Below are 57,318 nucleotides of genomic sequence, written 5' to 3'. Positions count from 1 at the left end.
ACGATCGGGTGCTGGCCGAGGCCGGCGCCGACTGGGACGCCGTGGTCGCCGCGACCGTCGCGGCCGGATTCGGCGGACTGGAATGCCTGTCCGGGATTCCCGGGTCCGCGGGCGCGACGCCGGTGCAGAACGTCGGCGCCTACGGCGTCGAGGTGGAACAGACGATCCGGCGGGTACGACTGCTGGACCGCGCGACCGGCGACGTCCGCTGGGCCGAACCGGGGGAACTAGGTTTCGGTTACCGCACCTCGGTGCTCAAGCACAGCTCCGCGGCGGTGGTGCTCGCGGTGGAATTCGCGCTGCGGCCCGACGGCACGAGCGCGCCGCTGCGATACGGGGAACTGGCCCGGATGCTCGACGCGGCCGATGGCGGAACCCGGCCCGCCGCGCAGGTCCGGGCCGCGGTGCTGCGGCTGCGGGCGGGCAAGGGCATGGTGCTGGATCCGGCCGATCACGACACCTGGAGTGCGGGCTCGTTCTTCACCAATCCGGTGGTGCCGCGGGACCAGGAGCGGCGGATTCTGGACGCGATCGCCGCGCATGTGGGGGATGTCACAGTGCCGACGTACCCCGCGCCGGACGGCGTGAAGTTCTCCGCGGGCTGGCTGATCGAGCGGGCCGGCTTCGCGAAGGGCTTCCCGGGCCCGGACGCACCTGCGCGTTTGTCCACCAAACACACGCTGGCACTGACCAATCGAGGCACCGCCACCGCCGCCGATCTGGTGGCGCTGGCGCGTATCGTGCGCGACGGTGTGGCGGACCGATTCGGCGTCCGGTTGGAACCCGAGCCGGTGACCATCGGCGTTACACTCTGACGGCGTGGTGTTCACCACGGTGTCAGCGGCCGGGCCGGTAATTTTTTCGCGGTAGATTCGAGAAAATGAACGTCCGAGGAGCTGTGAGTCGTCGTGCCCTGCTGATGGGGGCGGCCGGCGTCGCGACGGCCGCGGTCGCTACGGCATGCTCGAGCGGCAAGTCCGGTAGTGGCGCGGCCACACCCGCCACCCCGGCCGCTCCGAAGGTGAAGGTCAAGCTGGAGCCCGGCGACGGGAGCACCGGGATCAGTCCGGTCGCGCCGATCTCGGTCACCGTATCCGACGGGCACATCGATCAGATCGCGCTGACCAACGCCAACGGCAAGCAGGTCACGGGTGATCTCGCCGCGGACCGCACCGGTTACAAGGTCTCCGAGCCGCTCGGCTACAACGCGACCTACACCTGGAGCGGCACCGCGGTCGGCACCGACGGCAAATCCACCCCGATCTCCGGCAAGTTCACCACGCTGGCCCCCAAGCAGTCCGTGCCCGCCACCATCAACGTCGGTGACGGGCAGGAGGTCGGCATCGCGGCCTCGCTGATCCTCCAGTTCAAGAGCCACGTCGTGAACAAGGCGGCGGTGGAGAAGGCGCTGACTGTCACCACCACCCCGGACACCGAGGGCGGCTGGGCCTGGCTGCCCGACGAGAACGGCGGTTCCCGCGCGCACTGGCGGCCGCACAACTACTGGGCGCCCGGCACCGCGGTGAGCTTCGGCGCCAAGCTGTACGGGCTCGACCTCGGCGACGGCGCCTACGGTTACGGCGATCTCACCTCGCAGTTCAAGATCGGGCGCAGCCAGATCGTGAAGGGCGTCGCATCGACGCATCGCGTGCAGGTGATCCGCGACGGCCAGATCGTCTTCGACTTCGCGTGCAGTTACGGCGAGGGGAACGAGCCGCGCAACGTGACCCGTTCCGGCATCCACGTGGTGACCGAGAAGTACGAAGACTTCATGATGTCGAATCCGCCCTTCTACACCAACGTTCGCGAGCGCTGGGCCGTACGCATCTCCAACAACGGCGAATTCATTCACGCCAACCCGGAATCGGCTTCCGCGCAAGGTAATTCGAACGTCACCAACGGCTGCATCAACCTCGGCACCGAGGATGCGCAGAAGTACTTCCCGACCGCGCTCTACGGCGACCCGGTCGAGGTCACCGGCACCTCGATCGCCCTGTCGGCGGCCGACGGCGACATCTACGACTGGACCATCGACTGGGACACCTGGAAGACGTTGTCCGCCTTGCACGGTGAACCGGCCGGCGTGGTGTCGGCCACCCCGCTGCCGCCGCAGGCGGTCGGCGGGCACTAGGCCGCGCGCGGCGGACCGGCCTCGATCCGGCGGAGAGCGGCAGCGTATTCGCCGGGCCCGGGGCGGAATCCTTCCACCCACCAGGTCGCGCCCGCGGCGGCGATGGCGGCGGTGGTCTCGCGGGCCGCGGCCGGTTCGGTAGCGAGGGTGCGGCCGGTGATCACGACATCGAACGGGTCTGTGCTGCTGCGTAGTTCGCCGATGGTCGCGACCAGTTCGGTGACCGCGGCCGGGGTGGGACGCCAGGAGCCGGCGGCCGGGTCGACCATGGTCGGCGCGACACCGTCCCAGCGCACCGCGCGGTGCAACGGCCGGCGGTGGGGCCAGTCGCAGCCGATCCACACCGGTGGGCGCGGGCGTTGTATCGGGGTGGGGCGGAAGGTGACCTCGGTGGCGGTCAGGTGCTCGCCGTGGAAATCCACCTGTTCGCCGGACCAGAGTCCGGCGAGGACGGCCAGACCCTCGTCGAGCCGGTCGGCCACCTCCCGTGGTCGCACGGATTCGCCCCAGGTGCCGAATTCGGCGGGCAGTGTGAAACCCAGCCCCGCGCCGAACACCAAGCGGCCGCCGGACATCCGGTCCAGCGTCGTGGTGCGGCGCGCCAGCGGGCCGGGACGGTAGCGGGCCACTGGAGTGACCATGGGGCCGAAGCGGATTCGCGTGGTGGCCGCGGCGACCACGGTCAGCAGCACCCACGGGTCGGCGGTGTCGATCGGTCCGTAGGCGAAAACCACGTGGTCCCAGACGAAGAAGCCGTCCCAGCCGGCCGCTTCGGCGCGCCGCGCCAGCTCGGCGACCTGCCCGGGGTCGGTGAACTCGCCGAGGTTCGGCACGGACACTGCGAATCGCACCCTCGGATGCTACCGAGCCCGATGCGGAATCGGGACGCGCCGAACAGGATTCGTGCCGGATCACGGCGACGTCCGAGCTGATCGCCACACCGGCCCACGCTCGCGGTGTCCGAGCGTGGCGGGATCCGACCGTCGCTGTGCCCGACGGTTGCGGCGGCTGACCGCTGCGGCGGCCTGCCGCCGCACTGCCCGGCCGGGGGCACCGAGTGCGGTGGAATCCGGCTGTCGCGGTGCGTGATTGCGGCGGCCGACCACCGGACAGCCGGACGCCGTGGCAGGCGGGTGCGGTGGTCAGCCGCGGCGGGCGAAGCGGCCGGCGGCGCCCTGGTCGCGGGGTTTGACGATGATCTGGTCGAGGTTGACGTGGGCGGGGCGGTCGGCGACGAAGCCGATGATCTCGGCGATGTCCTGGGCCACCAGCGGGTCGATGCCCTGGTAGACCTTGGCGGCGCGGTCGGCGTCGCCCTCGAAGCGGACCAGGGAGAATTCGGTTTCGACCGCGCCGGGGGCGATTTCGGTGAGCCGCACGGGCTGGCCCAGCAGTTCGTCGCGCAGGGTGCGGTGCAGGACGCCCTGGGCGTGCTTGGCGGAGGTGTAGCCGCCGCCGTTCTCGTAGGTGGTCAGCGCGGCGATCGAGGTGACGGTGACGATCAGGCCGTCGCCGGAGGCGATCAGTTTCGGCAGCAGCGCCTTGGTGACGCGCAGCGTGCCCAGCACGTTGGTCTCCCACATCCAGCGCCAGTCGTCCAGGTCGGCCTCGGCGACCGGGGCCAGGCCGTGAGCGCCGCCGGCATTGTTGACCAGGATGTCCACTTGGTCGACGGCGTCGGTGAACGCGCGCACCGAGGCGTCGTCGGTCACGTCCAGCGGCAGTGCCGTCCCGCCGATCTCGTCGGCGAGCCGCTGCAACCGGTCCAGCCGCCGGGCCCCGACGACGACGTGACAGCCCTGCGCCGCGAGCTGACGGGCGGTGGCTTCCCCGATTCCGGAACTGGCGCCGGTGACGACGGCGGTGCGAGAGGTCATGGGCCGAGCTTAGGACGTGGCCGTCGCGGGTTGCCCGGTCGGCGGCGGTGATCACCGCCACGACGTGCCGCTAGCCTGGCGGCATGTCGATTCGGGAAGTCGTGAGCGCGGACGGTACCGCCATCGTGTACCGGGTGACCGGGCCCGCGGACGGGCGGCCGCTGCTCCTGCTGCACGGGTGGGCGGGCAACCTCCGGTGCTGGGGCCGCGCCGCCGACGTGCTGGCCCGGCGGTTTCGGGTGCTCGCCGTCGACCTGCGCGGGCACGGCTACTCCGATGCGCCGGAGGGTGGTTACGACGATCCGGCGAACTGGGCCGCCGATGTCGCGGCGGTGCTGGCCGGGGAGGGGATCGAGACCGGGGCAGTGCTGCTGGGCTGGTCCTACGGCGGCATCGTGCTCAGCGACTATCTGGCGCGGTACGGCACGGTTGCGGTCGCCGGTGTCGTCTACTGCGGCGCGCAGGCCGGGATCGGCCGGGGCGTGCCGGGTTCGGAACCCGGCCCGGCGATGCGCACGGCCATTCCCGACGTGTTCGAGGAGAGCGCGGGCAAGGCGATACGCGGGTTCGGAGCGTTCGGCAGCGCCAACACCGGCGCCGGGCGGGACAAGGGTGTCGACGCGCAACGCCTGTTCGGCGGCAGCCTCGCAACCCCGCCCCGGGTCCGCAAGGCCCTGATGTACCGGACCGTCGACAACACCGCCACGCTGCGCACTCTCGACGTACCGGTCCTGGTCCTGCACGGCCTGGAAGACCCCGTGGTCCCGCCGGAGAACGGCCGCTACACCGCCGCGGCCGTCCCGGATTCCCGCACCTCGTTCTGGGAGGGTGCCCAGCACGGCCTGTTCATCGAGGACCCGGACCGCTTCGCCGCCGAGGTCACCGAGTTCGCCGACACCCTGCCGAGCGCCTGAGGGACATCCGGAACGTTCCACTCGGCGGATATCAGCGGCTTTGTGCTGTTGAACCGTTGTGCTGCAACGGGTTCCGTGGTCCGGATGGTTTCGCGGTGATCCGGCCGGGTATCGCCCCGGCATGTGTCGAACCGGAGCAGCGCCGAGACCGTGGCCAGGTGTGTGGGTGAGCGCACAGAACTCCGGGTGGCGAACGGGTGCCCGCTTGTGACGGCAGTCACTCGGTGGCGGAGCGAGCGAGGCCGCTCGGAACCGGCCGTGCACACTGGAGGGGTGAGTCAACGCCCGGACCTACGGCCCCATCGGATCGCCGTGTTGTCGGTGCACACCTCACCTCTCGCCCAGCCGGGTACCGGAGACGCGGGCGGTATGAACGTCTACGTGCTGCAAACCGCCGTCCAGCTGGCCCGCCGCGGCGTCGAAGTGGAGATCTTCACCCGGGCCACCTCCTCCAACGACGAGCCGGTGGTGGAGGCCGCGCCGGGGGTGCTGGTGCGGCACGTGGTCGCCGGGCCGTTCGAGGGGCTGGACAAGCACGATCTGCCCACCCAGCTGTGCCCGTTCGCCGCCGAGGTGCTGCGGCAGGAGGCCCGGCATCTGCCCGGTCACTACGACCTGGTGCATTCGCACTACTGGCTGTCCGGCCAGGTCGGCTGGCTGGCCCGGGACCGCTGGCGGGTGCCGCTGGTGCACACCGCGCACACGCTGGCGGCGGTGAAGAACGCCTATCTCGCGGAGGGCGACACCCCGGAGCCGGTCGCGCGGGAGATCGGGGAGAAGCAGGTCATCGCCGAGGCCGATCGGCTGGTCGTCAACACCGGTGACGAGGCCCGGCAGTTGGTCGACCTGTACGGAGCCGATCCGGACCGCATCGATATCGCGCTGCCCGGCGCCGATCTGACGCGCTATCGGCCCGGTGACTCCGCCGCCGCGCGGGCCGCGCTGGGTATCCGCCGCGACGAGCAGGTGGTGGCGTTCATCGGCCGGATCCAGCCGTTGAAGGCCCCCGACGTGCTGGTTCGCGCCGCCGCGGAGGTGCTGCGGACCGAACCGGACCGGCGGTTGCGGGTGCTGATCGTCGGCGGCCCGTCCGGGACCGGTCTGCAACGGCCGGACGCGCTGATCGAGCTGGCCGCCACCCTGGGCATCGCCGACCGGGTGACCTTCCTGCCGCCGCAGCCGCCGCAGCAACTGGTGCAGGTGTATCGGGCCGCGGACGTGGTGGCGGTGCCGAGTTACAACGAGTCGTTCGGGCTGGTGGCCATCGAGGCGCAGGCCAGCGGCACCCCGGTGCTCGCCGCGCGGGTCGGCGGGCTGGGTACCGCGGTGCGGGACGGGGTGTCCGGACTGCTGGTGCCCGGGCACGGCGCTCCGGAGTGGGCGGCCGCCCTGCGCCGCATGCTGGACGATCCGGGCCGGCTGCACCGGATGGGGGTGGCGGCCGTCGAGCACGCCGCGAACTTCTCCTGGGAGCACACCGCGGAGGGCCTGCTCGACAGTTACTCGCGCGCGTTGCTGGAGTTCCGCGGCGCGCCATCGTGGCTGGCGGCCGGCGGACCGCTGGAGGTCGGCCAGACCAGATCCCGGGCGCTGTGGCGGCGCCGGATCGGAGTGATGCGCTGATGACCGTCGCGGAGACCGCGCAGCTGGTCGAGGACGTGCTGCGCGACCACGAGATCGAGTACACCCGGGAGAACCCGGAGACCTTCGTCGCGATCCTGCCCGGTGAGCGCAAGTTCCGCACACCGGTCATGCTGACCGTGAGCGCCCACGGGGTGCGCTTCGAATCCTTCGTCTGCCGCAAGCCGGAGGAGAACGCCGACGGCGTGCACTCCTTCATGTTGCGGCGCAACGCCAAGCTCTACGGCGTCGCCTATGCGCTGGACCAGGTGGGTGACATCTATCTGGTGGGCCGGATCGCCACGTCGGCGGTGAGCGCGGAGGAACTGGACCGGATCCTCGGCCAGATCCTCCAGGCCACCGACGACGACTTCAACACCCTGCTGGAGCTCGGATTCGCCGGAGCCATTCGGCGGGAATGGGATTGGCGGGTGTCGCGCGGCGAGTCGCTGCACAATCTGCGGGCCTTCGAACATCTGGTGGACGACGCGGCCCCGGCTCCGGCCGATTCGGAGTAGCCGGAGGTGCGCGCCCCGTCGCGTGGGTGCGCTGGATACGCTCGGGGCATGGAGCTACGCGACGCGTTACGGACGACGGGGGCGGTCCGCGAGTTCACCGGCGAGCCGGTGGCCGACGAGACCCTGTACGAGATCCTCGACACCGCCCGGTTCGCGCCCAGCGGCGGCAATCGGCAGGGCTGGCGGGCGATCGTCGTCCGCGATCCGGAACTGCGTGCCGCGCTGCGGGATCTGTATCTCGTCGGCTGGTACGACTATCTGGCCCTGGGCCGCGCCGGGCTGGTGGCGTGGGCCCCGATCACCGACCGCGCGGCCGAGACCCGCGCGCTGGCCGAGGCGCGGCCGACCACCGCGCGCGAGGGCTTCGCCGAGCAGTTGCACGAGGTGCCCGCCCTGCTGGTGGTGCTGGCCGATCAGCGTGCGCTCGCCGCGATGGACCGGGATTTCGACCGGTACACCTTCGCCGGTGGCGCCTCGGTCTACCCGTTCGTGTGGAGTGTGCTGCTCGCCGCCCGCGAGCACGGGCTCGGCGGCGTGATCACCACCATGCTGATCCGCTCCGAACCGCAGGTGAAGGCCCTGCTCGGGGTGCCGGCGGAGTACGCGGTGGCCGCGGTGGTCGCGCTCGGCCACCCGGTGAGGCAGCCGACTCGCCTGCGCCGCGCCACGGTCGAGGACTTCACGACCGTCGACCGCTTCGACGGCGGAGCGTTCACCGGCTGACCGACGGCCGCCCGTGCCGTGACGACGGGCTCGAGGCGCGGATGCGGTGGGTGCGATGAGAAGGTGGCATGACGGCGGTGCTGGCGCTGGACATCGGGGCGACGAAGTTCGCGGCCGGGGTGGTCCGGGGAACGACGGTCGAGCAGGTGCGGCAGGCGCCGGTACCGGCCGAACGGGTGTGGGAGGGCTGCTGTGGGCTGTTGCGGGAGGTGGCCGCGGGGGAGACGGTGACCGCGGTCGGTATCGGGTCGGCGGGGCCGGTGCGGGTGTCCGAGGGGGTCATCGCGCCGCTCAACATTCCGGAGTGGCACACCGGATTTCCGATCGTCGCGGCGGTCGGGGAGGTCTTTCCCGGAGCGGTGGTCCGGCTCGCGGTGGACGGCGCCTGCCTGGTGCTGGCCGAACATCATGTGGGCGGATTGCGCGGGGTGCGCAACGGGATGGCCATGACCGTGTCGTCCGGGATCGGGGGCGGGATCGTCATCGATGGGCGGGTCGCGGTGGGCAACACCGGCAATGCCGGGCATGTCGGCCACATCGTGGTACCGGGGTGGGACACGCCGTGCGCGTGTGGCGGCCGCGGGTGTGTGGAGGCGGTGGCCAGCGGGATGTCCTCGGTGCGCTGGGCCCGGTCGCAAGGGTGGTCCGGCGCTACCGGAGTGGAGCTGGCGCGCGATGCGGCGGCCGGGGACGCGGTCGCGGTGGCGGCGCTGCACCGCGCGGGCACCGCGCTGGGCACGGCGATCTCGTCCGCGGCCGCGCTGCTCGACATCGACCGCGTGGTGATCGGCGGGGGATTCGCGGAATCCGGTGCGCCGCTGTGGGATCCGATGCGGGCCGCGATCCGGGAGCATGCCCGGCTGGCCTTCACCCGGGAACTGCGGGTGCTGCCGTCCGAGATCTCCGGCGGCGCCACCCTGGTCGGCGCCGGGGTGCTGGCCGGAGGCGGCGCGATCGGTGAACCGTGACGGCCGGAGCGGATCGGTTCGGCCGGTGCACCGTGCACTCCCGGAGGCGCCTCGGCCGGTGAATCGTGAACGGCCGGAGGCGGATCGGTTCATCCGGTGAACCCCGAACGGCCGGGGCCGGATCGGCTCGGCGACGGGAAAGCGCTCGTGGGAGGATTGTCGGCATGACCTACACCCTCGTGCTGCTGCGCCACGGCGAGAGCGAATGGAATGCCCTGAACCTGTTCACCGGCTGGGTGGACGTGCGCCTGACCGACAAGGGCATCGCCGAGGGTAAGCGGGCCGGCGAGCTGTTGAAGGAACACGGCATCCTGCCCGATATCGTCTACACCTCGCTGCTGCGCCGCGCGATCAGCACCGCGAACTTCGCCCTCGACGCCGCCGACCGGCACTGGATTCCGGTGGTCCGGGACTGGCGGCTCAACGAGCGGCACTACGGCGACCTGCAGGGCAAGAACAAGGCGCAGGTCCGGGACCAGTACGGCGAAGACCAGTTCATGTTGTGGCGGCGCAGCTACGACACCCCGCCGCCGCCGATCGCGGCGGATTCGGAGTACAGCCAGGACGGCGATCCGCGCTACGCCGGCATCGACGTGCCCGCGACCGAATGCCTGAAGGATGTCGTCGCGCGGATGGTCCCGTACTGGGAGGAGACCATCTCGCAGGAGCTGCTGACCGGCCGGACCGTGCTGGTCGCCGCGCACGGCAATTCGCTGCGCGCGCTGGTGAAGCATCTGGAGGACATCTCCGACGACGACATCGCCGCGCTGAACATCCCGACCGGCATCCCGCTGCGCTACGAGCTCGACGAGAATCTGCGCCCGATCGGTGCGGGCGAGTACCTCGATCCGGAGGCCGCCGCCGCGGGCGCGGCCGCGGTCGCCAATCAGGGTGCCAAGTAACACCTTTCGCACGCGCCCCGGATGTCCTCGGACGTCCGGGGCGCGTTCGTATGTCGGCCAGGTGTTCGAAATGCGCACTGGTCGGATGGGGGCCCGGCTGGTAGCGTTGGTCCGTTCAGCGCCCGGCGGCCGTTGAAAGACATTCTGCCAAGGGGGATTTCGATCCGTCACGGTTCCGGCTGCCGCGGCGGTGGGCGCGAGGGAATCCTTCCCGGAGCGCGATCCGGGTGAGCAGAAAAGGGAATGACACATGGGTGCAGCAAGCCGGGCCCGAGCGGTGCGTCGGGTTCTGGTGCTGACGGCCGCGTCGGTGAGTGCGGGGGCGGCGGCGTTGGCGGGGGCGGGCACGGCCGCCGCGGACGGGCCGGCCGTGATCGGCGGTGGTTCGGGGGTCTTCGTCGAACAACTCGACGATCCGGATTCGATCGGGGCCTGCACGATCACCGCGATCGGTTTCGACGCGAGCAACAAGCTGGTCGGGCTGACCGCCGGGCACTGCGGTGAGGTGGGTGCGCGGATCCTGGCCGAGGAGTCGGTGCATTCGGGCGTTATCGGCGTGATCGCCAACAAGAGCGCGGGCGGCGACTGGGGGGTGATCGAATTCGATCCGGCCCGGGTCACCCCCACCCGGCAGGTCGCGCAGTCGGTGATCGACGGTATCGGCGCGCCGCCGAACGTCGGCGATATCGCGTGCAAGAACGGCCGCACCACCGGGTACACCTGTGGTCTGGTCTGGGAGTCGAATCCGGTGTTCTTCCGGAGTCAGGTGTGCGCCAACCACGGTGATTCGGGTGCGCCGGTGCTGCTCGGTGATCGGGTGGTGGGCATGGTGATCGGCGCGACCGATATCGACGCCGGGCCGGTCAGCATCGAACTGCCGATGTGCGAGGGCGCCGGTGATCCGGTGCACGAGCCGGAGGTGGCGACCACCATCACCGCGGTGCTCGCGGACATCAACCACCACGGTGGGGTGGGCGCGGGGTTCCGTACCTTCTGATCGCCGGCCGGGCCCGACCGCGCGCTGCGGGTCGGGCCCGGATCGCCCCATGTGGATGGGCTTCGGTTCCGCTCGGCTCGACTGTGGTCCCGCTCGCATGTCGGCGGGTCCGGGTATCACCGGCCGCATGGCTGTGTCCCCGCCGTGCCGTGGCTGGGCCTGCGCTTTCGCCGACCGCTCCGGTGCGCGTACCGTGCCGGTGCGTGAGGGAATGAGAGAATTCTCTTCCAGTTGGTGTTACCGATGGTTGCAACCTACTGGTCGGTAGATACACTCTCGTTCGTTCGGTTCAGCGAGAGATGGATCACGTTCGATGAAGCACGCGTTTCGCGTCACAGTCGCGGCGACCGCCGCCGCCGTGGCGGTTCCCTTCTTCGCCACCGCGGTGACCCCGTCCGCCGCGTCCGCCGCCCCGGCGACCGCCGGCCCCGACGGGGGATCGGCCGGGACCGCGTGGGCCGCCGCCGAGGACGGTCCGCAGGACTACCCGAACATCCACATCGACTGGGATGTCCCGATCACCATGAGCGACGGCGTGGTGCTGAAGGCCAACGTGTACCGGCCCGCCGATGCCGCCGGACGGCCCGTCGACACCGCCACGCCGGCCATCGTCAACCTGACGCCCTACACCAAACTGCTGTCGGCGGTCGCCGATCAACTCCAGTCCGTGCCGGGGCTGTCGGACTCGCTGCTCGCCTTCTTCCGGAGCATCGATCTCGACGGCACCCCGATGTCCGGGCTCGGTGACCTGCTCAATGCCGTGGGCAACGGCGAGATGCGCAATTTCGCGGTCGACCGCGACCTGATCCGCGGCGGGTACACCCAGGTGGTGGTGGACGTGCGCGGCACCGGCTTCTCCCAGGGCGACTGGGACATGCTGCGCGACCGGGAACAGCAGGACTCGGTCGAGGTGATCGACTGGGCGGCGCGGCAGTCGTGGTCCGACGGCCGGATCGGCATGAACGGCATGTCCTACTCCGGCATCAACCAGTTGCAGGCCGCACAGCGACGGCCCGCCGCGTTGCGCGCGATCTTCCCGGTGGTGCCCGGCAGCGACCTCGTCGACGACGTGCTGGCGCCCGGCGGCGGCTTCGGTTTCAACTTCATCCCGCTGTGGCTGAGCCTGGTCGACGGCCTGAAGCTGGTGCCGGACCTGTCGGCGCTGGCGAACGGCACCTTCGACACCCGCTGGCTCGCCGACCGCGAGGCCGACCCCTTCACCTACATGGACGTGCTGCTGAGCGCCTACACCAGCACCCGGATCGAGGATCTGGACCCGCGGGTGCGCGACATGCTCACCGATGTCACCTCGGAACGGCAAGCGTGGCTGGGTGATCCGAGCCGGGTGCGGGTGCCGACCTTCGTCGTCGGCGGCTGGCACGACCTGTTCACCTACTCGGAATCGAAGATCTACGACGCGATTCCGCTGCCGCCGGGGCAGAAGCAGTTGCTGATGGGCAACACCTATCACGTGTCCTCCGGCAGCGAGGCCGGTAAGCCGGGCCTGCCGCCGCGGCTGGACGTGTTGCAGCGCGCGTGGTTCGACAAGTGGCTCAGAGGAATCGACAACGGTATCGACGAGTACGGCCCGGTGACCCTGCGGCAGCAGGGCGGCGGCTGGGTGACCCAGGGCGGTTTCGGTGCCTCCGAGCCGGCCGACGAGTCCGGGCGTTACCGGCGGATGTACTTGTCCGCCAACGGAACCGGCACCGCCGCGAGCGTATTCGACGGTGCGCTGAGCGGCGCGGCCGATCCGGACCCGGCCCAGCTGACCGTGGCGCCCGGCCTGACCATGCTGTGCTCCAACGACACCGCGCAGGCGACCATGGGACTGCTGTCCGTGGTGGACGCCTGCGCGCTGGACTCCCGGATCGCCGAGAGCAACGCGCTCACCTTCACCAGCGATCCGGTCGTCGGGCCGACCACGATCTCCGGGCCGATCGCGGCGCATCTGGAGACCGTGCAGGACGCCGCCGACGGGTACTGGGTGGTCACCGTGAACGACGTCGCCCCCGACGGCCGCTCGACCGTGCTGACCTCCGGTCAGCTGATGGCCTCGCTGCGGCAGGTCGACGAGGAGCACAGCGCCCGCTCGGACACCGGCGACTACACCGATCCGCGCGCCTACACCTCGCTGGACCGGCGGCAACCGACGGTGCCGGGCGAGCCGACCACCCTCGACATCGCGCTGCCCGCCACCAGCGCGGTGCTGCACGCGGGCCATCGGCTGCGGGTGGACGTGTTCGCGGGCAACTTCCCGAAGGGCCTGCCCATCACGCCGATGCTGCTCGACACCGGACTGCGGCCCGAGCATCTGCGACTGGATCCGGATGCGCCCAGCTACGTGAACATCTCCCTGCGCGGCGACACCGGCTGGTGAGTTCCTCCGATCGGTGTCCGGCCCGGCAGGGGTGGGCCGGACACCGATCGGACGTCGGACCGGACCGCCCGGCCACTGCGCGCCGGGCGGGCTCCGGCAGGCCGGGACGCACAACGGCGTGTGTCCCGGAATTCTCCGCCGCGGCCGATCGATCACCCGGTGATCCGGGGCGTGCGGCGGATATCACATTCGGGCCGGACAGCGGGTCGCGCGATACTCTGGATCACAATCAGGTGTCGTTCACATCGGTGTCGCCCGATCGTGAGACCCCCGGTGCCGGAAGGAAAAGTACCGGTGCCACCATTGTCGCCGCGGGAAAGTTCGGGAAATTCTGAACCACCGACCAGGGAGAATTTTTCGTAAACGCCGGGCTAATGCTCGCATAAGTGCCTGTGACCTGCGAGAAACTTCCCGGACCCGTGCTCGGGGAAGGCGTCGGCGACCGTACGATTCAATGGTGAGCGTTCCCGAGGCCGTGCTGTTGGCAGTACTTGCGGCCGTTGTTGGCCTGGCTGTCGGCGGGCTGCTCATTCCCTATGTGAACGCGCGGCAGGCGCAGCGTCGCGAGGCGGATTCCGGGCTGACCATGTCACAGGTGCTCGACCTCATCGTGCTCGCGTCCGAGAGCGGTATCGCGGTGGTCGACGAATACCGCGACGTGGTGCTGGTGAATCCGCGTGCGGAGGAACTCGGCCTGGTCCGCGACCGGTTGCTGGACGAACGCGCCTGGTCCGCGGTGGAGAAGGTGCTCGCCACCGGCGAGGACGTCGACTTCGACCTGACCGCCAAGAACCCGATGCCCGGCCGCAGCCGGATCGCGGTGCGCGGCGTGGCGCGGTCGCTGTCGCGCGAGGAGTCCAACTTCGTGGTGCTGTTCGGCGACGACGACTCCGAGCAGGCGCGGATGGAGGCGACCCGTCGCGATTTCGTGGCCAATGTGAGCCACGAGTTGAAGACCCCGGTCGGCGCGATGAGCCTGCTGGCCGAGGCGCTGCTGGAATCCGCCGACGATCCGGACTCGGTGCGGCACTTCGGTCAGCGGCTGCTCGCCGAATCCCGCCGGATGGGCAAGATGGTCACCGAGCTGATCGCGCTGTCGCGATTGCAGGGCGCGGAGAAGCTGCCGGAACTGGAGGCCGTCGACGTCGACACCGTCGTCAACGCCGCCATCGAGCGCTCCCGCACCGCCGCCGAGGCGGCCGGTATCACCGTCAGCACCGATTCCAACAGCGGGCTCGAGATCCTCGGGGACGAGACGCTGCTGGTCACCGCGCTGTCCAACCTGGTGGAGAACGCCATCAACTACTCGCCGAAGGGCTCGCACGTGTCGGTGAGCCGGTCGCTGCGCGGTGGTCACGTGAACATCGCCGTCACCGATCGGGGCATCGGTATCGCCAAGGAGGATCAGGAGCGGGTGTTCGAGCGCTTCTTCCGCGCCGACAAGGCGCGCTCCCGGGCGACCGGCGGCACCGGACTGGGACTGGCTATCGTCAAGCACGTGGCCGCGAACCACAACGGTGAGATAGCCCTGTGGAGCAAACTCGGTACCGGCTCCACGTTCACGCTGCGTATACCCGCTGTCGAGTCCGAAGACCAGATCTCCACCGTCCCGGTGGAGAAGAAGAATCCCGCCACGATCCAGGTGGGCAAGAAGGAAACCGGCGCACGCCCTGCGGCGCGCGCCAGACCCAACGGTGTGGAGGCAACCCGATGACGAGTGTGCTGATCGTCGAGGACGAAGAGTCGCTGGCCGATCCGCTCGCGTTCCTGCTGCGCAAGGAGGGGTTCGAGGTCACCGTGGTCGGCGACGGCCCGTCCGCCCTGGCCGAGTTCGATCGGTCCGGTGCCGACATCGTGCTGCTCGACCTGATGCTGCCCGGGATGAGCGGTACCGACGTGTGCAAGCAGTTGCGGACCCGCAGCAGCGTGCCGGTGATCATGGTGACCGCGCGCGACAGCGAGATCGACAAGGTGGTCGGGCTGGAGCTCGGCGCGGACGACTACGTCACCAAGCCGTACTCGTCGCGCGAACTGATCGCGCGCATCCGCGCGGTGCTGCGACGCGGCGCCGGTGAGGAGATGGACGGCACCAGCGAGAACGGTGTGCTGGAGGCCGGACCGGTCCGGATGGATGTGGACCGGCACACCGTGCAGGTCAACGGCAGGCCCGTGACGCTGCCGCTGAAGGAATTCGACCTGCTCGAATACCTGCTGCGCAACTCCGGGCGCGTGCTGACCCGCGGCCAGCTCATCGACCGGGTGTGGGGTGCGGACTATGTCGGCGACACCAAGACCCTGGACGTGCATGTGAAGCGACTGCGGTCCAAGATCGAGGCGGATCCGGCGAAGCCGGAACACCTGGTGACGGTCCGAGGCCTGGGCTACAAGCTCGAAGCTTGAGCGTGTCCGCCTCGCCGCGTTTTCCGGCCGTACGAGTCGGAGCCTCGGGAGTTGGTCACAGGTCCTGCGTGAGTGCCGCTCGGGTGGGAGTTTCCCGGGGAGTCACCCAGGTGCTCGCGAGATCAGTGGGTTGCGCCGGGAAGCTTCGGTTGTGCGGGTAAGGCGGCGGTCAGGGATTCGGCGGCGGTTGCCAGGTGGGTGCGGATGTCCGGGGACGGGATGGTGCCGTCTGCTGCCACGTCGGCGCTGAGGATCGGGATTCTGGTGCAGGCGGATTCGATGATGTCGGCGTCGACGTAGCCGAGGACCGTGCGCAGGGAGGTGGTGGCGCCGTCGCCGCGGCCGGGGACGGCGACGGTGATCCAGGCGACCGGCTTGGCGGACAGGTCGGCGGTGCCTACCGTCCACTCCAGGAGGTTCTTCAGGGCGCCGGGGATCAGGCCCGCGTACTCGGGGGTGCAGAAGAGGACGGCGTCGGCGGCGGCCAGGTGGTGGCGTAAACGGGTCACCGGTGGCGGGGATGGGTCGTCGCCGGGGACGAAGGCGGGGAGGGTGGTCAGCTCGTCGTAGAGGTGGGTCGAAATGCCTTGGGGGGCAACCTGTTGCAGGGTGCGCAGGGCTGCGGTGTTGGTCGAGCCGGTGCGCGTGCTGCCGGAGATCAGCAGGAGGTGTGTGCCCACGGGGTCTACAAGTCCGTGGGTCCGGTTCGTATTCCGTTGTTTTCCGGTGGGTTTCGGTCACGTGCCCCGCTGGTTCGCGGGTGCCGGGTGGCGCGGGTTCGGTCGCGGGCCGAGCGGTTCGGTTATTTCGCTGCTTTCGCCTCGGCTGCGGTGGTGGCCGGGTGGACGGCGATCAGGCCCAGGCCCTCGCGGCGTTTGCAGTGGCGGGCCAACTCGTCGTAGGCGGGTTTGCCGATCAGTTCGGTCAGTTCGGGGGCGTAGGACTGCCAGACCGGCCGGGTGCCGACGTGGGCGTCGGGGGAACCGGTGCAGTACCAGGCCAGGTCCTCGCCGCCGGGGCCCCAGCCGCGGCGGTCGTATTCGGTGATGACCGTGCGCAGGATCTGGACGCCGTCGGGGCGGTCCACCCAGTCCTGGGTGCGGCGGATCGGAAGCTGCCAGCACACATCCGGTTTCACGGTGAGGGGTTCGACGCCCTCGCGCATCGCCATGATGTGCAGGGAGCAGCCGACGCCGCCGGCGAAGCCGGGGCGGTTCAGGAAGATGCAGGCGCCGTCGTACCGGCGGGTGCGCAGGGCGGGCTCGTCGTCGAGTTCGTCCCGCTCGAGGTACAGCTTCGCGCGGACCCTGCCCTTGTCGTCGCGGGCCTCGTCCATCAACTGCCACTCGTCGGGTGTGAGAAGTTTCACAGCGCGCTGGAGTTTCTTGCGGTCGTCGGTGTCGCAGAGGAAGGCGCCGTGCGAACAGCAACCGTCGTCGGGGCGGCCGTCGATGATGCCCTGGCATGCGGGCGTGCCGAACACGCAGGTCCAGCGGGACAGCAGCCAGGTCAGATCTGCCACGATGGTGTGCTCGTCGTTGTCCGGGTCGGCGAATTCGAGCCACTCCCGCGGGAAGTCGAGCCCCACCTCGGGAGCGGGATCGATCTTCGCTGCTGGTCGCGGGCCCTTCGGGCGCTTCACGGCGGCGCGTTCCGTCACATCGCGAGACGCTAACAGCTCCGTCGCTGTCGCGGCGGTTGCGGGGGTTATCGGGTTACCCGTTCGCGCGGATGGTCCAACCCAGTACCGTGTTCTTGTGCGGTTGGGAGTGCTCGATGTGGGAAGCAATACCGTCCACCTGCTGGTGGTGGACGCCCATCGGGGTGGCCATCCGACGCCCATGAGCTCGACGAAGGCGACGTTACGACTCGCCGAGAACATGGACGATCAGGGGCGCATCACCGCCGCGGGCGCCGATCGGCTGACCGAGACCGTCGCCGAGTTCGCCAGCATCGCCGAGACGTCCGGATGCGAGCAGTTGATGCCGTTCGCGACCTCCGCGGTGCGCGAGGCGACCAACTCCGACGAGGTGCTGGCCCAGGTGCGGCGGGAGACCGGTGTCGAGTTACGGGTGCTCTCGGGCGCCGACGAGGCCCGGCTGACCTTTCTCGCGGTGCGGCGCTGGTATGGCTGGAGCGCCGGGCGCATGCTCAATCTGGATATCGGCGGCGGTTCGCTGGAGATGAGCAACGGCGCCGACGAGGCGCCGGATGTGGCGTTGTCGCTGCAACTGGGTGCGGGCCGGTTGACCCGCGAGTGGTTGCGCGAGGATCCGCCGGGCAAACGCCGGGTCGCGGTGCTGCGCGACTGGCTGGACGCCGAATTGGTGGTGCCGGGCAAGCAGTTGCTGGTTCCCGGGCGGCCGGATCTGGCGGTCGGCACCTCGAAGACCTTCCGATCCCTGGCCCGCCTGACCGGCGCCGCCCCCTCGGCGGCGGGCCCCCGGGTGCGGCGTATTCTCACCAGTTCCGGCCTGCGGCAGCTGATCGCCTTCATCTCCCGGATGACCGCCGCCGACCGGGCCGAGCTGGAAGGCGTCAGTTCCGATCGGTCGCAGCAACTGGTGGCCGGCGCATTGGTCGCGGAGGCGAGTATGCGGGCGTTGTCCCTGGACACCTTGGAAATCTGCCCGTGGGCGCTGCGCGAGGGACTGATTCTGCGCAAACTTGATACCGACCTGGACAGCGAACCGGGCGCCGGCAACAACCGGCCCACAGGTGTCCCCGGACCGACCGAAACGGTGTCGCGATGAGTGACGATTCCACGCAGTTGTCGGTGGCCGAACTGCTGGCGCGCAACGGCCACGGCACCCCCTCCACCGGCGGTGGGCGGCGACGTCGTGGCGGCCGCGGAATCCCGGTCAACGACCTGACCGGCGATCTGCCGGTCGTCCGGGACGGCTCGGCGCATGCCGCGCCCGACGAGGACGCCGCCGACGAGCCCGCGACGGGTCAGTCCACCCCGGACGCCGAGGCCCAGCCCGCCTATTCGCCACTGTCGGGTCCCATCGCGCTGTACGACCCGCTGTCGCCGAATCCGGCCGCGGCGCCGTGGCCCGCGTCGGAATCGTGGGCCGCGCCCGCGGCCGAGCCGCCGTCCTTCGGCGGGACGCCGCGGTATCAGACGCCGGCGATGCCGGATTCGTCGCTGCGTGACTCCGGCACCTTCGGCTGGCCCGATCCGGCGGCGCCGAGTCCGGCCGCGAGCGAGGCCGAGCGGCCCAACCCGTTCGCGGCGCCGGAGAACACGCCGCCCTCCGGTGGCCGCCGGGCGCGGCGGGAGGCGGCGGAACGGCTGTCGGATCAGATCGCGGGTGCGAGTGCGGAGAGCCCGGCGGCGCCCGCGCCGGAACGCGGTGGTCGCCGCCGGCGGCGACGCGAGGACGAGGACACTGCCGATGTGCCGCCGTTCCGCGGCACCGCGCGGGAGGCGGCCGAGCCGCCGGCCCTGCGCCGCCCGCCAGATCCACTGCCTCAGCCGCCCGCCCGGCCGGCGCCGAGTCCGGACGGCCGTCCCGGGCCGGATCCGCGTGCCGGGCAGAATCCCGACCCGCGTGCCGGGCAGAATCCCGATCCCCGTGCCGGGCAGGGGCCCGGCCCCCGTCCCGGACCGGGGCCGGAGGCCGGACCGGGAGCGCGCCCCGGCCCGCCACGACCGGGTGCGGGTCCCACAGCCTGGCAGTCCGGCGCTCCGCAGGGCCGCCCCGACGCGGCGGCCTCGCCCTGGGGGGTACCCGGCGCCGCGCCGATCCCGCCGGATCAGCGGCGTGATCCGGCCGGTGAGCGCACCGAATTCCTCGATCCGTCCCGGCTGCCGCGCTCGGCGCGCCGCGGTCCGAATCCGAATCCGGGTCCCGGCGAGCCGGACCTGCCCGAATGGTCCGCGCGCAGACGGAAGGCTCCCGACCGGCCCGCCCCCGGCAGCGAATGGCCGACCCGCGACGGCGGCCGCCGCCCGCGTGGCAAGGACGAGCAGCCGCCGGCGGGCGACGCGGTGGCGGCCGGCGCCCCCACCGCGGTCTGGTCCCTGGCCGGCCGCGATCAGCAGTTGCTGTCGGGTCCGACCCTCGCCGGGGATCTGATGCGCGACGCCGTCGACCGGGAGGCCCGGCGCGGCGAACCCGCGGGCCGCCGCGGTGCGCGCCGGGGCGCGGACGTTCGCGAGGACCTGCACGAGGACCTCGACGACCTCGACGACGAGAACGATTTCTACGATCCGGACCTGGACGACGACGAGGACCTGGACGACGACGAGGACGACCGCCCGGCCCGCCGCTCCCGGCGCCGCCCCGCGGTACGCCGCTCCTGGTCGCGTTCGCCGTCGACGGATCAGAACCGCAAGCAGTGGATGGTGCTCGGCGGCCAGGCCGTCGGCGCCGCCGTCGCGGGCATGTTGTTGTTCAAGGGCTTCGAGAAGATGTGGGACGTGTTCCCGTTCGTCGCCCTGGCGCTGGCCATGGTCGTGATCCTCGGGCTGGTGGCGCTGGTGCGGGTGTTGCGCCGTACCGACGACATCACCAGCACGGTGATCGCCGTTGTGGTCGGCATTTTCGTGACGTTGGGACCGCTGGCCTTCCTGCTCAGTACCAACTGAGCCCGGCCGGCAGTGGGGAGAGCCGTGCGGACAGCCATTCGGGTCGGTCTGTCGACGGCTTCGGTGTATCCGGAGAACACCGAGGCCGCCTTCCGCTACGCGGCCGAACTCGGATACGACGGCATCGAACTGATGGTCTGGGCGGAGGCGGCCAGCCAGCAGCTCGAGACCGTGCGGCAGTACCAGAGCCGCTACGAGATGCCGGTGCTGGCCGTGCACGCGCCCTGTCTGCTGATCTCGCAGCGGGTCTGGGGGTCGGACCCGATCGCCAAGCTGGAGCGCAGTGTGCGCACGGCGGAGGAACTGGGTGCCCGGACCGTGGTGGTGCATCCGCCGTTCCGCTGGCAGCGGCGCTATGCGGAGGGGTTCGCCGCGCAGGTCGCGGCGCTGGAGGAGCGCAGCCCGGTACTCGTCGCGGTGGAGAACATGTTCCCGATGCGGGCCGACACCCTGTTCGGCCGCGGTTCCGGCGCGGCGCGGCTGGAACGCCGCGGCGGGCCCGGCCTCTCGGTGACCGCGTTCAGCCCGTCCTACGATCCGACCGACGTCGGCTTCTGGCACTACACCCTCGACCTGTCGCACACCTCGACCGCGGGCATGGACGCGCGGGCGCTGGCCGATCGGATGGGTGCGGGCCTGGAACATCTGCACCTGGCCGACGGCCGGGGCGCGGCCCACGACGAGCACCTGATCCCCGGCGACGGCACCCAGCCGTGCGCCGAGGTCTGTGAGCAGTTGGTGCACAACGGTTTCCGTGGCCACGTCATCCTCGAGGTGAACACCCAGAACGCCCGCACCAGCTCCAACCGCGCCGCCATGCTGCACCGCGCGCTGACCTTCGCCCGAGCCCGTTTCGACGGCGCCCACCCGGGCGCGCAACCCTCCGGGCATCGGCACTGAGATGCGGCCTGCGGTGGCCCGAATCGGTCCGGCGGACCGCGGGTGCCGGCGCGGCCGGTGACGTCCGGGGTGCCGCTGGGTGGCCCGGCCGGTGTCGTCCGGTGCGGGCCGATGACGCGTGGTCCGGCCGCCGGGTGTCACGCGCGGGACAGCGCACCGGGTCGTTCGAGGCCGGATGTGATGCGGCCCTCATTCGTCCGGGGGAATCGAGACCGGAAATACGGCACTTATACGCTGTACGGTGAACGGCCGCCGGAGGGCTGCCGAGGCGAGAGGAGCAGCGGTGACCGAAGCAACCGCCCAGGCACGGACGGCGGCCGGAGGATCCGACACCGCACCCTTCGGCCGCGTCTGCGCGGTGACCGAACTGCCCTCGGACACCGCGGACATCGGCCGCTACCGCGGCTTCATCGAGGACACCTGGACCATCGGCCCGAAGCTGCACGGCGGCACCATGGTCGCCGGGAGCGCCGCGGCCGCCACCCGCTGGCTGCGCCGGACCGCGCCCGCCCTGGAGGGCATGTTCCCGATCGCGGCGAGCACCGACTTTCTCGGCGCACCCGATCCCGGCGAGGTCGAGTACGCGGTCCACATCCGTAAGACCGGCCGGCAGATCAGCCTGGTCGAGGCCGATCTGGTGCAGCACGGCCGCGCGCTGGTGCACACCACCTTCACCTTCGGCCACCTCGACGACACCCCGCCGGCGTACGCCGCCGACACCTTCGCGGACATGCCGGTGGCACCGCCCGCCGACGCCCTCGGCTATGGCGCGGAGGCCCCGATGGGCGACATCGTCCATGTCGCACACGGCGCCTCGATGCGGATGGACGGCGAATGGGCGCGATTCGCCGCGGGCGAGCAGGGTGCGCCGCGGTTGCGGCTGTGGATCCGGCCCCGGCCCGGCGACGAGCAGGACGACGACGTCGCGATCTACTTCGCCCTGATGGCCGGCGACATCAGCCCGCCGGTGACCATGAACCGGGGCGTGTTCGGCTGGGCCCCGACCGTGCAGCTGACCACCTATCTGCGCCGGCGGCCGGCCCCGGGCTGGTTGCGCGTGGTCGCCACCAGCACGCAGATCGGCAAGCGGATGTTCGACGAGGATCAGGTGGTGATCGACGCCACCGGCACGGTCGTGGTGCAGAGCCGCCAGCTGGCGCTGTTGCCGCAGTCCTCCTGGTAGCCGCTAGCCTTGGACGCCATGACGAGAATTGCGGTGATCGGCGGCGGACGAATCGGTGAGGCTCTGGTCGCCGGATTGTTGGAAGCCGGGACACCGGGCAAGGACCTGGTCGTGGTCGAGCCGATGCGGGTCCGCGCGGAATTCCTCGTCGATCGTTTCGGAATCCGGGTCACCGACAGCGTCGTCGACGCGGCGAACATGGCCGATCTGCTGGTGGTCGCGGTGAAGCCGCACGATGTCGACGCCGTGCTCACCGATCTGGCGAAGGCCGAACTCGACGGCGACCGGGACCAGCTGCTGGTCTCGCTGGCCGCCGGCATCACCACGGCCCGGCTGGAGGCCAAGCTGCCGGCCGGCTTCCCGGTGGTGCGGGTGATGCCGAACTCGCCGATGCTGGTCGGCCAGGGCATGAGCGCGATCGCGGCGGGCCGGTACGCCAAGGAGGCCGAACTGCGACTGGTCACCGAGCTGCTGGAGTCGGTGGGCCGGGTGGTCACCGTCTCCGAGGCGCAGATGGACGCGGTGACCGCGGTGTCCGGTTCCGGTCCGGCGTATCTGTTCCTGCTCGCCGAGGCGATGGTCGACGCGGGCGTCGGGCTGGGGCTGAGCCGGGACGTGACCACCCAGCTGGTGGTGCAGACCCTGCTGGGCTCCGCGGCGCTGCTGGCCGAGTCCGGACAGGGCCCGGTCGAGTTGCGGGCCGGGGTCACCTCGCCCGGTGGCACCACCGCGGCGGCGCTGCGCGAGCTGGAGCGTGGCGGGGTGCGGTCGGCATTCTGGGAGGCGTTGTTCGCCGCCCGGCAGCGATCGGCCGAACTGGGTGCGACCGAGAGCTGAATGGCGATCGAATCCTATTTCTCCCACCCGTCGCAGTAATCCCACTGGCCCCGCTAAGCTTCAAGGAGCACGTGCGTGTCTGTTCCGCTGGTGGGGAAGCCGGCGGCGCGGACGTGCCGGAGGTCAGTGGCGCAATGATGTCTGGAAACAGCTCTGCGAGTGGTCCGGTGCTCGGCGGTGGGACACAGTTCCTCACCGTGGCCGAGGTGGCGAATCTGATGCGGGTATCGAAGATGACGGTGTATCGGCTGGTGCATTCCGGAGAGCTACCCGCGGTGCGGGTGGGTCGGTCCTTCCGGGTGCATGCCAGGGCCGTTCACGACTACCTGCAGACGTCGTATTTCGACGCCGGCTGACTCGCCCGGGCCGGCCGTCCGACACCCGGCGCAGGCCGGGCCGTTTCGTTCGGCCACGGTCGGCCCGGTACCATGAACCACCGTCGTGTTCGCCTGCCGGTGGTGCCCTTTCGGAGCCGGCACCGGGGAGCGCGAACACTGGGCGTACGTAAACCGGCGTGCGCGCCGAGGTAGAAGAGAGAACGCGAGGAACAGCCCTATGGGTTCTGTGATCAAGAAGCGCCGCAAGCGGATGTCGAAGAAGAAGCACCGCAAGCTGCTGCGCCGCACCCGGGTGCAGCGTCGCAAACTCGGCAAGTAACACGGTATCGGCCGGCCGCGTCCACAACGCGCGCGTAACGGTCAGTTCGCTGTCGAGGCCCGTCACCGTTCGGTGGCGGGCTTTTCGTTTTCCGGCAGTGGAAGTGAACGTAAGAAGCTGGTTAATACTCTGGCGTGCGGGGTAGGTACGGTTAGGCTGGAGCACGGGAAATGGGGGCTGCACAGGTGGGATCCGGTATGGGAACTGGTGCGCGTGACGGACATGTGTCGAAGGTCGTGCTGGTCACCGGGGCCAGCCGCTTCTTCGGCAGTGCCGTCGTTGCTGCGCTCGCCGCCGATCCCACTGTGGAGCGTGTGCTCGCCGTGGACGCCAGGACGCCGGCGCCGGAACTGCGACAGGATTTCGGCCGCGCCGAGTTCATTCGCGCGGATATTCGAAATCCCTTGATACGTAAGGTGATCGACGGTCACGACGTGGACACGGTGGTGCATCCGGCGGTGCTGTCGCGGCCACCGGCGGGCGGCGGCCGGGCGGCCATGAAGGATTACAACGTCTTCGGCGCGATGCAGTTGCTGGCCGTCTGCCGCAAGGCGCCCAGCGTGCGCCGGGTGGTGGTGCGCTCGTCGTCGGCGGTCTACGGCTGCGGGCCGAAAGATCCCGCGAAATTCACCGAGGAAATGAGTGCGCGCACCCCGCCGCGAGGTGCGTTCGCGCGCGACATGATCGATGTCGAGGGATTTGTTCGCGGTCTGGCGCGTCGGCGCCCGGATATCGCGGCCGCAATATTACGATTTCCGCCGATAGTGGGTCCGCGGCTGGTCGATCGGTGCATGGAGATTTTCCGGTCGCCGGTCACGCCCACCATTCTGGGCCGTGATCCGCGCCTGCAACTGCTGCACGAGCAGGACGCGATCTCGGCGCTGGTGCACGCGGTGTCGCGGGCACCAGGCGGTACGTTCAACGTCGCCGGCGACGGCGCGCTCACCCTGTCCCAGGCGATCCGCCGGGCCGGGCGGATCGAGGTTCCGGTGCCGTTCACGGCGTTCCGCACCGTCGGTCGGGCGCTCATGGGACCGGTGATGCGAGGTTTCACGGCCGAGCAGATCGACTATTTCCATTACGGATGCGGCCTGGACACCACCCGGATGCGCGCCGAATTCGGTTTCCAGCCGCGCTGGACGACCGTACAGGCGTTCGACGACTTCGTCGGGAGCGCAGCGTTGCGGCCCGTCATCGATCCGCGGTGGATCGACGCGGCAGAATCGACACTTCTCGGCCTTGTCGGGGCCGGAGCGGGAGCAGACCAATGAGCGACGTGGCGAAGGTGATCCGATTACGAGACGTGGACTTCGGGGCGCGTCCGGCTGCCCGGCGGCCGGACGAATCCGGCCCGCGCCGTCCGGTCACGTCGCTGGCGGAGCGGCGGGCCGAGTCCGCGCCGCCTCCGCCGGATTCGGATCCGCGCCTGGATCGGGTGCGCGACGCGGTGACCGCGGGTATCCGTGGCACCGCCGAATTCGCCCGCAAGCGGCTCACCGGTGACTACCGGGTCGACGAGTTCGGCCTCGACGACCATCTGCTGGAGTCGGTGATCCTGCCCTCGCTGCGGCCGCTGTCGAAGCTGTGGTTCCGGGTGGAGGTGCAGGGCATCGAACACCTGCCGGAATCGGGTGCGGCGCTGATCGTGGCCAATCATGCCGGGGTGCTGCCGCTGGACGCGCTGATGTTGCAGGTGGCGGTGCACGACGAACATCCCGGCCACCGGACGCTGCGGCTGCTGGCCGCCGACAAGGTGTTCGAGACGCCGGTGCTGGGCGGGCTGGCCCGTAAGGCCGGGCACACCCTGGCCTGCCCCGCCGATGCCGAGCGACTGCTCCGCTCCGGCGAGTTGACCGGCGTGTTCCCGGAGGGTTTCAAGGGCATCGGCAAGCCCTATTCCGAGCGCTACAAGTTACAGCGGTTCGGTCGCGGCGGATTCGTGTCAGCGGCGGTGAAGACCGGCGTGCCGATCGTGCCGTGCGCGATCGTCGGGGCCGAGGAGATCTACCCGAAGATCGGCGACCTCAAGCCGCTGGCCCGGCTGCTGGGCCTGCCGTACTTCCCGGTCACGCCGCTGTTCCCGCATCTGGGTGTGCTGGGGCTGGTCCCGCTGCCGTCGAAGTGGACCATCGTCTTCGGCGAGCCGATCCCGACCTCCGGCTACGCGCCGGAGGAGGCCGACGATCCGATGACCATGTTCGAGATCACCGATCAGGTCCGGGAGACCATCCAGCAGACGCTGTACCAGCTGCTCACCCGCCGCGGTAACCCGTTCACCGGCTGAGCGCGGCGGCCGGAGCCGCTGCGGCCGCGGTCGAAGGGCACTGTCGCGGCGGTCACGGCGCCGCGACCACCGCACTGTTCGGTGGCCGAGGTCACCGCGCCGCGGTCGCGCTCACTGCTCGGCGGCTTCGCGCTTGCGGGTCAGCACCGCGGCCGCCGCGCCGCCGGCCGCGCCGAGGGCGAGCGCCGTGGGCACGCCGATCTTGGCGGCTTTGCGCCCGGTGCGGAAATCGCGGATCTCCCAGCCGCGATTCTTCGCCACCTCGCGCAGATCGGAATCCGGATTGATCGCCACCGCGGTACCGACCAGCGACAGCATCGGAATGTCGTTGTGGCTGTCGGAATAGGCGGTGCAGCGCTTCAGATTCAGGCCCTCGCGCACGGCCAGTGCGCGTACCGCGTGCGCCTTGCCGAGGCCGTGCAGAATATCGCCGACCAGACGTCCGGTGAACATTCCGTCGGTGCTCTCCGCGACCGTGCCGAGCGCTCCGGTCAGCCCCAGCCGTTTGGCGATGACCTGGGCCAGTTCGACCGGTGTCGCGGTCACCAGCCACACCTGCTGACCGGCGTCCAGATGCATCTGCGCCAGCGCCCGGGTACCGGGCCAGATCTTGTCGGCGATGATCTCGTCGTAGATCTCCTCGCCGAGTGCGGCCAGTTCCGCGGTGGACCGCCCGGCGATGAAGGCGAGCGCCTTCTCCTTGCCGCTGGCCATGTCGCCCTGGCTTTCCCGGCCGGTGACCCGGAATTTCACCTGTTTCCAGGCCATATCCATCAGATCGCTGGTTTTGAAATACTTCCGCGCGGCCAGGCCGCGCGCGAAATGCACGATGGAGGCACCCTGCACCATCGTGTTGTCGACATCGAAGAACGCGGCCGCGGTCAGATCCCGCGACGGCAGCAAATCCGTTTCCGCCGCGCCGGATTCCGCCAGTTCGGCGTCGTGCAGCGCGAGCGCGGCATCGGCGCTGGCCTCACCGGCGAGGTTGGCCCGCACCTCCTCCTCGGTCGGGCCGAAAGGACTGCGGGTGATGCGGGTGAGCTGGTCGGACAGGCCCTGGCTCCAGCGCGCCGGGAACTCGCCGAACCTGCCCGCGATGAACCCCGTCCTCGCATCCTTCGATCGTTCCGGCACAAGTACCTCCTCGCGCGGGGGCTCGTCGCCCCGCGTCCATGGTCCAGCATGATGGATCTCATGGCCAATTCGACACATTCGGTGACATTGCTGACCCGCCCCGGTTGTGGATTGTGCACCACGGCGCTGGCGCAACTGCGGGTGATCTGCGCGGATTTCGGCATCGAACCGGATACCGTCGATGTCGACGCGGCGGCGGCGACCGATGCGAGCCTGCGCGCCGAGTTCGGCGACCGGCTGCCGGTGGTTTTGCTGAACGGACGTGAGCACAGCTACTTCGACGTGGACGAACCGCGCCTGCGCGCGGATCTGGGACGTCGCCCGTAGTATCCGCATGTGTCCTGGGACACATCGAGCCCGGCGGCCTTCGGCGCGTTGGGTGGCCGTCGTGCGGATCGCCGGGGTTGAATATCCCCGCACAACCCGGCGTCCACGCGCCCCACGCCGGTGGATACGAATAAAAGAACAGCGCGCGTGAGAGTGACCGAATTCACCGACTTTGTGCAGGGCTTCACAAGCGGTTACGGTGGTGGCACGCAAGCCGCCTGCTTCTGGCAGCGGAGCACCCTGAACCCCGATGATTCGCCACCGGCGCTGTCCCGGCGTCGGCGGAGACGGCGCCGAGAGCACGGTGCCGAACGAACTGCATGCGACACCGGACACCAACCCCCGGCCGGACGAGGAGCCGAACGACGTGACAGAGCAGCATGAGACGCCCGGTGGCGTCTCCGGCAGGGCTCTGACCGTGCAACGGGAAATTCCGCAGGCCACGGTGACCCGCTTGGCGACCTATCTCCGGGTGCTCGCCGTACTCGCCGACGAAGGTGTGCTCATCGTATCGAGTGAGGAACTCGCTGTCGCGGCGGGTGTCGGTTCGGCCAAGCTGCGCAAGGATCTGTCCTTCCTGGGCCCCAACGGAGTCCGCGGCGTCGGCTACGACGTGGCCAGGTTGCGCGCCCGCATCGAGGACGCGCTCGGCCTGTCCGACGGGCACCGGGTGATCCTGATCGGCGCCGGCAATCTCGGCCGCGCGCTGGTCGGTTACCGCGGCTTCCGGCGGCGCGGGTTCAGTATGGTCGGCGTCTTCGACCAGGATCCGGCGCTGATCGGCGATTCGATCACCGGACTCGCCGTCCGCGACGTCGCGGCCCTGGCCGACGCGGTGGCGGAGCTGGAGCCCACCATTGCCGTCATCGCCGTGCCGGACGCCGCCGCGCAGGCGGTCTGCGACGACTTGGTCGCCGCCGGGTTGCGCAGCATTCTCAGCTTCTGTTCGATCACGCTGGAGGCGCCGGCGGCCGTCGAGGTCCGGCGGGTGGACCTGGCCGTCGAACTCCAGATGCTGTCCTTCGAACAGGCGCGTACCGCCGGCAGCGACGCCACCGAGCAATCGGTGGCCCGCGGTGTCGCGACGGGCGCGACGGTGCACCCCGTCACCTGGTCCTCGGGCCATACGGGACATGGTCGCGGCGGCGCCCCCGCCGCGATCTGCCAAGCCGCGCACACGGCGGCACAGGCCGGGCAAACGGCAACGGAGCCAAGCAACAAGGGATCGGTGGTTGCACCATGAGCGTGCTTCTGGTCGGTGTTTCACATCGCAGTGCCCCCGTAGCGGTGCTGGAGAAGGTCGCGATCACGGAGGACGACCGCCCCAAACTGACCGATCGGATGCTCGCGTCACAGCACGTCGCCGAAGCCATGATCGTGTCCACCTGCAACCGGGTGGAGATCTACGCGGTGGTCGACGCCTTCCACGGCGGTCTCGGTGAGATCGGTGACCTGCTCGCCAAGCACTCCGGGCTGCCGCTGCCGGAACTCACCAAACACGCCTACGTCCGCTACAGCGAGGCCGCCGCCGAGCACCTGTTCGCGGTGGCCAGCGGCCTGGACTCGCTGGTGGTCGGCGAACAGCAGGTGCTCAGTCAGATCCGCGCCGCCTACGCCGCCGCCGACGCGCAGCAGGCCGCCGGGCGCACCCTGCACGAACTGGCCCAGCACGCGCTGCGGGTCGGCAAGCGGGTGCACAGCGAGACCGGGATCGATTCGGCCGGCGCCTCGGTGGTGTCGGTGGCGCTGGACCGCGGCCGCGCGGTCCTCGGCGATCTCACCGGCCGCACCGCGGTCGTGGTGGGTGCGGGTGCGATGGGCGGCCTGGCGGCGGCGCATCTGGCACGCGCCGGGGTGGGCCGGATCATCGTGGTCAACCGCACGCTGGAACGCGCGCAGCGGCTCGCGCACACCGCCGAGACCATGCACGGCGTGCCCGCCACCGCGGTGGAACTGTCCGGGCTGGTCCCCGCGATGGCCACCGCCGATCTGGTGCTGACCAGCACCGGCGCCATCGGCACGGTCGTCACCCTGGCCGACGCGCACCGAGCGCTGGCCTCGCGCTCCGGCCGGCATCTGGTCGTCTGCGACCTGGGCCTGCCCCGCGACGTGGATACCGCGGTCGCGGGCCTGCCCGATGTGACCGTGATCGACATGGAGACCCTGCAGCGCGATCCGGCGGCCGGTGCGGCCGCCGCCGACACCGTCGCCGCGCGGGCCATCGTCGCCGAGGAACTCGCGAAGTACCTGTCCGGCCAGCGGGTCGCCGAGGTGACGCCCACGGTGGCGGCGCTGCGGCAGCGCGCGGCCGAGGTGGTCGAGGCCGAACTGCTGCGGCTGGAGGGCCGGCTGCCGGGCCTGGCCACCACCGAGCGCAACGAGGTGGCCCGCACCGTCCGCCGCGTGGTCGACAAACTGCTGCACGCGCCCACCGTCCGCGTCAAACAGCTGGCCTCCACCCCCGGCGGCGGCAGTTACGCCGAGGCGCTGCGCGAACTGTTCGAACTGAAACCCGGTGCGGCCCAAGCGGTTGCCGCCCCGATGGAGATCTCGGCGCTCGGCGAACTCGCCGACGATTTCACCCCCGGCCACGAGCAGGGGAACCACTCATGAGTGAGTCGACCTTGCAGGAGCTGGACATGTCGCAATCCGGTGGTGTCGGAACGTTGCAGTCGCGGGGTGGCGGGACAGCGGAGTCGCGGGGCACCGCCGTGGCGCCGTGGCGGATCGGCACGCGCGGCAGTCTGCTGGCGCTGACCCAGGCCGGAACCGTCCGGGACGCCCTGATCGCGGCCGGGCAGCAGGCCGATCTGGTGATCGTCAAGACCGCCGGCGACCAGTCCGCCGCGCCGGTGCAGCAGATCGGCGTCGGCGTGTTCACCACCGCCCTGCGCGACGAACTCGCCGCCGGCGCCATCGACCTGATCGTGCACTCCTACAAGGATCTGCCGACCGCGGCGGACCCGCGCTTCGTGATCGCGGCGATCCCACCCCGGGAGGACCCCAGAGACGCGCTGGTCGCCCGCGACGGGATGGTGCTCGGCGAGCTGCCCGCCGGCGCCCGGGTCGGCACCTCGGCCCTGCGCCGGATCGCCCAGTTGCGGGCTCTCGGCCTGGGCCTGGAGCTGGTGCCCCTGCGCGGCAATGTCGACACCCGGCTGCGCAAGGTCTCCGAGGGCGAACTCGACGCCGTAGTGGTCGCTCGTGCGGGCCTGGCCCGGCTCGGACGCCTCGACGTCGTCACCGAATCCCTGGAACCGGTGCAGATGCTGTCCGCCCCCGCACAGGGTGCGCTGGCCATCGAATGCCGCGCCGACGATCCGAGCCTGGTCGAGGTGCTCACCGTCCTCGACGATCCGGGCACCCGGGCCGCGGTGATCGCCGAACGTGCGCTGCTGGCCGAGTTGGAGGGCGGTTGTACCGCTCCGGTCGGCGCGCTGGCCGAGGTGGTCGAGTCGTTCGACGACGACGACCGCCTCATCGAGGAACTGTCGCTGCGCGGGTGCGCGGCGGCGATCGACGGCTCGGACGTGATCCGGGCCTCGGTGGTCGGCCCGCTCGCGGACGCCGAGCAGCTGGGCCGGTCCCTGGCGCGCGAGCTCCTGGAGCTGGGGGCGCGCGACCTGCTCACGCAGCGCGACGACGCCACCACCCCCGCAGACTTCAGCAACCCCAGCCCAATGGAGAACACTCAATGAGCGTGAGCCGAGTCATCACCAAGAAGCACCTCGGTCGGATCCTGTTCGTCGGGTCGGGACCGGGCGACCCGGCGTTGCTCACCGTGCGGGCCCGCGAGGTCCTCGGCCGCGCCGAGCTGGCCTTCACCGATCCCGACGTCGACCGGGGAGTGCTGGCCCTGGTCGGAACCGACGTGGAGCCGGGACCCGACGGGGAACGGCCCGTCGACGTGCGTCCGGCGCTCGGCGATCCGGCGGAGGTCGCCAAGACGCTGATCGCCGAGGCCCGCAACGGCGCCGACGTGGTCCGCCTGGTCTCCGGCGACCCGCTGACCACCGATTCGGTGATCGCGGAGGTCAACGCCGTGACCCGCTCGCACATGACCTTCGAGGTGCTGCCCGGACTGCCGTCGGGCACTACCGTGCCCGCCTACGCCGGTATCGCGCTGGGCTCCACGCACACCGAGGTCGACGTGCGCGGTGAGGTGGACTGGGCGTCGGTGGCCGCCGCACCCGGGCCGCTGGTGCTGCACGCCACCTCCGGACATCTGGCCGAGACCGCCTCCGCGCTGGTCGAGCACGGCCTCGCGCCGCAGACCCCGGTCGCGGTGACCGTGCGCGGCACCACCCGGCAGCAGCGCAGCATCGAGTCCACGCTGGCCACGCTCAACTCCGCTGCCTCCGAAATGGTCGGGCCGCTGGTGGTCACGGTCGGCAAGGAGGTCGAGCGGCGCTCGAAGATGTCCTGGTGGGAGTCGCGTGCCCTCTACGGCTGGACGGTCCTGGTGCCGCGCACCAAGGAGCAGGCCGGTGAGATGAGCGAGAAGCTCGTCATGCACGGCGCCATCCCGATGGAGGTGCCGACCATCGCGGTCGAGCCGCCGCGCAGCCCCGCCCAGATGGAGCGCGCGGTGAAGGGCCTGGTCGACGGCCGCTACCAGTGGGTGGTGTTCACCTCCACCAACGCCGTGCGCGCGGTGTGGGAGAAGTTCGGCGAATTCGGCCTGGACGCCCGCGCGTTCTCCGGTGTGAAGATCGCCTGCGTCGGTGAGGCGACGGCCGAGCGGGTGCGCTCCTTCGGCATCAACCCGGAACTGGTACCCAGCGGTGAACAGTCCTCCGAAGGTTTACTGGCCGACTTCCCGCCCTACGACGACGTTTTCGACCCGGTGAACCGGGTGCTGTTGCCGCGGGCGGACATCGCGACCGAAACCCTCGCCGAGGGCCTGCGCGACCGTGGCTGGGAGATCGACGACGTCACCGCGTACCGCACCGTCCGCGCCTCGCCGCCGCCGGCGGAGACCCGCGAGATGATCAAGACCGGCGGTTTCGACGCGGTCCTGTTCACCTCGTCCTCGACGGTCCGGAACCTGGTCGGCATCGCGGGTAAGCCGCACGCCCGCACCATCGTGGCGTGCATCGGCCCGAAGACCGCCGAGACCGCCGTGGAATTCGGCCTGCGCGTGGACGTGCAGCCCGAGGTGGCGCAGGTGGGCGCTCTGGTCGACGCCCTCGCCGAACACGCGGCCCACCTCCGCGCCGAGGGCCTGCTGCCCCCGCCGCGGAAGAAGAGCCGCCGCCGGTAGTCGCCCGGCCGCGGCCCGGTCGCTCGCCGGAACCGGCAGGACCGGATGCCCGACGGCGGCCGATTGGACGCGGGACAGCGGCGACCGACGGGATGCCGGATGTCGGCCGTCGTCCGAGCGGTCGATCCGCGTGCGGCCGCCGCGCATCGGCGTGCGCGGCGGCCACGGTTCAGCGCCGCGCCCGCATCAGGTCGCGGACCAGACGGCAGGTCTTGTCCGACGGGGGCCGGATGCCGACGAGATCGGCCGTGCGGCGGATGGTCTCGTTGTCGGCGAGACTGGCGCGGTAGACGCCCGAGTCGAGCAGGGCGATCGCCAGCCGCATGGCCTTCAGCCTGCGGTTGTGCGTCACGTACCAGGAGCGCGGACGGCCCGGTGGAAGCTTGCGCTTCTCCAACGGCAGATACGGTTCGATCCTGGAATCGGCGCGGTTCGTGTTGCCGTGCGGCCGAACCGAGCCCGGTCGCTGTGAGCTTCTGATGACGGTGGCCACGAGCCCTCCCCTCGTCACGGAGATCTCGGTCGATCTCCTCGAACACTTCTTCGATTCTACCGTGGGCCACTGACAAAAATGCTGGCCGCGAACGCTTTTGCGGTCCCGCCGACGCGGGCGCCGGGAGTGACCGGAGGGTTGCCCGGCGGTCCGGTGGCCCGATCGGCGGTGTCGGTGCCGTGCCGCGGGGCATAGGTGATTCGAGTGGGATGCGGGCCGCGTGTTTCTCGTCGCACCGTCGTGTCACCCGCCGCGGAACCGGTCGGATGCGCCGCACTGCCTCGGTGGACCGCAGTTGATTTCGTTCGGAATTCAGCCGTGCAGGATCTCGAGTGCCCGGGGATGGCCCGCGGCCGCTGCGGCCTCCAGTAGGGCGGTCGATTCCTGTTGGGCAGCAGTGGTTTTCGTGGATCGCAGGTGGAGCGCCAGGCGGACCATGGCCTCGGGGTCGCCGGACTCGCTGCCGCGGCGCAGCCAGTGCTCGCCTCCCGCGGCGTCGCCGCGTTCCAGGTGGATCGTGCCGAGCACGGCCAGTGCGTCGGTGCGGCCGCGCCGTGCGGCGTCGACGAGAAGTTCTGTGGCCCTGCTCATTTCGCCGCGTCCGGCCAGCCGGATGGCCAGGTTGCGCATGGCCGTGGGCTCGTGGGCGCGGGCGGCCCGTTCGTACCAGTGTTCGGCCGCGGCGGCATCGCCGCGGCGGTCGGCGATCGCGCCCATGTTGCACATCGCCTCGGGCAGGCCGGATTCGGCGGCCGGGCGCAACCACTGTTCGGCGCGGGCCGGGTCGCCGCGTTCCAGATGCAGGATGCCGAGTTGCTGAGCGGCAGCTGTGTTTCCGGTCGCCGCACCACGTTCCAGCCAGCCGATCGCGTCGGCGAGGCGGCCGTCGCGCCAGGCCAGCGTGCCGAGTGCGGCCATCGCGCCGGAGCTGCCCAGCTCGGCGGATCGGGTCAGCCAGATCTGTGCCTCGACCGGGGCATCGGCGTCCAGCAATCGCTGCGCCAACATCTCCATCGCGACCCGGTCACCCTGCTCGGCCATCACCCGCAGCGCTCGTACCGCCGCGGCCGGATCCGGCCGGGCCGGTTCGCCGCGGTCCGCGTCGGACATTCGCACCGCCTTCGGTATCTCGTCGAGGTTCTCGTCCGGTGGTCGGTGATCCAGTCGCCGGTTTCCGGTGCCGTTGCGGGGAAGGTGTGGTTCGCTCACGCCGGGGCCGCCTCTCGGATTGTGCGCGCTGTTCGCGTCGACGGCGGGGATTCGATGACAGCGGATGCGAGGTGGCCCACAGCCGTGCGGCATCGGCGGCTCCGCAGCCGCCCGGCGCGTCGTTCAGGTCCGGATGTCCGTGGGAGCGGACCCGATCACGACGGGGGTGGCCGGTGGCGGGCAGGGTTGTGCGGTGCTCGATCGTCGCGGGAACGCGCTGGTGATCACGGGTGCGAGGGGTGGCGCTGGCCGGGTGCGCGGGAGCCGGGGGAGAGGGCGGAGCCGCCCGCGACACGGGGGCGGCGCGGGCGTATCGTGCGACTATGACCGGAATGGACCGCCCGCGGCGGTTGCGTCGTACCCCAGCCATGCGTCGTCTCGTCGCCGAAACCACGCTCGTGCCAAGGCAACTGGTGCTGCCGATGTTCGTGGCCGACGGACTCGCGGAACCGCGGGAGATCAGTTCCATGCCGGGGGTCTATCAGCACACCCTGGATTCGCTGCGGAAGGCGGCCGCCGAGGCGGTGGACGCCGGGGTCGGCGGGCTCATGTTGTTCGGCGTGCCGCGTCCGGAGGACAAGGACGCGGTGGGCAGCGGGGCCACCGATCCACAGGGCATCCTCAACCGCGGTCTGCGCGCGCTGGCCGAGGAGGTCGGCGACGCCACGGTGGTGATGGCCGACACCTGTCTGGACGAGTTCACCGATCACGGTCACTGCGGGGTGCTGGCCGCCGACGGCTCGGTCGACAACGACGCCACGCTGGACCGCTACGTCGAGATGGCGCTGGCGCAGGCCGAGGCGGGCGCGGAACTGCTCGGCACCAGCGGCATGATGGACGGCCAGGTCGCCGCCGTCCGGGCCGGGCTGGACGCGGCCGGTCGCATCGACACCGGCATCCTGGCCTACTCCGCGAAGTACGCCTCCGCCTTCTACGGCCCGTTCCGGGAGGCCGTCGGCTCGTCGTTGCAGGGCGACCGCCGCACCTATCAGCAGGATCCGGCCAATCGCCGGGAGGCCGTCCGCGAACTGGAGCTGGATCTGGCCGAGGGCGCCGACATCGTGATGGTCAAACCGGCCATGTCGTATCTCGACATCCTGCGCGAGGTGGCCGATCGCTCGATCGTGCCGGTCGCGGCCTATCAGATCTCCGGCGAGTACGCGATGATCACCGCCGCCGCCGAGCGAGGCTGGATCGACCGCCGCGGGGCCGTGCTGGAATCGCTGCTCGGCATCCGCCGCGCGGGCGCCGACATGGTGCTCACCTACTGGGCCACCGAAGCCTCGCACTGGTTGTCGTGAATCCTGGACAACCGCCCCCGTATCCGCCGCTACCGCACCCGCTGCCCGGTCCGGGCGGCGCGAAGCCCGGCGCCCCGGACGATGTCCGGACGGCGTGGCAACTGTGGTGGGGTGTCGCCGCATTCGGTGTGTTGCGGCTGGCCGCCGACGCCGTGGACCGGTTCACCCATCGGCACGATCTGGCCCGCCAGATGTACGACCAGATGCGCGCGCAGCAGCCGCAGACCTCGCTCGCCTCGGTGGAGCTGGTCGTGCTGCTGCTCGAGGTGGTGATCGTCGTCTTCGGCCTGGGACTGGCCGTCGGTGTCGTGGCGATCGCCTACCAGCTGCGGCGTGGCCGGCTGTGGGCGCGGACCCTGCTCGAGGCGGCCGCGGCGGTGCTGATCCTCGGCGCCGTCGGCACCCTGTTCGGTCTGAGCACCGACGGGCTGGCGGCGCTGCTCGCCGGGGCCGCCACCATCCTCCAGGCCGTACTCGCCGCCGGTGCCGTATTCCTTTGCCGCCGAGGCGAATCCGAGGCATTCTTCCGGGCCCTCGGGCGCTGAGGCCCCCGCCGAATTTGTCCCGGACCGGCCGGGATGTATCGTGAAAGTTGTCACAGTGGACTTGGGAACCGGAAGTCGTTGGCGCAGCGTTGATTCTCGGATCGCGTTGCAGCGCACGCTCCGGGGAAGCGGAGGCAACGATGCGAGTGGTGATCCAGCAGCCACAGAGCCTTCGGCGAGATGTCCTGGTGGTGAGCCTGCTGATCCTGCTCGCGCTGCTCACCGTGGGTCTGCTGCTGCTCCCGGGCTTGAGCCACTGATTCGGCCCGCCGCGCGCCGGATCCGGCGCGCTGTCGCCGCCGTCCCCAGGGTCCCCCGATGACCGGCGACCAGCCGGAGTCCGCGCACGCGGAGTCCGGTGATGTCGATTCCGGCCGGGTTGTGCCCGGCCATCCGGGACCGGATCGGTCGGAGCCCGAGCATGTGGTGACAGATCAGCCGGGACCCGAGCACCCGCCGGGAGATCGGCCGGAGCCCGAGCGCGCGGCGGAGGACCGGCAGGAGTCCCGGGATCCGGAATCGGATCGCGTCGAGTCGGATCGGTCGGATTCGCCGGGCCCGGACGAGGCGGTCGTGCGGTTCGCGGAGCCCGGTGCGCGCTGGCGCAGTGTCGCCTATGGGCCGGTGTTGTGCCTGGTCGTGGCGATCCTGGAACTGGTTCTGAGTTCGCGAGTGCACTGGTTCGGCCTGGTGTTCTGCGCGGCGTTGCTGGCCGGGTTCGTCGCGTTGCAGGTGGTGGCCGGGCGGCGGCACATCAGTGTCGAACTCACCGATACCACCCTGCGCGAGGGCACCGAGGTGCTGCCGCTGGAGCGGATCGCGGCGGTGCTACCCGAGCGCGATCCGGACAGCTGGGACGATGAGGAGTGGGAATCGGCGCGTGCCCTCGGTGAACTGTCCGGGGTGCCGCGCCGGCGCAAGAGCATCGGACTGCGGTTACAGGACGGTGGCCTGGTGCAGGCCTGGGCACGTGATCATCGGCGGCTGCGCGCGGAATTGGGCGCAACCCTGGGACGACCCGCGACGGGCGGGTCCGGCGACGGCGAGGAGAGCATCCGATGAACCGGTGGCTGTGGATCGCTGTGGACATCGTGGCCACCGTGGCGGGCGGGGTCGCCGCGGTGTGGGCCTGGCGGTCCGGAGTGCGGCAGACCGCCTTCGTCCCCGACGGCGATCAGCCCGCGTTCACCTCCACGCACTATTCGGGCTCATGGCTGGGGCTGGCGGTGCTGCTGGCGATCGTGGCGGGACTGGCCGGCCTGGACCTGCTGGTCCGCACCGCCGTCCGGTCCCGCCCGGACCGCCGCGCACGCGCGGCGGTTCAGTTCCAGCGCTGATAGATGTCGAGCAACCGGGGCCCGTGGCTGCCGGGGGCGTCCAGGAAGAACGACACACTGCCGTCCGGATGATCGGCGGCCTCCATGATCACCTGGCGCAGCGACGCGTGCACGCCGCCGCGATCGTCCTTGTACAGCTGGGTGTCCTGGTGCAGCCCCGCGCCGACTCGCCCGGCGGGTACGACGAGGCCGATCAGGGCCGGCAGCGGGCCCTGCGCCAGGGCCGTGGTCTCGCTGTGGTCGAGTTGCAGGCCGATGCGCCCGTCGTCCGGCTGGGCAACCGGAACGATCGCGGCGGCGGTGCCCGCGCCCAGCAGTACCGCACCCGCGGCGATGGCGAAACCGGCTGCTCCGAGCGTGATCCTGCGCATGAATTCCCTCCCGGTGATGAGCCTGTGGTTTCCCAGAGGGTACGCATCAGCAATCCGGCAGCGAACTATTTGCGCAGAAGCCCCGATTCGGCGTGTTGTCGTGGGTGTGGACGCCGGTGACCCGGACCACTACACCCTGTCGTCGATCTGCCGAGGCAGAACTGAGACACTGGACCCGTGAGTTCTTCTCCGCGCGCCATCGAGGACGCCGTGTCGGTCTCCGCCCATCTGTACGAACGCGCCGCCGCGATCATCCCCGGCGGGGTGAACTCGCCGGTCCGGGCCTTCAAATCGGTCGGTGGCACCCCCCGGTTCATCACGTCGGCGCGGGGGTGCACCCTGACCGACGCCGACGGCAACGAGTACGTCGACCTGGTGTGTTCCTGGGGGCCGATGATTCTCGGCCACAGTCACCCGGCCGTGGTCGAGGCAGTGCGACACGCCGCGACCGGCGGTCTGTCGTTCGGCGCGCCGACCGCGGCGGAGATCGATCTGGCCGAGGCCATCGCGGCGCGGGTCGAACCGGTGCAGCGGGTGCGGCTGGTCAACTCCGGGACCGAGGCGACCATGAGCGCGGTGCGGCTGGCCCGCGGTTTCACCGGTCGCAGCAAGATCGTCAAATTCTCCGGCTGCTACCACGGGCACGTGGACGCGCTGCTCGCCGACGCCGGCTCCGGCGTGGCGACGCTGGGCCTGCCGACCTCGCCGGGCGTCACCGGCGCTCAGGCGGCCGACACCATCGTGCTGCCCTACAACGACCTGGAGGCGGTCGCCGCCGCGTTCGCCGCCCACCCCGGCGAGATCGCGGCCGTGATCACCGAGGCCGCGGCCGGCAACATGGGCACGGTGGCGCCGCAGCCCGGCTTCAACGCGGGACTGAAGCGGCTGACCGCCGCCGACGGCGCACTGCTGATCATCGACGAGGTGATGACCGGTTTCCGGGTGAGCCCGGCCGGTTGGTACGGCCTCGAGGGCGTCGCGGGCGACCTGTACACCTTCGGCAAGGTGATGAGCGGCGGCCTGCCCGCGGCCGCGTTCGGCGGCCGCGCCGAGATCATGAACCGGCTGGCCCCGCTGGGCCCGGTCTACCAGGCCGGCACGCTGTCCGGGAATCCGGTCGCCGTGGCGGCGGGCCTGGCCACGCTGCGGGCCGCGGACGCGGCCGTGTACGAGGCGCTGGACCGCAACGCGCAGCGGCTCGGCGCGCTGATCACCGACGCGTTGACCGCGGCGAGTGTGGCCCATGTGGTGCAGTTCGCGGGCAATATGGTGAGCGTGTTCTTCGCCGACCACCCGGTCACCGACTACACCACCGCCAAGGCGAGCGAGACCTGGCGTTTCCCGGCGTTCTTCCACGCGCTGCTCGAACGCGGCGTCTATCCGCCGCCGAGCGCGTTCGAGACCTGGTTCGTCTCCGCGGCACTCGACGAGGACGCATTCGACCGTATCGCCGCCGCCCTCCCGGCCGCCGCCGCGGCCGCCGCGGCCGCCACACCCGAAGGATCCCGCGCGTGAGCGACGCAGAGCATCTCCCATCCGGACCCGTCGAGACCGTTCCGGTGACCACGGCGGACGCGGCCGCCGCACCCATCGATCCGGCCGCGGCGCTGCCCGGCGACACCGCGGTCGCCGAGACGATCGTGCATGTCATGCGGCACGGTGAGGTGCACAACCCGAAGGGCATCCTGTACGGGCGGCTGCCCGGCTTCAGCCTGTCGGTGACCGGTCGGTCGCAGGCCGCCGCGGTGGCCCGCACGCTGGCCGATCACGACATCGCGCTGGTGGTGGCCTCCCCGCTGCAACGGGCACAGGAGACCGCGGATCCGATCGCGTCACAGCACGGATTGACCATTCGGACCGACGAGAGCCTGATCGAGGCGGGTAACACCTTCGAGGGGCTGCGGGTGTCGGTCGGCGACGGCGCCCTGCGCAAGCCGCGGCACTGGTGGAAGCTGCGCGATCCGTTCACCCCGTCCTGGGGCGAGCCGTACCTGCAGATCGCGCACCGCATGCTGGCCGCGGTGAACAAGGCCCGCTCGGAGGCCATCGGCCACGAGGCGGTGCTGGTGTCGCATCAGCTGCCGGTCTGGACGCTGCGGCGGTTCCTGGAGGGCAAGCGGCTGTGGCACGATCCGCGGCAGCGGCAGTGCTCGCTGGCCTCGCTGACCTCCCTGGTGTACCAGGGCGACACGCTCATCGACATCGTCTACTCCGAACCGGCGGGCGCGTCGGACCCGTTGGTGACCGGGGCGTGAGCGGTCAGGGGCCGGAGGCGGCAGCGGAGCGTCACCACGCAGGCCCTCCGTCCACGCCGCGTGGATACAGCGTGAGCGGTCAGGGGCCGGAGGCGGCAGCGGAGCGTCACCACGCAGGCCCTCCGTCCACGCCGCGTGGATACAGCGTGAGCGGTCAGGGGCCGGAGGCGGCAGCGGAGCGTCGGCGGCGGTCCCGGCTGTTCGCGCCGCTCGTGTTGTGCTGTGCGGTGCTGGCCGTGCTGACCGGCTGTTCCACCGGTAAGGACGCAGTGGCGCAGGGCGGTACCTTCGATTTCGTCTCGCCGGGCGGCAAAACCGACATCGGGTACGACCCGCCGTCCGCGCGCGGCACCATCGGCAAACTCGCCGGTCCCGACCTGATGACGGCCGGCAAGACGGTGTCCGTCGACGATTTCCCGAATCAGGTCGTGGTGCTGAACGTCTGGGGTCAGTGGTGCGGGCCCTGCCGCGCGGAGGCCCCGGCCCTGGAGAAGGTGTACGAGCAGTCCAAGGGCAAGGGCGTCGCATTCCTCGGCATCAATGTGCGTGATTCGCAGCAGGACAAGGCGCAAGACTTCGTCACCAGCTTCCACGTCGGATACCCCTCGATCTACGACCCGGAGATGCGCAGCTTGCTGGCCCTCGGCGGCAAGTTCCCGACCAGCGTCATTCCCACCACCCTGATCCTGGACCGGCAGCACCGCGTGGCGGCGGTCTTCCTCCGCACCCTCCTCGCGGAGGACCTCCAGCCGGTGGTGGACCGCATCGCCGCGGAGGACCGGTCATGAGGACTACCCGCGCCACCCCGTGCGCCTTCGGGTACCTGCCGGGCTACTACGGATATCTGCCGGAGCTTCCGGACGACTCGGTGCCGCCCGCCGCGGCTGTTCCGCCGCGGCCGGACTCGCCGCACGACGCCGGGACCGATCCGGAACCGGGGTACGAGCCACCATCGCAGGGCGATGCGCGGCCCGCGGCCGCAGGCGAGGGGCCGCTGCACAACGGGCCGCTGCCGCAGGACGATGCGCAGCAGCGGCCGGAACACGAGTCACCGTCGGGAACAGCGTCGGAGACGTATCCGAACCTGTGGCCCGAGCCGCGCCTGGGTGTGCAGTCGCATCCGGGCCGCCGTCCGGAGGTGCCGCGGCAGCCGGAGGAGCTCCCGTTACCGGAGGCACAGTTGGACGCCAGTTCGCGCGCGACGGCGCTGGTACGCGAGCATCGGCCGCGCCGCACCCTGGCGCCGCGGCCGAAGACCGGCGAGAAGCGGTGTGTGCCGGGCCGCCGGGCGCGGGGGGCGCGGCGATGACGGTGACCGTGCTGGCCTCGGTGGGGGATTCGTTCCAGCAGACCGCGGCGACCGGACCGCTGCTGCTGGCGCTGGGCGCGTGCCTGCTGGCGGGGCTGGTGTCGTTCGCCTCGCCGTGCGTGGTGCCGCTGGTGCCGGGTTATCTGTCGTACCTGGCCGGACTGGTCGGCGCCGAGGCGCCGCCGGTGACGGTCGGCGAGGCGCGTGGCCGCTCGGTCACCATGGCCGAGCGCACCGGCCGGATGCGGGTCGCCGGCGCGGCCGGGCTGTTCGTCGCGGGTTTCACCGTGGTGTTCGTGCTGGCCTCGGTGACGGTGTTCGGGGTGATCCAGACCCTGAACGTGAACCGGGATCTGCTGCAACGCATCGGCGGTGTGGTCACCGTCGTGATGGGTCTGGTGTTCCTCGGCCTGGTCCCGGCCCTGCAACGCGACACCCGGATGCATCCGCGGCGGCTCACCGGCGTGGTCGGCGCGCCGCTGCTCGGGGCGGTGTTCGCGCTGGGCTGGACGCCGTGTCTGGGGCCGACGCTGTCCGGGGTGATGGCGGTGTCCGCCGGCACCCAGGGCGCCACCGCCGCCCGCGGAGTGGTGCTGATCGTCGCCTACTGTCTGGGTCTGGGGCTGCCTTTCGTGGTCCTGGCGTTCGGGTCGGCCAGCGCGTTGCGCGGGGTCGGCTGGCTGCGCCGCAATTCGCGCAACATCCAGATCATCGGGGGAATCCTGCTGGTCGCGGTCGGCATCGCCCTGGTGACGGGGATGTGGGACCAGTTCGTCGGGTGGGTGCGCAACGTCTTCGTCTCGCAAACGACCCTGCCGATCTGAGATGACAACCACACTCTCCGCACCCGAGACCGCCCCCCGCCCGCCGCGCCCGACCCCCCGGCTCCGGGCGGTGGTGGTGCTGCGCAACGCCTGGCGTGGGCTGACCAATATGCGCACCGCGCTGGTGCTGCTGTTCCTGCTGGCACTGGCCGCGATTCCGGGCGCGCTGCTGCCGCAGCGCAGCCTCAACGCCCAGAAGGTCGACAAGTACATCGCCGACCGGCCCACCCTCGGGCACTGGATGGACCGCCTGCAACTGTTCGGCGTGTTCTCCAGTTCCTGGTTCACCGCCGTCTACGTGCTGCTGTTCGTCTCGCTGGTGGGCTGCATCGTGCCGCGGGTGTTCGATCACGCCCGGGCGCTGCGCACCCCGCCGGTGCCGGTGCCGCGCAACCTGAGCCGGTTGCCGCACCACTACGCGACGACGGTCGCGCGGTCACCGGAGGAGGTGATCGGCGCGGCGCGCGGCCGGATGCGCGGCTGGCGGGTGATCCAGCGGACCGGGACCCGCGAGGGTGAGCTCACGCTGTCGGCGGAGAAGGGGTACCTCCGCGAATTCGGCAATCTGGTCTTCCATCTGGCGCTGGTCGGGCTGCTGATCGCCTTCGCGGTCGGGAAGCTGTTCGGCTACGAGGGCAATGTGGTGGTCGTCGCCGACGACGGGCCCGGCTTCTGCACCACCTCGCCGGCGGCCTTCGACTCCTTCCGGGCCGGCAACGTCAACGACGGCACCGGGCTGGCCCCGATGTGTGTGCGGGTGAAGGATTTCCGCGCCGACTACCTGCCCAACGGCCAGGCCGAGATGTTCACCGCGAACATCTCGTACCAGACCGGCAAGGATCTGACCTCCGGCACCTGGCGCGACACCACCGTCCAGGTGAACCATCCGCTGCGCGTCGCCGGTGACCGGGTCTATCTCCAGGGACACGGTTACGCGCCGACGTTCACCGTCACCTACCCGAACGGGCAGACCCGCACCGAGACGGTGCAGTGGCTGCCGGAGGACACCGCGACCTTCCTGTCCAGCGGGGTGATGCGTTTCGATCCACCCGGCGGCATGTTCGCCTCGGAGGACGAGCGCCGCAAGCACCAGATCGCGATCGAGGGCCTGTTCGCGCCGACCGCTCTGCTGCACGGCACCCTGCTGACCTCGTCGTATCCGGCGATGAACGATCCGGCGGTGGCGATCGACATCTACCGTGGCGAGACCGGTCTCGACACCGGCCGCGCGCAGTCGTTGTTCGCGCTGGATCCGGAGATGATCAAACAGGGCCGGTTGGCGAAGGAACAGCGGGTGAATCTGAAGCCCGGCGAGTCCGCCACCCTGGCCGACGGCACCAAGGTGACCTTCGACGGCGCGAAGCAGTTCGCGAATCTCCAGGTGTCGCACGATCCGGCGCAGGACTGGGTGCTGGTGTGCGCGGTGACGATGATGGCCGGACTGCTGGTATCGCTGTTGCTGAAACGCCGCCGCATCTGGGTGCGCGCGTACCCGGAGATGACCGGCGATGGAGAACGACGTACTGTAGTAGAAATGGGCGGGCTGGCCCGCACCGACCAGGCCGGCTGGGGCGGTGAATTCGATCGCCTGCGGGGCTCGGTGCTCAGCGACAGCGCACCGTCCGGCACGCAGAACGAGGAGCAGTGACCATGCCGATCGACGAGAACATCGCCGGATACAGCGATCTGGCGTTCAAGTCGGCGATCGTGGTGTACGTACTGGTGTTCGTGCTGCTGCTGGTGCAGTACGCGACCGCCTACACCCGCCGGGCCGAGGACCGGGAACCCGCACTGGTCGGCGCGGGCGCCGGGGTGCCGGGCCGCGTCGAGCAGCCGGTCGGCAGGCCGGTGCCGGAACGCTTCGGCAACATGGCCTTCGCGGTGCTGTTCGTCGGCCTGGCCTCGCACATCGTGTCGATCGTGCTGCGCGGCTTCGCGACCCACCGTTTCCCGCTCGGCAACATGTACGAGTTCGTGACGATGGCCACCGGCACCGCGGTGCTGCTCGGCGTGTTGTTGCTGCGCGACCAGCGCTATCGCGGCATGTGGGCGTTCCTGCTGGTGCCCGTCCTGATCCTGATGTTCCTGGCGGGCACCGTGCTCTACGCCGGAGCGGCCCCCGTGGTCCCGGCCCTGAAGTCCTACTGGCTGCCCATCCACGTCACGGTGGTCAGCATCGGCAGCGGGGTCTTCCTGGTGTCAGGCGTGGCGAGTCTGCTGTTCCTGCTGCGGCTGCGCCAGCCCGCCGGTGCGGAGTCCGACACCCTGCTGGGCGCGGTGGCCCGGCGACTGCCCGACGCCCGCGCCCTGGACCGGCTCGCCTACCGCACCACCATCATCGGGTTCCCGATCTTCGGCACCGGCATCATCCTCGGCGCGATCTGGGCCGAGTCGGCCTGGGGTCGCTTCTGGGGCTGGGACCCGAAGGAGACCGTCTCCTTCATCGCCTGGGTCATCTATGCCGCCTATCTGCACGCCCGCGCCACCTCGGGCTGGCGGGAGACCAAGGCCGCGTGGATCAACATCGCCGGCTTCGTCGCCATGCTGTTCAACCTGTTCATCATCAACATCGTGGTGAGCGGCCTGCACAGCTACGCCGGGCTCAACTGAACCGGGAGTTCGCCTGAACCACCGGACTCCGCCGGGGGTCGTGTCGGTGTCCGGTCGTTCGCCGCGGTCGCCGGTGTGGCCCGCGGAAGGCCCGGCACCGTTCGATGCACCACGATCGTGCGGGTCCGTTTCGTGCGCCTGCACAACACGTGTTGTTCGTCGCGGCCGCTGTCGATCCGGGTTGCTTCCCGGTGAAAACCTTCTGCCGCAAGCCGGGTAGGCGCTCGGTTCCGCGATTGCCGGGGAGGCGTCCGAACGGGCGGGCATGCGCCGCGAGCGGTGGGATCGGCGATCGGTCCACTGCCGGTGCGAGTTTCGATCCTGCCGTTCGGACCGGCCGAGGGTGGGTGGCCTGCGCGGTTGTCCCGCCGGAATTCTCGTCGGATCGAGATTGCCTCGGAGCCAGCGTGTTCGGTGCCGTATCGTCCGGATAGCAAGGGCACCAGTGCATTACGTGACCTACCGGACCGAAGCCCCAGGCGGGAACGATCTTCGGAACGCCGCCGGGTCGGCCGATCGTGCCGGCTCGATGAGCTTGCGGGCCACGGTATTTCCAGCTGGATGCAACCGGCCTCGGTGCGGATCCCCGTTCGTTGAAGATTCGCGATGATCGACACCTTCTGGTGCACAAGGGTTCCGAAGTCGAATCTGATAACCGTGGAACCGAAGTGTCACATTGGAAATAGATAACAATTGCGCGACGTTTTCGGAATATTCAGCACCATAATAGATTTCGAAGTACTTTCACGGCCGGGGCCGACGCGGTCAGGGGTGTGGCAGCGGGCGTCGGTGGCGGCTCGACGCGCGGGTGTGCGCCGAGTTAGCCAGTGCTGCAATAGATTTGAGTCAAATCGGACATTCGGTACTGGTGCCGGACATCTCGACGATCGTGGCGGGGGTCCGACTGTTCGCGGTACCCCCGTCCGCCGGTCCCGCCCCTGCTGTACAGAGGTTTCACCGCTTCCGGCCGGTAGCGTCCAGGGGGCTGGATCATTGCTCGGCACTTGCTCGACTGCGCCGCAACGGTGGTCCGGCGGGGGTGCACGGCGGCGAGATCGCTGGTGGGACAGAAGATTTCCGTCTGGTACCGATGGCGGAACGGCAGGTGAGCGGGGTTGTCGGCGAATGCCGGGGGTGTGGGGCGGTTCCGGCGATATTCCCAACGGCGGCAATCGATCGCGGCGCGGACTGCACGTGCGAGACGGCCGCCGCCGAGGCGGCCCGATGATCGAGAAAACTGTCCCCAGCGTTGGAGTGGCGGTCGTCGGGAGGCTGAGTTAATGTCTGTCAATGATTTGACCGAGCGGAGCGTGCGGACGACCAATTTCATCGAGAAGCATTGCGCCGCAACGGTATTCGGCAGCCTCCGTATTTCCGCGCGGAGGTCGTGACCACACCTGTATTTTTCCAGGAGCTGCTATGAGCACGTCCTTTTCCAGCTTGCCCAGCGGGCACCAGACGATGCTGCTGGCCCACCGCGCGATGGTGACCGACCTGCCCCGGATCTCGGCGGCCGCGGCCCGGCTGGCCGAGACCCCGGATGCGACCCGCGGTGCCGCACTGAGTGGTTACGTCGACCGGGTGCACACGCTGATCGTCCACCATCACGAGGGCGAGAACGACTACCTGTGGCCGGGACTGCGCAAGGCCGGCGCCGACGAGGCGGCGATCGCGCTGCTCGCCGCCGAACACGAGGAACTCGACAAGTTCCTCGCCGAGTGGCACCGCACCGCGCTGGAGATGGGCGAAGGCGGCAGTGCGGCAGCAGATCTCGCGCGCATCTCGATGGACGTGCACGAGCGCGTCGTGGCCCACGCCGCCGACGAGGAGGCGGAGCTGGTCGGACGGCTCGCCCCGGCGATCGACAAGTCCCTGTGGAAGGGCTTCGAGACGCACATGCGAAAGACGGCCCCGCTGTGGACGTTGCGGTTCATGCCCGCCTGGCTGCTGTCGGTGGCCGGCCCGGACGAACTGGGCGGCGTACCGGCGCTGCCGATGGCGCGGCTGTTCCGCGGCTGGCTCGAGCGGCAGCAGCAGGCTGCACTCGGCACCGTCGGCTGAGCCGTACGAAAACTCACGCATACCATTATTTTTCGCGGCACACCCGAGTATGCTCGTGCGAGCCATTCCCGAGTCCGACAGCTACCCAATCCCTTTCAGGGATGGGAACAGATGATGTGGTCAGTATGTCTAACATCAAGCGCGTGTTCAGGATCACGCCGAGCGTACGATTTCGCGTTCTGGCGATAGCGCTCATACCCAGCTCGTCGCTGCTGATTGTCGGTGGCGGCACAGCCGGATACTTCTTGCACCAGGCCGACTCCATTCAGACCTGGTCCACGGCAATCAACCATACGGCCGGACCGGCGCTGGACTTCGTGGAGGCGGTGCAAAACGAACGCCGCACCAGCATGCTCGTCCTCTCCGGCAATCAATCCGCGGCCGCGGATCTGCCCGCGGAACGGGCGCGACTCAATGCGTCCATTCCCACGATGATGGCCGCCGGTAACGATTTGATAAAACTGTTCCACGGCTCCGTGGGCGATGCCGTCGTGCAAATGCAGAGCACGTTCGGACAACTGCCGCTGATCCGGCAACGGGTCGATCTGGGTGCGGCGCAGACCGATGAGGTCTACGGCTACTACAACAAGGTCATCCAGACCGTCATCGTCGCGGGACGGCTGGCCGCGCGTACGGCCAAGGTGCCCGAGGCGGCCAACGAGCAGGACACCGAGATCGGCCTGTTCGAGACCGCCGAGGCGATGTCGCGCAGCAGCACGCTGGCCGCGGCGGGCGCCTTCCACGGCGGCTTCAGCCCCTCCCAGCAGGAGGAGTACAGCAAGCTCGTCGGGTTCTACCGCTACGAGCTCGACAATCGCATCGGTGAGCTGACCCCGGAAGAGATGGCCAGTTACCAAGCGCTGGTGTCGAGTCCGGCATGGCGGCAGATGGGTGCGGTGGAGTCCGGCCTGATCCGCCGCACGGTCGACACCGGCGCCACGCAGCCGGGTGGTTCGGCCGCCGGACCCGGACAGCCGGGTTCCTCCGTTCCCGGCGCCACACAGTCGGGTCCCGGCGGATCCACGTCGGGCGCGGCCCCGACGGGCGCCCCGGGCTCCACGCAGACAGGTGCGACCGGTCCCGGTGGCGCGGCGGGCGCCGGCGCCACCCCGCAGGGTGCGCAGAGCACTTCGCAGCCGGGCGTGTCCTCGCCGGGTACCGCGCAGCCGGGCGTGTCCGCCCCGGGTTCGGGACAGTCGGGCGCGGCGCCCTCGGGCACCGCGTCGTCGCCGCGGACCTCCGCGCCGAGAAACGCCTCGCCGGGTGGATTGGCTCCGGGCGCCGGCCAGCAGGGCTCGGGCCAGCAGGGTGCCGGACAGCAGGGCTCGGGCCAGCAGGGCTCGGGACCATCGGGCGCCTCCGGAACCTCGTCGACCGGTAATTCCGGAAACTCCTCGGGGACGTCGTCGTCCGGGAATTCGGCCGCGAACGGCTCGGCCGACAGCGAGGGCGCTGACAGCGCGGACGCCGCCACGGCCCCGCCGATGCCCCCGGTCGCCGAATGGCAGGACGCGGCCGACCAGGTCAGCGCCGCGCTGCGCGGGATGTGGAACTCGCACCTGCGCTACGCCGGTGTGGTCGCCGACCACGAGGGCAGCCGGTTGTCCCGGCAGGCCACCGAGGGTGGCGCGGCCGCACTGGCCCTGTCGCTGATCGCCTTCGTCGCCGCGGCGGGCCTGTCGCAGCGGCTGATCGGGCGGCTGCGCCGGCTGCGGGCGGAGACGCTCGCGGTCAGCGAGACCCGGCTGCCCACGATCATGGGACAGCTCGGCCGTTCCGAACCGGTCGATCTGGACAAGGCCGTGCCGAAGCTCGACTTCGGCCGGGACGAGATCGGCCAGGTCGCCGACGCCTTCAACCGGGCGCAGACGGCCGCCATCACCGCCGCGGTCAACGAGGCGCACACCAGGCAGGGCGTCCGCGCGGTCTTCGTCAACATCGCGCACCGCAGCCAGGTGACCATGCACCAGCTGCTGGGCCTGCTGGAGCGGGCCGAGCACCGGCACGACGATCCCGACACGCTGAAGATGCTGTTCGAGTTCGACAATCTCGCCACGCGGGAGCGCCGCAACGCCGAGAACCTGGTCATCCTGGGCGGCGAGCAGCCCGGCCGGCAGTGGCGCAATCCGGTGCCGCTGCAGGAACTGGTGCGCAGCGCCGTCACCGAGACCGAGCACTACGCCCGGGTCCACATCGTCCGGCTGCCCGAGGTGCCGGTGGTCGGTTCGGCCGTGGCCGACCTCATCCACCTGCTGGCCGAACTGATCGACAACGCGGCGACCTTCTCGCCGCCGCGGACCCGCGTCGAGATCACCGGTGAGCTGGGCGGTTCGGCCGTGATCGTCGAGATCTCCGATCTGGGCGTCGGTCTGACCAAGGGCGAGATGTCGCGGTTCAACGACACGCTGGCCAACCCGCCGGACTTCAACATCGAGGCGCTGTCCTCGGATTCCCGGCTCGGGCTGTTCGTGGTCGCGCAGCTGGCCAAGCGGCACGAGGTCGCGGTGCGGCTGACCGAATCCGATTTCGGTGGTATCCGCAGCGTCGTGCGGATTCCGTACGACCTGGTGGCCGACGGCCAATCCGATCCGGACGCCGACGAGACCACCGAGGACGATCTCGGTGAGCTGCGGCGCTGGTCGCATCGGCTGATCGGGCAGCAGCCCGGCCTGCCCGGACCGCCGGAGCTGGGCACGCCCCCCGGCGAACCCGTGGCGATGCCGGTGGTGCCGGAGCCCGAACCGGTCGGCGCGATGGCCTCGTTCGGCAACCAGGCGGCCGCCGAGATGTGGGTGGACGGACCGTCCGACAGCATCGCCGGCGCGCCGGCCTACGACGAGGCTCCGCCGCTGCCGCAGCGCAGGCGGCAGACCCAGGTGATCCCGCAGCCGCCCGCGGCGCCCGATGTCCATCCCAGCATCGGCAGGCAGCGGGACCGGCCCACGGGGCAGGGACGGCCCACCGACCTGTGGACCTCGCTACAGGCCGGAACCAAGCTCGGCCGGGCAGGTGTACCCGCCGGCGGGTCTCGGATCGAGACCGACGGGGAAGGACAGTGGAATGACTGAAGAATATGGCAAGTTCAACTGGATTCTCGACGATCTCGCGGAGCGCCTGAACGGTGTTCGCTACGTCATCATGCTGTCCAACGACGGCCTGATGCTCGGGCACTGCGCGCAGATCGAGCGGGAGGACGCCGAACGCTTCAGCGCGATGGCCTCGGCCCTGCAGAGTCTCGGCACCAGCGCCGGACGGTTGTTCGCGGCGGGCCAGTTGCAGCAGGTCATGGTCGAGCTCGACGAAGCGATGCTGTTCGTCACCTCCGCGGGGGTGAACGCCAGCATCGCGGTGCTCGGCGAGGCCTCCGCGGATTGGGGTCTGGTCGCGCACGAGATGAATCTGACGGTGCAGCGCATGGGTACGTGGCTGTCCACCAAGCCACGTCACAGCAATGTGACCAGATGATCGACCATCGCCATGGTTCGCGAACGGGACTCCTGGTACGACGACGCAGCTGGTCCACTGGTCCGGATGTACGGGTTCACTCGCGGTCGTACCCAAGATTCCGCACCCGAACTGAGCATGATCACGATCGTGGTGGCGGTCGAGGGCGCCGCCGATGCCCGCTTGCGCCAGATGGAATCCGAATACCAGCGGATTGTTGCGATCGCGCGAAAACCACGGGCGATTGCCGAGATCTCCGCTAGGCTCGGTCTTCCCTTGCGCGTGAGCAGGATTCTCATCGGCGATTTGATCGCGGACGGTTATCTGACAGTCAGCTCGGCGCAGGCGGAAGCCGCCGCAGACAACAACAACCGCGAAACCGCGGATTTGATAAGGGCGATACGTGATGGCCTTCTCAGACTCTGACACCATGGCACCGCCGAAGATCACCTCGGCGAAAATCCTCATAGCCGGGGGATTCGGTGTAGGCAAGACCACCATGGTCGGCTCGGTCAGTGAGATCGCACCGATGTCCACCGAGGAACTGATCAGCGACAAGAGCGATGGCGTCGACGATCTGACCGGTGTGGAATCGAAGGCGACCACCACTGTCGCACTGGATTTCGGCCGCATCACGGTGAACCCGAACCTGATTCTCTATCTGTTCGGCACGCCGGGACAGGAACGTTTCTGGTTCTTCTGGGACGAACTCGCGACGGGAGCCCTCGGCGCGGTCGTGCTGGTCGACGTCCGGCGTCTCGACAACTCGTTCGCCGCCATCGACTTCTTCGAGCAGCGGCAGCTGCCGTTCGTGGTGGGAGTCAACTACTTCGAGGGCGCGCACCGCTACCGCATAGCAGATCTGCGGGCCGCGCTGGACCTCGACGAAGAAATTCCGCTGCACTATTGCGACGCCCGCAGTCGCGATTCCAGCAAACGGTTGCTGCTCGGCTTGACCGAGCATCTGCTCGATCGCCTCGAAGGCACTCCCTGACGGGTCGATCCACAGCGGCACCGTGATCGATCAGCTCGGATGAAGGATTCACCGTGAGCGTCACCGTAAGTCTGGCCGATGTTTCGAGTTATCGGCCCGGAGAACCCATTTCCGCTGATTATTTCACCCGGTTCCACGAGACCACCGACAGTGCGTCGTCGGTCATGTTCAATCCGCCCCGTTTCCGGCACCACGTCGCCGCCGGCGAAAGTCCGGCCGATATGGCCGAGCGGGCGCTCGCCCCGATGCTCGAACGGCACGGCGCGAATCTGCTGGACGAGGTGGACGTCCTGATCGTGCACACCCAGTTGCCGGAGACCTGGATAGTCGGCAACGGCGGCGAGGTGGCCGCCCGTTTCGGCATCACGCCGGAATGGCTGATCGATCTGCACAACGGCGGTTGCGCCAGTTTCGTGCACGCGATGAAACTGGCCCGGCAGATCCTGTCGAGCACCGAGGCGAAATCCGCGCTCATCGTGAACATCTCGAATGCGGCCGGGCAACTGTTCGACCAGGATCAGGTGCGGCCCATGGCCCAGGCGGCCATTCCGGGCGACGGCGCCGGAATCGCCTGGCTGCGGAAATCGGACCACTCCCCGATTCTCGACATCGAGACCCGGCACCTGCCGGAGTACGCGGGGGATATGACGCTGGTCGCCGATCCGCCGCGGCGGCACTGGCAGGCCGGCCTCGGCCAGATGCACATCGGATTCACCGAATCCGGCATCGTCAAGGTGCTCAGCCGCGGCAACGAGATCGTCCCCGAGGTCGCGCGCACGGTCTGCGATCGGATCGCGGTGCACTCCGGCGAACTGGATCTGCTGATCACCAATCAGCCCAACCGCAGATTTCTCCAGAACTGGCGGGAGTCGCTGGGGGTGCCGGTCGAGCGCCACCCGGACACGTTCGAGGAGTGTGGCAACCTCTTCGGCGCCGCCATGCCGCTGACCTTCGACCATGCCGTCACCGCCGGGCTGGTGCCGGACGGGGCCCTGGTCATGTTCGCGGGTTTCGCGCACGCGGGTGATTTCGCCGCCGCTGCCGCTGTGCGGTGGGACGGACGGTTCTCCTCGCGCGACACCGCCGCATGCTGAGCACGCGTCGTTCCGTGCGATATCCGCTCGCACTCAACGAGAATCCCTACGGCCCGTTGCCGTCCGTGTACCGGGCCCTGGCGCAGGCGCTGAATTCGGCCAACCGCTATCCGGAATTCCTGCCGCACCGATTGCCGCAGCTCATCGCCGCGCGGATCGGCTGTGCGCCCGAGCAGATCGTGGTCGGGGCAGGCGCCACCGGCGTGATCCTGCACATCCTGCAGGCCTTCCTGCACCGGGCCGGGCCGCGCGGATCCGGCGTCGCCCGGGTGGTGCTGGCGGGGCCGACGTTCGACGGCTATCCGCTGCTGACCGAGACGGTCGGCGGCCGGCCGGTGACGGTCCCGCTGACGCCGGACGGAATGCAGGATCTGGACGCGATGGCGGCAGCGGTCGACGAGCAAACCCGCGTGGTGGTGCTCTGTAATCCGCACAATCCGACCGGCACCCGGCTGCGGAACAGTGAACTGACCGCATTTCTGGAGCGCATCGACAGCCGGATAGCGGTGATACTCGACGAGGCGTACATCGAATTCACGCCGTCGGATCAGCGTATCGATACCGCGGCGCTGCTGGCTGCCCATTCGAATGTCGTCGTGGTGCGTACCTTTTCGAAGGCATTCGGTCTGGCGGGCCTGCGGGTCGGATATGCGCTCGCCGCCCCGGAGACCGCCGCCCGTATCGCGCGCTGGCAGGTGCCGTACGGCATGAACATGCTCGCCGAAATCGCGGTGGAGGCCTGTTATGCCGCCGAGGACGAACTGACCGCGCGTATCCAGGCCATCACCGACGAGCGGGATCGGCTCTCGGTGGCCCTGCGGCAACTCGGATACGAGGTGCCGGACAGTTCCGCGAATCATCTGTTTCTGCCGCTGCCCGACATCGGTGCGGCCCGGCGGATCACCTGTGCTTTCGAGCATGCGGAGATCGGGGTCAAACGATATGCCACGGGCATGCGGATCACGGTGGGCGACAGCGTGGCCAACGATGCCGTCATCACCAGTCTCGGACGGCTGGCGGGCTGACCGGACATCGTCCGGCCGCCCGCGCCGCGTCGATCAGGCGTCCGCCGCGAGGAATGGCACGAACGGCGGCATCTCGTCGGGATCGCAGTCGATCGCCACGAACCGGGGACCGTCGCCGGTCGCGGTCAACGCGGTGCGCAACCCGCTCAGCTCCCGCACCGCGTGACACGGCAGGCCCGGGAACATCGCGGCCATCCCCTCGGCCAGCATCGCGCGCCCGAAACGGTTGCGGCCGTCGGCATGTCGGAGATACAACCGCTCCCGCACCACGCACATGGCGTGCGCGTTGTTGTTGAGGATGACGAAGGTGATCGGCAGCGCGTACTCGATCGCGGTGTGCACCTCCAGCCCGTGCATGAGGAAGGCGCCGTCACCGGCGATGACGTAGGTCGGGCGACCGGTGGCGAAGGCCGCGCCGATCGCGGCGCCGAAGCTGTACCCCATGCCGCCCATGCCCAGTGCCAGCCCGAACCGGCCGTCCGCGGGCAGATCGAGGTAGTGCACCGCCGCCGCGCCGGTATTGCCCGCGTCGGCGAAAACCGCACTGCCCGTAAGGAGAAGCTCCGAGATGACCTCCATGACCGGCCGGTAACGCAGGCCCGGCCCGGCGGCCGCGGGCGGCTGCAACCGGGTGCCGCCGATCGGCTCGGCGACCGCATCGGAACTGCCTGTGGCACCGGCACTTTCGCGGATCGCCGCGGTGAGTTCCGGCAGTGCGACGGCCAGATCGGCGGCGGTGGCGTGCACGGCCGGCAGATAGGGCGGCTGCGCCCCGATACCGGCCAGCGGGACGTCGCCGAGCGGGATCAGCGCGGTACCCGGCAATCGGGTGCCCACCAGCAGGCACAAGGCGGCCGACTGTGCCATCCGGACCAGCTCCGGATGGCCCATCGTGCCCGCGACCCCGGCATAACCCGGTTCGTGCGCACCGTAGACGTCCTTGCCGTCCGGGGTCACGCCGACCACGGCGTCCACGGTGGTGACCAGCTCACGCAGGGCGTCGCGCGCGTCGTCGCGCGCCACCTGGTCACCGGCGATCACCACGATCTTGCCGGTCGCCCGCGCCGCGGTCACCGCCGCCGCCACGGCGGCGACACCGGACGGATCACCGGCGACCGGTGCCGGGTCGAGCCGCTGCGGCCGCGCCTCGATCGGAGCGCACTGGATATCCTTGGGCAGCAACAACACTGCCGGTCCGCCGCCGCGCGCGGCCGCCACCGCCGCCGCGAACTGCGCGGGCAGTTCGTCCGCCTGTTCCACGCGCGCGCAGTACCGCGACACGGTGCCGAACAGCCGCAGCGCATCGATGCTGCCCGCCCGGCCGCTGGTGTCCTGGAAAGCGCCGCGGCCCTCCAGATTTCGCGGCGGCTGCCCCACCAGTGCCAGTACCGGCACCCCCGAGGTGTACGACTCCGCCAGCCCGGCAACGAGATTCATCGCGCCACCGCCGGAGGTCGCGACCACCACCCCGAGCCCGCCGGTGGCGCGGGCGTATCCGTCGGCCATCGTCGCGGCGGCGAATTCGTGCTTGGCCACCACTCCCCGGACGTCGGCCCCGCCGGCCTCGGCGGATCGGGCCGCCGCATCGTAGACGTCCTCGATATTCGCGCCGTCCACTCCGAAAAAGTGCCGAATCCCCAACTCGGCGCACGCTCGTACGAGATATTCGGCCACCCGCCAGTCTTCCATACCGGGTATCCGATCATCTCCGCGCCGCCGATTCAAGAGCGAATACGCGCCCGAAGTTACGTCATGCGAACATCTTCGAGAATTCCCGAATTCCGGTGGTGGCCGAAACCACCACCGGCGCGGCCGCGCGCACCTCGGCGCGGAGTGGGAGTGCTCAGTCCGCCAGCAGATGCGGCCCGACCGGCAGATTGTTCCGGTGCCGGTACTCCAGAATGGACTTGAGATTGTTCAGCTCGATGGTGTGACCGGCGCCGAAAATCCCCCACATGTCGCCGACCCAGCCCTGGCGGGTCTCCGGCGCGGTCTGCGGATACGGATTCTCGTTGTAGTACGGATGCCGGCAGTTGGTCCAGGTCACCACGGAGCCGGGACGATTGAGCACCAGCTCCGCCGGGATCACCCGCATCAGATAGATCATCCAGAGGTCGTTGCCCTGGTCCCAGGCACAGTGGTAGTCGACGGTGCGGGCCTCCGCGTTGGCGACCACCTTCATGAAGATGTTGGTGTCGACACCGAGGGTGTCGACGCCCCGGAACACGCCGGGCAGTTCGGTCGGCTCGAAATCGCGCGTGCTGTACGTCCATTCCGAGAGGCTATGAATATTCGCCAGATACTCGTAGGCGTCCTGCGGCGGGCAATCGATGTAGCCCTGCACCGTGCAATATTCGCCGTATACGTCGTCGTACGAGTAGGACGGCTTGGTGGTCGCCGCCAGGCGCACCATCACCTCGCCGATGTCGATCTGTTCTCCCCGAACCAGATCGGGAATGTCGGCAAGCTGCTGATCGTCGATCTTCACGATATCCCAGACTACGCGGCCACCGGACCGGCGGCGACCCGAAACCATTTCCGTGGCCGGATTTCGGGATTCGGTTTCCCAGGGCCGGGACGGCATCGCCGGAAACGATCGATACGGTTTCCGCATTATTCCGGAAGAGGTTGCCGTACGCACTCTCTCATCATTTCCCGGCTGCGGGTTCCCGGCGGGTGATCGAGGCCCGTGATCAATTCCCGGGAATTGCCGCGGCGCCCGGGCCGAGGTCGATCATCGGGCGTCGGCACGAATGTCGTTGTGCGGGAATATCTTTCCATCCGGAAGCAGCTCCGGCGGCGCCCGGCCGGATGGTCGCCGGGCGCCGCACCGCAGACGTGATCAGATCCTGCCGTCGCTGTCACCGCCGTCGCCGGTCGGGAACTCGTTCCAGTTCTCGTTGTTCGACTGTCCGTTGGGGCCGGGTTCGTGGAGCTGGGTCATGGGTCACCTCCTCTCGCGCTCGGTGTGCGTGTCGATCGTCGGTGCCGAAGCCGCCGATCCGGGAGCACCGCGCCGAGCGCGGGTGTGCTCGGGTCACCACCTGGCAACGCGGTATTGTCCGCGCGGGCGCGACGGGGGAGGCTGGGAGTACCGGCGGCGCGGCCGGGCGCTGCCCCGAGTGCAAGGGGTGAAACGTGTTCGCACGTTCGACGACCATCGAGGCGCAACTGTCGGCGATCGACGCCGGTATCGCCTACGTGCGCAAGGAAGTGCTGCCCGCACTGACGGACATTCCCGGATGTTTCGGCCTGTCGCTGCTGGTCGACCGGCAGTCCGGCCGGTGCATCGCGACCACCGCCTGGGAATCCGAGCAGACCATGTACGACAGCGAGGGCCTGGTGGGGGTGATCCGGGCGCGGGCCGCGCACGAGGTGTTCCGCGGCCGGGCCGGGATCCAGGAATGGGAGATCGCGATGGTGCACCGCGATCATCGGACCCGGCCGGGCGCGTGTGTGCGGGTGACGTGGGGCCGGGTCGACCCGGCCCGCTTCGACGCGGCCATCGAGAACTACCGGTACCGCGCCGTCCCCGGCCTGGAGCAACTCGAGGGTTTCGGGAGCGCCAGCCTGCTGGTCGACCGGGGTTCGGGCCTCGGCGTCGCGACCGAGACCTTCGACAGCGCGGACGCGATGGCTCGCAATCGCCGCGACGCCGCCGCGATGCGTGAGCGCAGTGCGTTGCAGTCCGGCGTGGAGATCCTGGACGTCGGGGAGTTCGAACTGGCGCTGGCCCACCTGCGGGTGCCCGAACTCATCTGATCGCCACCGGGACCGTCACGGCGGTCCCGGTCCACCGAGGCGAATCCGGTCGCCGGGCGGGCCCGGTCGCGGCGG

At 70.0% G+C, this 57,318-nt stretch carries 54 protein-coding genes and 1 pseudogene (1 of these 55 only partly in view); 45 read left to right on the top strand and 10 right to left on the bottom strand.

Annotation, left to right across the window (positions count from 1 at the left end; all coding sequences use genetic code 11):
* Positions 1–815, top strand: the 3' portion of a protein-coding gene (locus tag LBW94_RS41435; protein ID WP_416277063.1) for a UDP-N-acetylmuramate dehydrogenase. It extends 259 nt beyond the left edge of the window; only the last 815 of its 1,074 coding nucleotides appear in the window; its start codon lies beyond the left edge, outside the window; the stop codon is at positions 813–815.
* A 65-nt stretch (positions 816–880) separates the two neighbouring features.
* Positions 881–2,131: a L,D-transpeptidase gene (locus LBW94_RS41430; RefSeq protein ID WP_225056821.1), complete on the top strand. Its 1,251-nt coding sequence runs from the start codon at positions 881–883 to the stop codon at positions 2,129–2,131.
* Here LBW94_RS41430 and LBW94_RS41425 read toward each other — a convergent pair.
* Together LBW94_RS41425 and LBW94_RS41420 are read right to left on the bottom strand one after the other, a co-directional pair.
* Complete coding sequence (locus LBW94_RS41425; RefSeq protein ID WP_225056823.1) at positions 2,128–2,982, bottom strand: LLM class flavin-dependent oxidoreductase; 855 nt, start codon at positions 2,980–2,982, stop codon at positions 2,128–2,130. The two genes, LBW94_RS41430 and LBW94_RS41425, sit on opposite strands and share 4 nt — an antisense overlap.
* A gap of 291 nt (positions 2,983–3,273) precedes the next feature.
* Positions 3,274–4,008: an SDR family oxidoreductase gene (locus LBW94_RS41420; RefSeq protein ID WP_225056825.1), complete on the bottom strand. Its 735-nt coding sequence runs from the start codon at positions 4,006–4,008 to the stop codon at positions 3,274–3,276.
* A gap of 83 nt (positions 4,009–4,091) precedes the next feature.
* Between LBW94_RS41420 and LBW94_RS41415 the strand changes: the two genes are divergently transcribed.
* The 10 genes from LBW94_RS41415 (at position 4,092) to LBW94_RS41370 (ending at position 15,430) form a co-directional block, all read left to right on the top strand.
* Entirely contained in the window at positions 4,092–4,922 is an 831-nt protein-coding gene (locus LBW94_RS41415; protein WP_225056827.1) for an alpha/beta fold hydrolase, read from the top strand.
* Between the two features lie 273 nt (positions 4,923–5,195).
* Complete coding sequence (gene mshA / locus LBW94_RS41410) at positions 5,196–6,545, top strand: D-inositol-3-phosphate glycosyltransferase (protein WP_225056828.1); 1,350 nt, start codon at positions 5,196–5,198, stop codon at positions 6,543–6,545.
* A complete protein-coding gene (locus LBW94_RS41405) occupies positions 6,545–7,060 on the top strand; it encodes a YbjN domain-containing protein (RefSeq protein ID WP_225056830.1) in 516 nt (171 codons plus the stop codon). The genes mshA and LBW94_RS41405 overlap by 1 nt, the downstream gene beginning before the upstream one ends.
* A gap of 48 nt (positions 7,061–7,108) precedes the next feature.
* Positions 7,109–7,783 (top strand): nitroreductase family protein, encoded by a 675-nt coding sequence (locus LBW94_RS41400; RefSeq protein WP_225056832.1) that lies wholly within the window; start codon positions 7,109–7,111, stop codon positions 7,781–7,783.
* A gap of 68 nt (positions 7,784–7,851) precedes the next feature.
* Positions 7,852–8,751 (top strand): ROK family protein, encoded by a 900-nt coding sequence (locus tag LBW94_RS41395; protein WP_225056834.1) that lies wholly within the window; start codon positions 7,852–7,854, stop codon positions 8,749–8,751.
* A 155-nt stretch (positions 8,752–8,906) separates the two neighbouring features.
* Positions 8,907–9,653 carry a phosphoglyceromutase gene (locus LBW94_RS41390; RefSeq protein WP_225057040.1) on the top strand — a complete coding sequence of 249 codons (747 nt, stop codon included), beginning with the start codon at positions 8,907–8,909 and terminating at the stop codon, positions 9,651–9,653.
* Positions 9,654–9,903: 250 nt separating this feature from the next.
* Positions 9,904–10,650 carry a S1 family peptidase gene (locus tag LBW94_RS41385; RefSeq protein ID WP_225056836.1) on the top strand — a complete coding sequence of 249 codons (747 nt, stop codon included), beginning with the start codon at positions 9,904–9,906 and terminating at the stop codon, positions 10,648–10,650.
* Positions 10,651–10,963: 313 nt separating this feature from the next.
* Entirely contained in the window at positions 10,964–13,030 is a 2,067-nt protein-coding gene (locus LBW94_RS41380; protein WP_225056838.1) for a CocE/NonD family hydrolase, read from the top strand.
* Positions 13,031–13,487: 457 nt separating this feature from the next.
* Positions 13,488–14,744, top strand: a complete 1,257-nt coding sequence (locus LBW94_RS41375) for a sensor histidine kinase (RefSeq protein WP_225056840.1) — start codon at positions 13,488–13,490, stop codon at positions 14,742–14,744.
* On the top strand, positions 14,741–15,430 hold the full coding sequence (locus LBW94_RS41370) for a response regulator transcription factor (RefSeq protein ID WP_225056841.1): 690 nt from the start codon (positions 14,741–14,743) through the stop codon (positions 15,428–15,430). Before LBW94_RS41375 ends, LBW94_RS41370 begins: the two co-directional genes overlap by 4 nt.
* Positions 15,431–15,552: 122 nt before the next feature.
* Here LBW94_RS41370 and LBW94_RS41365 read toward each other — a convergent pair whose 3' ends face one another.
* Both LBW94_RS41365 and LBW94_RS41360 read right to left on the bottom strand, forming a co-directional pair.
* Positions 15,553–16,110, bottom strand: a complete 558-nt coding sequence (locus tag LBW94_RS41365; protein ID WP_225056843.1) for an NADPH-dependent FMN reductase — start codon at positions 16,108–16,110, stop codon at positions 15,553–15,555.
* Between the two features lie 122 nt (positions 16,111–16,232).
* Positions 16,233–17,018, bottom strand: coding sequence for a hypothetical protein (locus LBW94_RS41360; RefSeq protein ID WP_416277062.1), 786 nt, complete (start codon positions 17,016–17,018; stop codon positions 16,233–16,235).
* 169 nt (positions 17,019–17,187) lie between these two features.
* Between LBW94_RS41360 and LBW94_RS41355 the strand changes: the two genes are divergently transcribed.
* The 9 genes and pseudogenes from LBW94_RS41355 (at position 17,188) to LBW94_RS41315 (ending at position 25,885) form a co-directional block, all read left to right on the top strand.
* Positions 17,188–18,183 (top strand): Ppx/GppA phosphatase family protein, encoded by a 996-nt coding sequence (locus LBW94_RS41355; protein ID WP_225056847.1) that lies wholly within the window; start codon positions 17,188–17,190, stop codon positions 18,181–18,183.
* 1,592 nt (positions 18,184–19,775) lie between these two features.
* A pseudogene (locus tag LBW94_RS44670) lies at positions 19,776–20,024 on the top strand (hypothetical protein); the annotation flags it as partial.
* A gap of 24 nt (positions 20,025–20,048) precedes the next feature.
* A complete protein-coding gene (locus tag LBW94_RS41345) occupies positions 20,049–20,924 on the top strand; it encodes a sugar phosphate isomerase/epimerase family protein (RefSeq protein ID WP_225056850.1) in 876 nt (291 codons plus the stop codon).
* Between the two features lie 283 nt (positions 20,925–21,207).
* Positions 21,208–22,107: a thioesterase family protein gene (locus tag LBW94_RS41340; protein ID WP_225056852.1), complete on the top strand. Its 900-nt coding sequence runs from the start codon at positions 21,208–21,210 to the stop codon at positions 22,105–22,107.
* An 18-nt stretch (positions 22,108–22,125) separates the two neighbouring features.
* Positions 22,126–22,944, top strand: a complete 819-nt coding sequence (gene proC, locus LBW94_RS41335; RefSeq protein ID WP_225056853.1) for a pyrroline-5-carboxylate reductase — start codon at positions 22,126–22,128, stop codon at positions 22,942–22,944.
* Between the two features lie 134 nt (positions 22,945–23,078).
* Positions 23,079–23,300, top strand: coding sequence for a helix-turn-helix domain-containing protein (locus tag LBW94_RS41330; protein ID WP_052173005.1), 222 nt, complete (start codon positions 23,079–23,081; stop codon positions 23,298–23,300).
* A gap of 199 nt (positions 23,301–23,499) precedes the next feature.
* Positions 23,500–23,601: a 30S ribosomal protein bS22 gene (locus tag LBW94_RS41325; RefSeq protein ID WP_003402602.1), complete on the top strand. Its 102-nt coding sequence runs from the start codon at positions 23,500–23,502 to the stop codon at positions 23,599–23,601.
* 197 nt (positions 23,602–23,798) lie between these two features.
* Entirely contained in the window at positions 23,799–24,872 is a 1,074-nt protein-coding gene (locus LBW94_RS41320; RefSeq protein ID WP_225056855.1) for an NAD-dependent epimerase/dehydratase family protein, read from the top strand.
* The gene (locus LBW94_RS41315) at positions 24,869–25,885 is read left to right on the top strand and encodes a lysophospholipid acyltransferase family protein (RefSeq protein ID WP_225056857.1); all 1,017 of its coding nucleotides are present in this window, start codon (positions 24,869–24,871) and stop codon (positions 25,883–25,885) included. Before LBW94_RS41320 ends, LBW94_RS41315 begins: the two co-directional genes overlap by 4 nt.
* Before the next feature lie 111 nt (positions 25,886–25,996).
* On the opposite strand, the gene LBW94_RS41310 is transcribed toward LBW94_RS41315, so the two are convergent.
* Positions 25,997–27,019: an HAD family hydrolase gene (locus tag LBW94_RS41310; RefSeq protein ID WP_416277058.1), complete on the bottom strand. Its 1,023-nt coding sequence runs from the start codon at positions 27,017–27,019 to the stop codon at positions 25,997–25,999.
* Between the two features lie 60 nt (positions 27,020–27,079).
* Between LBW94_RS41310 and LBW94_RS41305 the strand changes: the two genes are divergently transcribed.
* From LBW94_RS41305 to LBW94_RS41285, 5 genes are all read left to right on the top strand, one after another.
* The gene (locus LBW94_RS41305) at positions 27,080–27,346 is read left to right on the top strand and encodes a glutaredoxin family protein (protein WP_225056859.1); all 267 of its coding nucleotides are present in this window, start codon (positions 27,080–27,082) and stop codon (positions 27,344–27,346) included.
* Between the two features lie 367 nt (positions 27,347–27,713).
* Entirely contained in the window at positions 27,714–28,589 is an 876-nt protein-coding gene (locus tag LBW94_RS41300; protein WP_225056861.1) for a redox-sensing transcriptional repressor Rex, read from the top strand.
* Positions 28,586–29,959, top strand: a complete 1,374-nt coding sequence (locus LBW94_RS41295) for a glutamyl-tRNA reductase (RefSeq protein ID WP_225056863.1) — start codon at positions 28,586–28,588, stop codon at positions 29,957–29,959. The genes LBW94_RS41300 and LBW94_RS41295 overlap by 4 nt, the downstream gene beginning before the upstream one ends.
* On the top strand, positions 29,956–31,044 hold the full coding sequence (gene hemC / locus LBW94_RS41290) for a hydroxymethylbilane synthase (protein ID WP_225056865.1): 1,089 nt from the start codon (positions 29,956–29,958) through the stop codon (positions 31,042–31,044). The genes LBW94_RS41295 and hemC overlap by 4 nt, the downstream gene beginning before the upstream one ends.
* On the top strand, positions 31,041–32,609 hold the full coding sequence (locus tag LBW94_RS41285; RefSeq protein WP_255634051.1) for a bifunctional uroporphyrinogen-III C-methyltransferase/uroporphyrinogen-III synthase: 1,569 nt from the start codon (positions 31,041–31,043) through the stop codon (positions 32,607–32,609). The genes hemC and LBW94_RS41285 overlap by 4 nt, the downstream gene beginning before the upstream one ends.
* Positions 32,610–32,778: 169 nt before the next feature.
* Here LBW94_RS41285 and LBW94_RS41280 read toward each other — a convergent pair whose 3' ends face one another.
* On the bottom strand, positions 32,779–33,102 hold the full coding sequence (locus LBW94_RS41280; protein ID WP_225056867.1) for a hypothetical protein: 324 nt from the start codon (positions 33,100–33,102) through the stop codon (positions 32,779–32,781).
* 312 nt (positions 33,103–33,414) lie between these two features.
* Positions 33,415–34,311 carry a tetratricopeptide repeat protein gene (locus LBW94_RS41275; protein ID WP_225056868.1) on the bottom strand — a complete coding sequence of 299 codons (897 nt, stop codon included), beginning with the start codon at positions 34,309–34,311 and terminating at the stop codon, positions 33,415–33,417.
* A gap of 323 nt (positions 34,312–34,634) precedes the next feature.
* Between LBW94_RS41275 and hemB the strand changes: the two genes are divergently transcribed.
* From hemB to LBW94_RS41255, 4 genes are all read left to right on the top strand, one after another.
* Positions 34,635–35,612 (top strand): porphobilinogen synthase, encoded by a 978-nt coding sequence (gene hemB, locus LBW94_RS41270; protein WP_225056870.1) that lies wholly within the window; start codon positions 34,635–34,637, stop codon positions 35,610–35,612.
* On the top strand, positions 35,609–36,157 hold the full coding sequence (locus tag LBW94_RS41265) for a hypothetical protein (protein WP_225056872.1): 549 nt from the start codon (positions 35,609–35,611) through the stop codon (positions 36,155–36,157). The genes hemB and LBW94_RS41265 overlap by 4 nt, the downstream gene beginning before the upstream one ends.
* A gap of 573 nt (positions 36,158–36,730) precedes the next feature.
* Positions 36,731–37,219, top strand: a complete 489-nt coding sequence (locus LBW94_RS41260; RefSeq protein ID WP_225057043.1) for a hypothetical protein — start codon at positions 36,731–36,733, stop codon at positions 37,217–37,219.
* Positions 37,216–37,494, top strand: coding sequence for a hypothetical protein (locus tag LBW94_RS41255; protein ID WP_225056873.1), 279 nt, complete (start codon positions 37,216–37,218; stop codon positions 37,492–37,494). The genes LBW94_RS41260 and LBW94_RS41255 overlap by 4 nt, the downstream gene beginning before the upstream one ends.
* Here the strand turns inward: LBW94_RS41255 and LBW94_RS41250 are convergent.
* On the bottom strand, positions 37,479–37,865 hold the full coding sequence (locus tag LBW94_RS41250) for a hypothetical protein (RefSeq protein WP_225056875.1): 387 nt from the start codon (positions 37,863–37,865) through the stop codon (positions 37,479–37,481). The genes LBW94_RS41255 and LBW94_RS41250 overlap by 16 nt on opposite strands.
* Positions 37,866–38,042: 177 nt before the next feature.
* On the opposite strand from LBW94_RS41250, the gene hemL reads away from it, so the two are divergent.
* The 14 genes from hemL (at position 38,043) to LBW94_RS41180 (ending at position 53,481) form a co-directional block, all read left to right on the top strand.
* Positions 38,043–39,380, top strand: coding sequence for a glutamate-1-semialdehyde 2,1-aminomutase (hemL, locus tag LBW94_RS41245; protein WP_225056882.1), 1,338 nt, complete (start codon positions 38,043–38,045; stop codon positions 39,378–39,380).
* 134 nt (positions 39,381–39,514) lie between these two features.
* Positions 39,515–40,120: a histidine phosphatase family protein gene (locus LBW94_RS41240; protein ID WP_225057044.1), complete on the top strand. Its 606-nt coding sequence runs from the start codon at positions 39,515–39,517 to the stop codon at positions 40,118–40,120.
* Between the two features lie 197 nt (positions 40,121–40,317).
* Positions 40,318–40,908 (top strand): TlpA disulfide reductase family protein, encoded by a 591-nt coding sequence (locus tag LBW94_RS41235; protein ID WP_225057045.1) that lies wholly within the window; start codon positions 40,318–40,320, stop codon positions 40,906–40,908.
* Positions 40,905–41,429: a hypothetical protein gene (locus tag LBW94_RS41230; RefSeq protein WP_225056883.1), complete on the top strand. Its 525-nt coding sequence runs from the start codon at positions 40,905–40,907 to the stop codon at positions 41,427–41,429. Before LBW94_RS41235 ends, LBW94_RS41230 begins: the two co-directional genes overlap by 4 nt.
* Entirely contained in the window at positions 41,426–42,253 is an 828-nt protein-coding gene (locus LBW94_RS41225) for a cytochrome c biogenesis CcdA family protein (RefSeq protein WP_225056885.1), read from the top strand. Before LBW94_RS41230 ends, LBW94_RS41225 begins: the two co-directional genes overlap by 4 nt.
* Before the next feature lies 1 nt (position 42,254).
* The gene (gene resB / locus LBW94_RS41220; RefSeq protein WP_225056886.1) at positions 42,255–43,901 is read left to right on the top strand and encodes a cytochrome c biogenesis protein ResB; all 1,647 of its coding nucleotides are present in this window, start codon (positions 42,255–42,257) and stop codon (positions 43,899–43,901) included.
* A 2-nt stretch (positions 43,902–43,903) separates the two neighbouring features.
* The gene (gene ccsB / locus LBW94_RS41215) at positions 43,904–44,863 is read left to right on the top strand and encodes a c-type cytochrome biogenesis protein CcsB (RefSeq protein ID WP_225056888.1); all 960 of its coding nucleotides are present in this window, start codon (positions 43,904–43,906) and stop codon (positions 44,861–44,863) included.
* A 1,419-nt stretch (positions 44,864–46,282) separates the two neighbouring features.
* The gene (locus LBW94_RS41210; protein WP_225056890.1) at positions 46,283–46,924 is read left to right on the top strand and encodes a hemerythrin domain-containing protein; all 642 of its coding nucleotides are present in this window, start codon (positions 46,283–46,285) and stop codon (positions 46,922–46,924) included.
* 101 nt (positions 46,925–47,025) lie between these two features.
* Positions 47,026–49,992, top strand: coding sequence for a sensor histidine kinase (locus LBW94_RS41205; RefSeq protein WP_225056891.1), 2,967 nt, complete (start codon positions 47,026–47,028; stop codon positions 49,990–49,992).
* A complete protein-coding gene (locus LBW94_RS41200) occupies positions 49,985–50,389 on the top strand; it encodes a roadblock/LC7 domain-containing protein (RefSeq protein WP_225056893.1) in 405 nt (134 codons plus the stop codon). Before LBW94_RS41205 ends, LBW94_RS41200 begins: the two co-directional genes overlap by 8 nt.
* A 12-nt stretch (positions 50,390–50,401) precedes the next feature.
* Entirely contained in the window at positions 50,402–50,794 is a 393-nt protein-coding gene (locus LBW94_RS41195) for a DUF742 domain-containing protein (RefSeq protein WP_225056894.1), read from the top strand.
* A gap of 4 nt (positions 50,795–50,798) precedes the next feature.
* On the top strand, positions 50,799–51,362 hold the full coding sequence (locus LBW94_RS41190) for a GTP-binding protein (protein ID WP_225056896.1): 564 nt from the start codon (positions 50,799–50,801) through the stop codon (positions 51,360–51,362).
* Between the two features lie 53 nt (positions 51,363–51,415).
* Entirely contained in the window at positions 51,416–52,456 is a 1,041-nt protein-coding gene (locus LBW94_RS41185; RefSeq protein ID WP_225056897.1) for a 3-oxoacyl-ACP synthase III family protein, read from the top strand.
* Between the two features lie 14 nt (positions 52,457–52,470).
* Complete coding sequence (locus tag LBW94_RS41180) at positions 52,471–53,481, top strand: pyridoxal phosphate-dependent aminotransferase (protein ID WP_225056898.1); 1,011 nt, start codon at positions 52,471–52,473, stop codon at positions 53,479–53,481.
* 33 nt (positions 53,482–53,514) lie between these two features.
* Here the strand turns inward: LBW94_RS41180 and LBW94_RS41175 are convergent, their stop codons facing one another.
* On the bottom strand, positions 53,515–55,170 hold the full coding sequence (locus LBW94_RS41175; RefSeq protein ID WP_225056899.1) for a thiamine pyrophosphate-binding protein: 1,656 nt from the start codon (positions 55,168–55,170) through the stop codon (positions 53,515–53,517).
* 154 nt (positions 55,171–55,324) lie between these two features.
* Complete coding sequence (locus LBW94_RS41170; protein ID WP_266273358.1) at positions 55,325–55,969, bottom strand: SRPBCC family protein; 645 nt, start codon at positions 55,967–55,969, stop codon at positions 55,325–55,327.
* Positions 55,970–56,619: 650 nt separating this feature from the next.
* Here LBW94_RS41170 and LBW94_RS41165 point away from each other — a divergent pair.
* Positions 56,620–57,243, top strand: a complete 624-nt coding sequence (locus LBW94_RS41165) for a hypothetical protein (protein ID WP_225056900.1) — start codon at positions 56,620–56,622, stop codon at positions 57,241–57,243.
* Positions 57,244–57,318 lie beyond the last annotated feature (75 nt).

It is taken from the genome of Nocardia sp. alder85J (assembly GCF_020176955.2).
GTDB lineage: Bacteria > Actinomycetota > Actinomycetes > Mycobacteriales > Mycobacteriaceae > Nocardia.
The sequence above is the reverse complement of the archived record's forward strand: the minus strand, read 5'-3'. Positions and strand labels throughout refer to the sequence as shown.

What these genes read in the sequence shown, in the direction of transcription:
- ccsB (WP_225056888.1), top strand. Translation starts at nt 43,904, where the DNA reads ATGCCGATCGACGAGAACATCGCCGGATACAGCGATCTGGCGTTCAAG.
- LBW94_RS41230 (WP_225056883.1), top strand. Translation starts at nt 40,905, where the DNA reads ATGAGGACTACCCGCGCCACCCCGTGCGCCTTCGGGTACCTGCCGGGC.
- LBW94_RS41315 (WP_225056857.1), top strand. Translation starts at nt 24,869, where the DNA reads ATGAGCGACGTGGCGAAGGTGATCCGATTACGAGACGTGGACTTCGGG.
- LBW94_RS41400 (WP_225056832.1), top strand. Translation starts at nt 7,109, where the DNA reads ATGGAGCTACGCGACGCGTTACGGACGACGGGGGCGGTCCGCGAGTTC.
- LBW94_RS41330 (WP_052173005.1), top strand. Translation starts at nt 23,079, where the DNA reads ATGATGTCTGGAAACAGCTCTGCGAGTGGTCCGGTGCTCGGCGGTGGG.
- LBW94_RS41380 (WP_225056838.1), top strand. Translation starts at nt 10,964, where the DNA reads ATGAAGCACGCGTTTCGCGTCACAGTCGCGGCGACCGCCGCCGCCGTG.
- LBW94_RS41405 (WP_225056830.1), top strand. Translation starts at nt 6,545, where the DNA reads ATGACCGTCGCGGAGACCGCGCAGCTGGTCGAGGACGTGCTGCGCGAC.
- hemC (WP_225056865.1), top strand. Translation starts at nt 29,956, where the DNA reads ATGAGTGAGTCGACCTTGCAGGAGCTGGACATGTCGCAATCCGGTGGT.
- LBW94_RS41430 (WP_225056821.1), top strand. Translation starts at nt 881, where the DNA reads ATGAACGTCCGAGGAGCTGTGAGTCGTCGTGCCCTGCTGATGGGGGCG.
- LBW94_RS41250 (WP_225056875.1), bottom strand. Translation starts at nt 37,865, where the DNA reads ATGCGCAGGATCACGCTCGGAGCAGCCGGTTTCGCCATCGCCGCGGGT.
- LBW94_RS41225 (WP_225056885.1), top strand. Translation starts at nt 41,426, where the DNA reads ATGACGGTGACCGTGCTGGCCTCGGTGGGGGATTCGTTCCAGCAGACC.
- LBW94_RS41190 (WP_225056896.1), top strand. Translation starts at nt 50,799, where the DNA reads ATGGCACCGCCGAAGATCACCTCGGCGAAAATCCTCATAGCCGGGGGA.
- LBW94_RS41320 (WP_225056855.1), top strand. Translation starts at nt 23,799, where the DNA reads ATGGGAACTGGTGCGCGTGACGGACATGTGTCGAAGGTCGTGCTGGTC.
- LBW94_RS41295 (WP_225056863.1), top strand. Translation starts at nt 28,586, where the DNA reads ATGAGCGTGCTTCTGGTCGGTGTTTCACATCGCAGTGCCCCCGTAGCG.
- LBW94_RS41420 (WP_225056825.1), bottom strand. Translation starts at nt 4,008, where the DNA reads ATGACCTCTCGCACCGCCGTCGTCACCGGCGCCAGTTCCGGAATCGGG.
- LBW94_RS41370 (WP_225056841.1), top strand. Translation starts at nt 14,741, where the DNA reads ATGACGAGTGTGCTGATCGTCGAGGACGAAGAGTCGCTGGCCGATCCG.
- LBW94_RS41200 (WP_225056893.1), top strand. Translation starts at nt 49,985, where the DNA reads ATGACTGAAGAATATGGCAAGTTCAACTGGATTCTCGACGATCTCGCG.
- LBW94_RS41195 (WP_225056894.1), top strand. Translation starts at nt 50,402, where the DNA reads ATGGTTCGCGAACGGGACTCCTGGTACGACGACGCAGCTGGTCCACTG.
- LBW94_RS41210 (WP_225056890.1), top strand. Translation starts at nt 46,283, where the DNA reads ATGAGCACGTCCTTTTCCAGCTTGCCCAGCGGGCACCAGACGATGCTG.
- LBW94_RS41395 (WP_225056834.1), top strand. Translation starts at nt 7,852, where the DNA reads ATGACGGCGGTGCTGGCGCTGGACATCGGGGCGACGAAGTTCGCGGCC.
- LBW94_RS41325 (WP_003402602.1), top strand. Translation starts at nt 23,500, where the DNA reads ATGGGTTCTGTGATCAAGAAGCGCCGCAAGCGGATGTCGAAGAAGAAG.
- LBW94_RS41205 (WP_225056891.1), top strand. Translation starts at nt 47,026, where the DNA reads ATGGGAACAGATGATGTGGTCAGTATGTCTAACATCAAGCGCGTGTTC.
- hemB (WP_225056870.1), top strand. Translation starts at nt 34,635, where the DNA reads ATGACCGGAATGGACCGCCCGCGGCGGTTGCGTCGTACCCCAGCCATG.
- LBW94_RS41175 (WP_225056899.1), bottom strand. Translation starts at nt 55,170, where the DNA reads ATGGAAGACTGGCGGGTGGCCGAATATCTCGTACGAGCGTGCGCCGAG.
- LBW94_RS41385 (WP_225056836.1), top strand. Translation starts at nt 9,904, where the DNA reads ATGGGTGCAGCAAGCCGGGCCCGAGCGGTGCGTCGGGTTCTGGTGCTG.
- resB (WP_225056886.1), top strand. Translation starts at nt 42,255, where the DNA reads ATGACAACCACACTCTCCGCACCCGAGACCGCCCCCCGCCCGCCGCGC.
- LBW94_RS41285 (WP_255634051.1), top strand. Translation starts at nt 31,041, where the DNA reads ATGAGCGTGAGCCGAGTCATCACCAAGAAGCACCTCGGTCGGATCCTG.
- LBW94_RS41240 (WP_225057044.1), top strand. Translation starts at nt 39,515, where the DNA reads ATGCGGCACGGTGAGGTGCACAACCCGAAGGGCATCCTGTACGGGCGG.
- LBW94_RS41255 (WP_225056873.1), top strand. Translation starts at nt 37,216, where the DNA reads ATGAACCGGTGGCTGTGGATCGCTGTGGACATCGTGGCCACCGTGGCG.
- LBW94_RS41305 (WP_225056859.1), top strand. Translation starts at nt 27,080, where the DNA reads ATGGCCAATTCGACACATTCGGTGACATTGCTGACCCGCCCCGGTTGT.
- proC (WP_225056853.1), top strand. Translation starts at nt 22,126, where the DNA reads ATGACGAGAATTGCGGTGATCGGCGGCGGACGAATCGGTGAGGCTCTG.
- LBW94_RS41415 (WP_225056827.1), top strand. Translation starts at nt 4,092, where the DNA reads ATGTCGATTCGGGAAGTCGTGAGCGCGGACGGTACCGCCATCGTGTAC.